We start from the raw sequence: 57,671 nt of genomic DNA on the forward strand, positions 1-57,671 counted from the left end.
GTCGGGCCCGGCGGCGCGCCGTGGCACGGAAGCCATCCCCGCGCCGCGGCGGCCCGGCGGCGTGCCGACGCCCTCCGCCCCGGCGCGCCGGGCGCTCACGCCGGCTACGTCCTCGACGCAGACGCCTCGCCCGAGCGGCGCGCCCGGGACGTCCGCTCCGGCCGCGCGGCGCGGCGATGCCCCGCCCCGGTCCGGGGCCGCCCGGCCGGACCGGGGATCACCCGTTGCGCCGCGCCCGTCGGCAGCCGGCCTGGCGGCGCTGTACGCCGCCAACGCCGCGGCGGCGGAGTTCTACGCCGCGCACCTGCCCGGCAGCCGCGCCGCGGCCGCGTACCTGCGCTCGCACGGCATCGCCTCGGCAGCCGAGGCGGGCGGCGCCTGGCAGCTGGGCGTGGCACCCGCGGGCGAGGACGCGCTGCTGCGGCACCTGCGCGAGCGTGGGTTCGCCGAGCAGGTGCTGCTGGACGCCGGGCTGGTCGCGGTGAGCCGGCTGCACGGCGGCGGCCTGTACGACGTGTTCCGGGACCGGCTGATGTTCCCCGTGCACGCGCCCGGCGGGCAGATCGCCGGGTTCACCGGGCGGGACCTGTCCGGGCGCAGCTTCGCGAAGTTCCGCAACACCGCCGACACCCCGGCCTTCCACAAGAGCGAGCTGCTCTACGGCCTGACGGTGCAGACCGCCGGGTCCGATGCACCCGACCGGATCGTGGTCGTCGAGGGACCCACCGACGCGATCGCCGCCCGGCTGATCTACCAGGGGCCAGGCGCGGGCGGCACGAGGACGGTCGCGGTGGCCTCCTGCGGGACCGCGTTCACCCGCGCACAACTCGACCTGCTCACGCGGGCGGCGGGACCTCACACGTCCCTGGTCATGTCGTTCGACGCCGACCGGGCCGGGACCCGGGCCCTGGAACGCGCCTACCCGCTGGCCGTGACCTGGCCGCACGGGCCGGTCACCGGCACCCGCCCGGCCGGGCACAAGGACATCGCCGACCTGCTCGCGGCCCGCGGGCCGGACCGGGCGCTGCGCGACCTGCTCGCCGCCGAGCGGCCGCTGCCGCTGCTCGGCGTCCGGCAGGCGCTGGCCAAGGCGTTCGGCGGCCGGTTCAATCCCGCCTGGCCCGAGGACCGGGTCCGCGCATACCGGACCATCGCGCCGTACCTGCTCGACGCGGTGGGGCAGGATCAGGTGGACCTGCTGGTACGCGCCGCCGCGCAGCGGCTCGGCCTGGACCCCCACGAGGTCGCCGACGGCGTCGTGGCGCACTTCGCGGCCGAGCACGAGCGCGCCGACCAGCGCCGCTGACAGCCCCCGCCGCTTCCGGGCCCGGCGCCGGATGATCGGATCGGATCGCCACGATCGGGCGCGGGCAGGGTGCGCTCGGCCAGGCTGGAGGGCGAAAGGAGGCCTCATGATCTCGGCACTCAACCGGCTCGTCGATCTCGTCGAGCAGCACCTCACCGAGGAGCTCGACCTGAGCGGGCTGGCCGGCAGCCTCGGCACGACCGAGTACCACCTGCGCCGGATGTTCTCGTCGCTGGCGGGCATGCCGCTGTCGGAGTACGTGCGGCGGCGGCGCATGACCGTCGCCGCCGCCGACGTGGTACGCGGCGGCGACGACCTGCTCGGCATCGCCGTCCGGTACGGGTACGGCTCGTCCGAGGCGTTCGGGCGCGCGTTCCGGGCCGTGCACGGCGCGAACCCGGGCGACGTACGCCGCGACGGAGGCCCCCTTCGCACCCAACCGCAGCTCAGGTTCCGCCTGACCGTCGAAGGAGCCATTCCCATGGACACCCGCATCGTCGACCGCCCCGCGTTCCGCCTCGTCGGACACGCCGCCCGGGTCCCGCTGATCCACCACGGCGTCAACCCGCACATCCAGCAGCACATCGCCGGCCTGCCGATGGCGGAGCACGCGCGGCTCAAGGAACTCAGCGACACCGAGCCGGCGGGCCTGCTCCAGGTCAGCGACGACGTCGACCCCGACGCCACCGAGGGCACGGAGCTGACCTACCTGCACGGCGTGGCCGTCGGCGCGGACACCGCCGCCCCCGGCGACCTCGACGCCATCGAGGTGCCCGCGGGCACCTGGGCGGTCTTCCGGACCAGCGGACCCCACCCGCAGGCGCTGCAGACGGCCTGGGCCGCGACGGCCACCGAGTGGTTCCCGTCGAACCCGTGGCGGCTGCGGCCCGGCCCGTCGATCGTCGCGATCCTCGACCGCGCCGCCGACTTCAGCACCGCGACCTGCGAGCTGTGGCTGCCGGTCGAACCCGCCTGACCGGTACCTCCGGCTTGACCGGTCCGGCCCGGCCGCCGTCACCCCGACGGCGGCCGGGCCGGTCCCGTTCCGGACCCGTATGGGTGAACCGGGCGAATGAGTCAAATGAGTGTCCACAGCAGATCACTCTCCGTGGCAGCGTCTGTGCATCGAGCGCCCGCCCGCCGGTGGTGCGCTGACGATGACGTGGAACGCCCGCGGCCGACGCCACCCCTGTCGCCGTGGGCGTCATGGCGCGGGAGGAGCGCAGCTCCGTGTATCTGTCCACTGTCACCAGTCCCCCGGCCGCCGGCACACCGCCGCGATCCGGGCGGCGCGGCCTGCGGGCCGTCAGCGCGAACGTCTTCGCCCTGGGCACGGTCAGCCTGATCACCGACGTGTCGTCGGAGATGGTCACCGCGGTGCTGCCGCTCTATCTCGTGCTGGGCCTCCAGCTGAGCCCGCTGGCGTACGGCGCGATCGACGGCGTCTACACGGGCGCCACCGCGCTGCTGCGCCTCGTCGGCGGATACGTCGCCGATCGCACCCGCCGCCGCAAGGCCGTCGCGGGCCTCGGCTACACCCTGTCGGCGCTGGCCAAGCCGCTGCTGCTCGCCGCGGGCAGCTCCCTGACCGCGATCGGGCTGGTCATCGCCGCCGACCGGGCCGGCAAGGGCCTGCGCGCCGCGCCCCGCGACGCGATGATCACCCTGTCCACGCCGCCGGAGCAGCTCGGGCGGGCGTTCGGCGTACACCGTGCGATGGACGGGGTCGGGGCGTTCCTCGGCCCGCTGGCCGCCCTCGGCGTGCTCGCCGCGGCCGCGCAGTCGTTCGACGCGGTGTTCGTGGTCAGCTTCTGCGTCGCCGCGCTCGGCGTGACGGTGCTGGTCCTGTTCGTCCGCGACCGCCGCGAGTCCGTGCCCGCGACCGGTAGGGTGTCCGTCCGTGAGGCCGCCGCCCTGCTGCGGGTGGCCCCCGTACGCCGCCTGGTGCTCGCCGCGTGCCTGCTCGGGCTGGCCACCATCGGCGACGGCTTCGTCTACCTGCTGCTCCAGCGCCGCGAGGAGCTGAGCACGGTGTGGTTCCCGCTGCTCGCGGTCGGGACCAGCCTCGGCTACCTGCTGCTGGCCGCGCCGCTGGGCGTGCTCGCCGACCGCATCGGGCGGCTGCCCGTCCTGCTCGGCGGGTATGCCGCGCTCGCAGCCGCGTACCTGCTGCTGTTCGGCCCCGTCAGCGGCACGCCGCTGCTCGTCCTCACGCTCGCGCTGCACGGCGTGTTCTACGCCGCCACCGACGGCGTGCTCATGGCGCTGGCCGGGCCGGTGCTGCCCGACCGCCTGCGCACCACCGGAATCGCCCTCATCCAGACCGGACAGGCCCTGGCCTACCTGGTGTCCTCCATCCTGTTCGGGCTGGCCTGGCAGGTGTGGGGACCGGAGACCGCGTCCCGCGTCGCCGCACTGGCCGTGGTGGCCGCCATCGCCGTGACCCTGCTGCTGCTCAGGCGGCCACCAGCCGGCAGCACCGCACCCCCGGGACCGGCGCCGCGGCCCGAGCCCGCCGCACGGACGGAGAGCGCCCGATGAGCGGCCTCTCGACCCGCGGCCGGATCACGATCGCCGCGGCCGTCACCGTGGCGCTGGCCGCCGCCGGAATCGGGTACGTCCAGCTGGCACGCACCCGCGCCGCCGCGGACACGGTGCCCGCCGCGAGCACCGAGCTCACCCTGGACTCCGGTCCGGGACTGCTGGTCGTCAGCGGCGAGCGGCTGGCCGTCGTGTCGCGCACCGATCCGTCCGGCGCGCGGCAGATCTCCGGTGTCGCATGTGCCCGCGCGTATGCCGCCGCCGGCACGGCCGTGTGCATCCAGCCCGACACGGCGTGGTCGTACCAGCTCGTGGTGCTCGACCGGCAGCTGCGGCCGACACGGTCGTTCGCCATCCCCGGCCTGCCCAACCGCGCCCGCGTCTCCCCCACCGGCCGCATGATCGCCTGGACCACCTTCGTCGGCGGCGACTCCTACAGCACCAGCGGCTTCTCCACCCGCACCGGCATCCTCGACACCCACACCGGCACCCAGGTCACGACCCTCGAAGACTTCGCCATCACCCACGACGGCAAGCCCTACCGCAACACCGACGTCAACTACTGGGGCGTCACCTTCACCACCGACGACAACACCTTCTACGCCACCATGGCCACCGCAGGCGTCCGCCACCTCATCCGCGGCGACCTCGCCGCCAAAACCGTGCACACCATCACCACCAACGTCGAATGCCCCTCCCTGTCCCCCGACGGCACCCGCATCGCCTTCAAACAGGCCGTCGACAGCGACCCCCAACGCGGCTGGCGACTGTCCGTCATGGACCTGGCCACCCACGCCGTCACCCACCTCGCCGAAACCCGCAGCGTCGACGACCAGGCCGCCTGGCTCGACGACCACACCATCGCCTACACCCTGCGCGCCCCCGACGGCGAACCCTCCATCTGGACCGCCCCCGCCGACGGCACCGGCACCGCCACCCCGCTCCTCCCCCACGCCGAATCCCCCGCCGCCCTGCACTGACCGGTCCTCGCCGCCACCCCAAGATCCTGTCGATCTTGCGCGAACTGTTAGGGATTTGTCCGGTTGGCGCGTGTCGTACCCACGGTTCGCGCAAGATCGGCGCGGGAGAGGGAGGGTGGGGGCCGGGCGGGAGCGACACGCTCGGTTACACCCGAAGCGGTGAAGAGGGCACCCCTTCATCACCTCATTCACTGATATATACATTTACAAGGGTTACGTTCTGCGCCTATCCACTGCCGTTCGGTCACGGGCCACCGCCCGGCGACCGGGCAGCCGTCCCGAGAGGCGATCACCGTGCCACGATCACGCATCGGTACCCGACCCGTCCTGCTCCTCGCCGCGGCGCTCGCCCTGGCGCTCGTCCCGGCCGCGGCGCCGACCGCCGCAGCGGAGCAGGCCCAGGCCGCAGCCCCACCCGGCAGCCTGGTCAAGTCGGTGCAGAACGTCACCCATCCCGGCGCGAACCCCGCCAACCACGGCGACAAGGTGAACTGGGTGCTGTCCTACACCGACAACGGCGACGGCGGCGCGGTGTCGGTCAGCGACGCCATCGCCGCCGGGCACACCTACGTGCCCGGCTCGCTGCGGGTGCCGCCGGACTGGACCGCCGCCTGGTCCACCGACGGAAGCACGTTCACCACCACCGAGCCGGGATCGGGCACGGTCGCCGTACGCGGCAGCATCGCCGACCTCCAGCCGGGCGGCACCAGCCTGGCCCGGCTGCTGCTGCCCCCGGTGCAGCCGACCACCACCTCGACCGGCGGCGACGGGTTCACCCCGCTGCTGTACCGGTCGGCCAACGGCGCCGTCGAGTCGTGGAACATCTACCACCACCTCGCCACCACCGCGCCGAAGGTGGTCTGCATCAACCTGCTGACCACCCAGCCGTGCGCGGGCGGGCCCTGGCCCCGGCCGCTCAACAGCACGGCCGGGCCGCTGGGCACCGGCGCCACCGGTGACCTGGGCAGCCCGATGGCGTCGCAGTTCGTGTTCGACCCGGACCGGCCCGGCATCGTCTACTACGCGGCGTTCACCACCACCGCGCTCGGCGTCGGCTGCCTCGACCTGGACGCGCGCGCCAACTGCGGGTTCTTCCCGCTGACGCCCACGGGCGGCTCGCCGGTCAGCGAGAACAACCTGGCCGGGTTCGTCCAGTCCGGCGGTGACGTCTACGGCGTGTCCAGCAGCGGCGCGGTGCTCTGCCTGACCATGGCCACGCAGGCGCCCTGCGCCGGGCAGCCGTACGCGGCGGTCGTCGCCCCGCACGGCACCCAGCCGGGCCCGGCGGGCAGCCAGCACTACTTCGGCTCGATCGTGGCGGCCGGCGGGAAGCTGTTCATGTCGTCGTCGCCGGGCACGGGGGCGACCGTGGGCTGCTTCGACCCGGCCACCAAGGCCGCCTGCACGGGCTGGGCGGCGCCGAAGCCCGCCGGACCGGCCGGGCTGACCACGTACGGCGTGTTCGCCACGTACACCACCACCGGCGACGCGGAGGGCGTGTGCGTGCCGCCGTCCGGCGGGGCGTACCAGCTGCACTGCTACACGGTGGGCGGGGCCGCGCTGACGCCGCCGGCGTTCCCGTCCATGCCGAGCGGGGTGCTGACCTTCAACCCGAAGACCATCACCGGCCCCGACGGTCACCTGCGCAGCTACTTCCCGTTCTGGGGCGGGTCGCTCCTCGGCGCGACCGGCTGCTACGACTGGAACACCGACGCGGCCTGCGCCGGCATGGCCTTCCCGCGCACCCACCCGGGCGTCGGCGGCAGCGGCGCCACCCGCGACTACGGCTACGACTACGACGCGGCCGGCGAGTGCCTCATCGGGCTCGGCGACGCGGGCCTGCTGTTCTCCATGGACCCGATCACCGGCGCGTCGCCGTGCTTCCGGGCCGGCGCCTCGCTCACCCTGACCGCGCCGGACTTCTACTGCGACGGACAGAGCGGGCACATCACCGGATACCAGGACGCCCGCCTGGTCGACATCGACCTGGCCAACATCGACCTGGCCAACTCCAGCGCGACCATCTCGAAGCCGGACAGCACGGTCATCGCGACCGTGCCGTTCGCGCCCGACGGCAGCGTGGACCTGTCCGGGATCTCCCCGGCCACCCACCCGGCCCTGGTCATCGACGCCAGCCTGCGGCTGCTCAACGTCGACGACTTCGGCGGCGGCAACCAGCCGCACCTGGTCGCCGGATTCGAGGGCGACCCGCCGCAGATCTGCTTCCAGTCCACGCTGAGCAGCTCCTGCGACGTGACCGCGGTGTCCAACACCGGCTCCGGCACCGACGCCGGCGGCCAGTTCACCTCCAACACCGTGCAGCTGCCGATCGCGCCCGGCGCGGCCTGCCAGCCGCACCTGGTCGTGAACAAGGAGATCTGCCAGGACACCCGCGCCTCGCGATGCGGGCCGGGCGGCCCCGGACCCTGGGCCAAGACCAGCCCGGCCGGGCTGCTCGGGCTGCTGGGCACCGCGTACTGGCGGATCACCGTCACCAACGACGGCCCCGTCGCGGCATCGCAGGTGACCGTCAACGACCCGGTGGCGGCCTCCTGCGTCAGCGCGGCAGGCACGTTCACCCTGGCAGCGGGGGCGAGCAAGCAGATCCACTGCTCGTCGTTCCTGTTGCTGCTGCCGCTGACCAACACGGCCAGCGTCACCTACCACACGCCGGGAGCGCCGCAGGGGACCCCGCCGACCACATCGGCCACATCCTCGGCGACCGCCTGCTCGATCTTCTGCATCCTCGGCTCGCCCGACCGGGCGATCGAGCTGCGCGAGCGCGGCTGATCCAGCACCCAGCGGGCCCGGGAGACCCCGTCTCCCGGGCCCGCGCCCGTCCGTCACCGGTGGACACCGGGCGAGTCCTGCCTAGAAGTCGACGCGCATCACGGCGCGGCGGTGGCTGGGGCGGCTGACCTCCGTGAAGCCGGCCGCCTCGAAGACGCCGTAGCTGCCGACGTTCAGCTCGCCCCAGGCGACGTCCTCGCCGGGGCGCACGATGATCGGATATCCCTCGATCGCCTGCGCGCCGCGCTCGCGGGCGAAGGTCACGGCGGCGCGGGCCAGCGCCCGGCTGACGCCCCTGCGCCGGAAGCCCGCCCGGGTCACGAAGCAGGCCACCGTCCATACGCTGTCGTCGGTCTTGTCCTCGTATCGCCCCGCCCACGGCACCCGGCTGTTCAGCAGCCTGCGGTACGCGGTGCGCGGCTCCACGGCACACCAGCCGACCGGCTCGCCGTCCAGGAACGCGACCAGCCCGCTGGTCTGCTCCGCCTCGGGGTGCCCGCAGTCGGTGTCCTCCCGCAGCAGCTGGGCGCGGGCCTCCACGGACATGTGCCACCACTGCCCGTCACCGAGCTTGGTCCGCTGGCACTGGCACTGCGCCGCGCCCCCGCGCTTGCCGAACACGGTCTGCAGCTGCTCCCAGGTCACCTCGTTGGCGGGCACCACCGTGATCTCGGGTGCCCCGGCCTCTCCGGTCATGCCCCCATCCTGCACCGCCGACGGGCGCAGCGCTCGCCGCACCGGTGTATGCGACATCCCGGACGATGCGCGCAAGGTTGGCATAGACGGGCGGCGAGTCGTCAAGCATCGATATCCGACACTTCACCCGCGGCGTGTCAACCCGATCGGGACACCCCCTCGGCGACATCATCGAACGCGTGAGCCGCGCTGGACATCCTGCCGCCGTCGAGGTCGCCGCACAGCTCGACTACTACCTCGTGTACGCCAACGCCCGCGCTCGGGATCGCGCTCTCCCACCCGAGGGCATCGTCCTCGAAGAGTTCGTACTGCGCCCCGACGGCACCACGTCCGCCCTGGACAGTGCGGGTTGGACGGCCGCAGGCGGCACCTGGTGGAGCGCCGTCGCGTTCAGTCGTGGCCTGCGCACCGACGCCCGGCTGCGCGCCAGGGTGACACCCGCCGACCGGGCGGGCGCGCAGACGGCGTACCAGACGGCATGCGGGGCGAAGCTGCCGGCGGAGCCGGAGCTGCGCCGCCACTTCCTCGACCGGCTGGAACTGCCCGCATCCGCGCCCTCGCCGCTGGTGCCCACGCAGACCACCACGGAGCGCCGCATCTACCGGGTGCTGCTGGCCGGCGAGCTACCCGAACCCGGGCGTGAGGCGCTGCGCAGCGGTTGGCGCATGCAGCCGTTCGACCGCGTGGACGACGCGGCACACCGCATCGCGGGGCGCACCCGCCGCACGCTGGACGGGCAGACGGTCACCTGGACGCTCCGCCAGGTCGGCACCGAGGCGGACTGGGCCGTCGACCTGTCCACCGACCGCTCCGACGACTCGTCGACGCCCACCCTGGCCCCCCTGCTGAACCGCCTGCGCACCGAGGCCCGCGACCAGGGCCTGATCCCCGTCACCGTCGACCGCCTCCGCTGACCCCGCACCCCACCCCACGGCACGGCACGGCGCGGCCGTGCGCGCGGCGCAGCCAAGGTCATCCGACTTGCCAGGCAGATGGGCGAAAGCGCGGCCAAGATACGCCCATGTGCCAGGCAAGTCGCGCGATCTTGACGGTCGTCCGCACGGCGAGAGGGGTTCGTCCGAGGACTACTGGAAGCCCCGTCTGACCTGGTCAGACGGGGCTTGCGGCGTGCAGTTCCGGGGATGTCGCCGCGGATTCGCGGGAGCTGCCGGGTGTGACGTGATGCGGCGGGTGGAGCGGCCCGTGGGGGTTCGTCGTTAGAAGGGTGCAAGACCAGACATCCCGGACGTGAATCCGGGCCGACGACCGCTCCGCCGCAGCGGCGACCCGAAGGGTGTGACAGATGACTTGGCCCCCGGCGCCCACCTCGGGCCGCTCCCCGATGCCACCCGACGACAACGACGCCACCTCGGCCGACACCGCGGGCGGGAGCGGGTCCCCCGACCCGGACCGCACCGCCACCACCCCGCTGACGCCGACCGTCGGCAAGGTCGCGGGGCGCGCCGCCGTGCCGACCGTCGCGGGCCGCGCGCCCACCGCACCGTGCCGCCCGACGCCCGGCGGTTCGGGCCGGGCCACCGTACGCGCCGCCGGACCGGCCCCCGAGGGACGTCCGGGCGGACGCACCCAGGGCAAGCGCGCCAATCGCAAGGGCAAGGCCCGCAAGCGGTGGGGACGCAGCATCCTGCTGGCCTCGGTGGCGATGATCGTGATGCTCGCGGGCGGCGGCCTGATCGCGGGCACCTACTTCTACGACTCGGTGCCCGAGCCCGCGGACTTCAGCGAGAACGAGAACACCTTCGTCTACTCCTCCGACGGCGAGCAGATCGCCAAGCTCGGCGGCGAGAACCGGCAGATCGTCGCCATGCCGACGCTGTCCGACGAGGTGAAGGCCGCGCTGATCGCCGGCGAGGACAAGAACTTCTTCCACCACAGCGGCATCGACCTGTGGGGCATCGCGCGCGCCGCGTGGAACAACCTGACCGGCGGCGAGACCCAGGGCGCCTCGACGATCACCCAACAGTACGCCCGTAACGCCGCCAAGGACCTGGAGGTCAGCTACGCCCGCAAGCTGCGCGAGGCGGTGATGGCGCGCCGCCTGGAGGAGGAGCACAGCAAGGACGAGATCCTCGGCTTCTACGTGAACACGGTCTGGTTCGGCCGGGGGTCGAGCGGCGTGGGCGCGGCGGCCAAGGCGTACTTCGGCAAGCCGGCCGACAAGCTTACGGTCGAGGAGGCCGCGGTGCTGGGCGCGGTGCTCAAGCAGCCGGAGCCGAACGAGGCCGACGGCAGCAAGGGCTTCGACCCGCACTTCAACCCGGACGCGGCCCGGATCCGGTGGAACTACGTGCTGGACAACCTGGTCGAGATGGGCCGGATCGACGCCCAGGCGCGGGCGGCGATGGTCTACCCGGACAAGGCGCTGCGCAAGTACTCGGCGAAGTCGGGTGAGACCGGCGTGCAGGGCACCGGCACGGGCTTCGTGATCCAGAAGTACGTGGACCGGGAGATGACCGCCTGGGGCATCACCGACTGGCGCAACAAGGGCTACCGGATCACCACGACGATCAACGCGAAGGCGCAGAAGGCGCTGGAGGCGCAGCTGTTCCGCACCTTCGAGTGGAAGCAGTCGTGCACCGGCAAGGGCGACCAGAAGCAGTGCACCAACGACGTCGAGGACGCGATCGACGTCAAGGGCACGAAGATCAACGGGTATCCGAAGAACGTGATCGCGGCCGGGGTCGCCATCGACCCGAAGACGGGCCGGGTGCTGGCCTACTACGGCGGCGCCGACGGCACCGGCATCGACTACGCCGGGAAGATCAACGAGGGCACCATCTGGGAGGACGGCGGCCACCCGCCCGCGTCGTCGTTCAAGGTGTACACCCTCGCGGCCGCGATCGACGCGGGCATCTCGCTGAAGTCGACCTGGGACCCGACGCCGATCACCGCCACCGGCAAGAACAGGAACTGCGACAAGTACAAGCTGTGCCCGTACGAGGTGGAGAACGCCGGCCGCGACCCGGGCAAGCTCAAGTGCAAGCGCAAGTGCACGCTGAAGGACGTCACCCGGATGTCGCTCAACGTGCCCTTCTTCAAGATCGCTAAGAAGATCGGCCCGGACAAGGTCGTCAAGATGGCGCACGCGGCCGGCGTCAACACCATGTGGGCGCTCAGCGACGGCAAGGCGCGTGACCTCAGCGACCCGGCCACCGACATCAGCCGGGCGTCGTTCGACTACCAGGTCGGGTTCGGGCAGTATCCGATCACCGTGCTGGACCACGCCTCCGGCATGGCGACCTTCGCCAACCACGGCATCTACTACAAGCCGCACTTCGTGATCAAGGTCGAGAAGAAGGACGAGAAGACCGGCAAGTACAAGCTCGTCCCGCAGGCCGGGGAGGTCTTCCAGGCCGAGCGGCGCATCCGGGCCGAGGTGGCCGACGAGGTGACCGGGGTGCTCAAGACGATGCCCGGCTACTACTACCACCCGCTGCTGGGCCGTCAGGCCGCCGCGAAGACCGGCACCTGGGAGAGCAAGACCAAGGAGAACGCCCACTCCAACGTGTGGACGGTGGGCTACACGCCGCAGATCGCGTCGGCGATCTGGGTCGGCAACGTCAAGAACGCGTCCGACCCCATCTACCGGCCGGCCAAGCTGGGCGGCGGCAACATCACCAGCGTCGGCCTGCCCGCCGACATCTGGCAGGGCTTCATGAACGCCGCGCACACCGGCATGAAGCTGCTGCCCGAGCCGCTGGCCAACGGCACCGGCGGCAAGCTCGGCGAGTCCGAGGGGGTCGGCGACGGCGTCGACCCGCCGAAGAAGGACGACGACGAGGACTGCGACGACGACGAGAAGAAGTGCAAGAAGAAGCCGGCGCCCGGCGGCAGCCCCGTGCCGTCACCGCCGCCGGGCGGCGGGCCCGGTCCTATCGTGCTGCCGACTCCGCTGCAGTCCCTGCTCGGCGGCTGACCTGGTACGCAGAGCCCGGACGGCGGTGCGCCGTCCGGGCCGGTCGGGCACGGGTTGACTAATCGGCCCGACTCTATGAAGCTGCTTTGGAGAGCGCTCTCCAAACACGACGCGTCCACCGTGGCCGTCCCCCACGCGGCGCGTCCTGTCCCGTCCCGCACCACGACAGGAGCAGCCCATGTCCATCCCACCCGTCGCCAGACGGGCCCGGTTCCGCCGGGCCGCGCTGGCGGCGTCCGTCACCGCCGCTCTGGTACTGCTCGCACAGTCCCTGGTGGCCAACACCCCGGCGCAGGCCGCCGGCCCCCTGATCTCGCAGGGCAAGCCGGTCACCGCGTCCTCGACCGAGGGCGCGGGCACCCCGGCCTCCGCCGCCGTCGACGGCGACCCCGGCACGCGCTGGTCCAGCACGTTCAGCGACCCGCAGTGGATCCGCGTCGACCTCGGCGCGACCGCCGCGATCGACCAGGTCCGGCTGGTCTGGGAGACGGCGTACGCGACCGCCTTCCAGATCCAGGTCTCGCCCGACGGCAACACCTGGACCAGCATCTACTCGACGACCACGGGCACCGGCGGCACGCAGACCCTCGCGGTCAGCGGCAGCGGCCGCTACGTGCGCATGTACGGCACCACCCGGGCCATCGGCTACGGCTACTCGCTGTGGGAGTTCCAGGTCTTCGGCGTCATCGGCGGCCAGCCCAGCCCCAGCGCGAGCCCGAGCACCAGCCCGAGCCCGAACCCCAACCCGGGCGGCACCCCGATCTCTGAGTTCAAGAAGGTCGAGGCGTCGTCGTACGAGGGCGGCAACGCCCCCGCCGCCGCGCTCGACGGGCGCACCACCACCCGCTGGTCCAGCCAGTTCAGCGACCCGCAGTGGATCCGGGTCGACTTCGGCGGCACGGCGACGATCAGCCGGGTCGTGCTCAACTGGGAGTCCGCGTTCGCCCGCGCCTACCGGATCGAGACGTCCGCCGACGGCACGAACTGGACGAGCATCTATTCGACGACCGCCGGCAACGGCGGCATCGAGACGCTGAACATCAGCGGCAGCGGCCGCTACCTGCGCCTCTACGGTACGCAGCGGGCCACCGGCTACGGCTACTCGCTGTGGGAGCTGCAGGTGTTCGGCACGGTCAACACCTCGGCGACCACCCCGCCGATGCTGTCCGGACCGACCCGTCCCCCGGCGACCACCGGCCAGTTCCAGCTGACCGGCCCGGCCGACGCGGCGATGGTCACCTCCACCCGCCGCCCGGCGCTGAGCTGGAACGCCGTCGGCGGCGCGGCCCGCTACCAGGTCTGGATCAACATCAGCCGCACCGACTACGACTTCACCCAGTCGGGCAACCTCATCGACCTGTACACCAAGGTCGCCGAGCCCACCGGCACGACCTACACCCCGACCTGGGACCTGCCCGACCGCTGGACGTACAAGTGGTACGTGGTGGCCGTCAACAGCTCCGGCGGCACGGTCTCCGTCTCGAACATCCGGAAGTTCAGCGTGTACCTGCCGGTGCTGGAGACGGTCGCCGACGGCGTCAACATCGTCAACGGCAGCCGCGACCTGAACAAGAACGGCGCCATCGAGCCGTACGAGGACTGGCGCCTGCCGGTCGAGACACGGGTCAGCGATCTCCTCGGGCGCATGACGCTGGAGGAGAAGGCGTACCAGATGTTCTACAACGCCCAGGCGTTCAACCGCTCGGGCTGGCACTTCGGCCCCGCCGAGGGCCCGGACCTGCACAACTTCCTGCTGTCCTCGGCGACCACCCGGCTGGGCATCCCGTTCGTGTCCGCGGGCGACACCATCCACGGATACAAGACCACCTACCCGACGCAGAGCGCACTCGCCGCGGGCCGCAACTACCCGCTGCAGTACAAGCTCGGCGACATGCAGCGCCGCGAGCAGCTCGAAGTGGGCACCCGCGGCGTGCTCGGCCCGCTGGCCGAGGTCGGCACGAAGGTGATCTACCCCCGGATCCAGGAGGGCAACGGCGAGAACGCCGACGTCGCCGCCGCCCAGGTGCGGGCGCTGGTGGCGGGCCTGCAGGGCGGTCCGGAGCTGAACCCGGCGTCGGTGCTGGCCACGGTCAAGCACTGGCCCGGCGAGGGCGCCGGCGGCGAGGCGCTGATCGTGTACGACTCGGTCACCGTCAAGTACCACATGATCCCGTTCCGGGCGGCGATGGAGGCCGGTGCGGTCAACATCATGCCGGGGTACGCGGGCAGCTCCCTGCTCGACCCGGGCGGCCCGGGGGCCGGCGACAGCGCGCCGATCCTGGCGTACCTGCGCAACAACCTGGGCTTCACCGGCCTGATCACGACGGACTGGCTGCCGTCGGGCTCGTGGGTCGGGGCGGCCAAGGCCGGTTCGGACGTGATGGGCGGCGCGGACCCGGGCGCGCCCGGCTACTCGATGGCGACCTTCACCTCCGGCGTGCCCGCGGCCCGCATCGACGACGCGGTCCGGCGGGTGCTGCGGCTGAAGTTCCAGCTCGGCATCTTCGAGGCGCCGTACGGTGACCCGGTCAACGGCACCTACCGGATGCACCAGCCCGCGTACACGCAGCTGGCGAACCAGGCCTCGCGTGAGGCGATGACGCTGCTGAAGAACAACGGGGTGCTGCCGCTGCGGCTGAACGCCGGGGACAACATCGTGGTGGCCGGTCCGCGCGCCGCGGACTCGCTGGCCTGCTGCATCTGGACCAGCTACTTCCACCAGGAGTACGGCTCGAAGAACATCATCGACTCGATCAGGGCGCGGGCGGCGACCGCCGGGGTCAACGTGTACCAGGACTCCGGACCGTCTCCCAAGCTGGCGATCGTCGCGGTCGGTGAGGGCTCCTACACCCACGCCACCAACTGGGTGAAGGAGCAGCCGTTCCTGCCGCCGGACCAGCTGGCGGTGATCCAGAACTTCCGCAACCAGAACATCCCGGTGGTGGTCGTGCTGGTGATGCCGCGCCCGTACGTCATCACCGAGTGGGACGCGCTGACCGCCGCCACCGTGGTCACCTACCGCGGCGGTGAGGAGATGGGCCCGGCGCTGGCCAGCCTGCTGTTCGGCGACTACGCGCCGAGCGGCAAGCTGCCGTGGCAGCTGCCCCGCAACCTGTCCGACGTGCTCCGGCCCGGCGGCACCGACGTGCTGGCCGACGCGGTCGAGTTCTGGGACCTGCCCTACGACCTGGGCGCCACCACCGCCCAGCGCAACGAGATCAGGGCCCGCATCGACGCCGGACAACCGGTGCCGACCAACTACGGCAACCCGCTCTACCCGTACGGAGCCGGCCGCACCGGCTGGTAACCCTGAAAGGAAGGGCACCTTCTTAACGCTCTGCGTATAGGAAGGTGCCCTTCTTAACGCTCCTGGCACGTAGCCCTGCGGCGTGAAACGGCCGGGCGGCCGGCCCCTTCCTCTCGGGTCGGCCGCCCGGCCGCCGCTCAGCGGTGGTCGTTCTCCTTCAGCTCGATCACCCACGCCCGGCGCTCGGCGATCAGACCGCCGCGCATGACGAACACCTCGGCCATGGACATGCGCATCACCGAGCCGTCGGTGCGCCGGGCCTCGCCGGTCAGCTCGGCCATCACCACGTCGTCCTGTTCGACCATCCGGACCAGGTCCAGCGTGGGCGGCTGGATGAACCCGGGACCGTCGATGGCCTCGTCGTAGGCCTGCTTGCCGGACAGCTTGAACGCGCCGTAGACGGTCCAGGTGATGTCGTCGGTCAGGCACGACAGGATCTGCGCGTGGTCGTTCTTGCGGAACCCGTCGAGGTATCGCTCGACCGTGCGCTTGTTCTCCGACATCGGATCTCCTTCCGCCGGGCCTGCCACGGCCCAACGTATCGGGCGGCCCGCCGCTTACGCGTCCGCCACACCGGTCCGCGCGGCGCCGGTGTACGCCGGAGGCCGCCGCCTGCGGGCGGCCCGTCATGAGACGGACGGAGCCGCCGGCCGGATCTCGACATCCCGTCGCAGGAGATCCGCGCGAATGCGCACCACGAGCGCGCCCGGTGGGTGACGCTGGCATCCGGACCCCGGTGAGAGGAGGCTGCCGTGACCGGCGACGCGACCCGCACGGCGGCTGCCGCGACTTCGGCCGTCGTACTGCCCACGCTGGCGGCGGGCCAGTTCCTGATGACGCTGGACAGCTCGGTGATGAACGTGTCGATCGCGACGGTGGCGCAGGACGTCGGCACCGACGTCACCGGCATCCAGAGCGCGATCACGATGTACACCCTGGTCATGGCCGCACTCATGATCACGGGTGGCAAGGTCGGCCAGATCATCGGCTACAAGCGCGCGTTCGCGCTGGGCTGCGTGATCTACGGCGCGGGCTCGCTGCTGACCTCGCTGGCCCCGAACCTGACCGTGCTGCTCATCGGCTGGTCGCTGCTGGAGGGCATGGGCGCCGCGCTGATCCTGCCCGCGATCGTCGCGCTGGTCGCGGCCAACTTCGGCCGGTCGCAGCGGCCGCGCGCGTACGGCCTGGTCGCCGCGTCCGGTGCGATCGCGGTGGCGGTCGGCCCGCTGATCGGCGGGGCGCTGACGACGTACGCGTCCTGGCGCTGGGTCTTCGCGGGAGAGGTCGTCGTGGTGCTGGGCATCCTCGCGCTCACCCGGCGGATGAGCGAGCTGCCGCCCTCCCCCGGCACCCGGCTCGACCTGGGCGGCACGGCCCTGTCCGGGCTGGGGCTGGTGCTGGTCGTCTACGGCATCCTGCGCGCCGGGGCCTGGGGATTCGTCAACCCGAAGCCGGGCGGCCCGTCCTGGCTCGGCCTGTCGCCGGTGTTCTGGCTGGTCATCGCGGGCGGCCTGGTGCTGCTGGGCTTCCTGTCGCGGGAGCGGCGCCGCCGGGACCGGGGGCAGCCGGTGCTGATCGACCCGGCGATGCTGGACAACCGGCAGCTGCGCGGCGGCCTGACCGCGTTCGGCTTCCAGTACCTGCTGCAGGCGGGCCTGTTCTTCACCGTGCCGCTGTTCCTGTCGGTGGCACTGGGCCTGTCGGCCGTCGACACCGGGGTGCGCATCCTGCCGCTGTCGGTATCGCTGCTGGTCGCGGCGGTGGGCGTCCCGCGTTTCCTGCCTCAGGCCTCGCCCCGGCGGGTGGTGCGGGTGGGCTTCCTGGCGCTGCTCGCCGGGCTGGTCCTGCTGGCCGCGACGCTGCAGCTCGGAGCGGGTCCGGCGGTGGTCACGGGGCCGCTGCTGCTGGCGGGGCTGGGCATCGGCGCGCTGGCGTCGCAGCTGGGCGCGGTGACCGTCTCGGCGGTGCCGGACGAGCAGAGCGCCGAGGTGGGCGGGCTGCAGAACACGATCACGAACCTGGGCGCGTCGGTGGGCACCGCGCTGGCCGGGGCGGTGCTGATCTCGGCGCTGACGACGTCGTTCCTGACCGGGATCCGGGACAATCCGGCGGTGCCGGACTCGGTGTACCAGCAGGCGCAGGTGCAGCTCGCCGCCGGGGTGCCGTTCGTGTCCGACGCGCAGCTTTCGGCCGGGCTGGCCGCGGCGGGGGTGGACCCGGCGCAGGCCGAGGCGATCGTCGCCGAGAACGAGCAGGCGCGCCTGGACGGGCTGCGCGCGGCGCTGGCGCTGCTGGCACTGGTCGCGCTGGTGGCGCTGTTCTTCGCCCGCCGCCTGCCCGCCCGGCAGCCGGGCGAGAGCGGATAGGCGGCGCCGGTCAGGCGGCCGGCTGGGCCTCGATCTCCAGCTCGAAGTCGATGCCCTTGGCCGAGAACCAGCTCATCGGGTTCTGCACCGCGTCGTTGACGTAGACCTCGAGGTGCAGGTGCGTGCCGTACGCGTAGCCGCTGTTGCCCACCAGGCCGATCTGCTCGCCCGCGCCGACCTGCTGGCCGACCTTGACGAGCACGGCGCTGGCGTGGGCGTAGACCGTCTTCACGCCGCCGCCGTGGTCGACGGTGACCGAGTTGCCGAAGGCGCCGTTCCAGCCGGCCTGCACCACGATGCCCTGGTGCACGGACGCGAACGGGGTGCCCTCCGGCAGGCCGCCGAGGTCGAGACCCTTGGGCAGCAGGCTGGAGCGGACCGCGTGCTGCGGGACGATGTCGTAGTCGTGCAGCGGGAGCACCCAGGAGTCGGCGGAGGTAGCGCTGACCGAGGTGTCCATGGTGCGCTCGGCACGGTTGGCACGGTCGGCGGCCTGGGCACGCGCGTCGTTGACCGCCGCGCCGGCGGCCACCTCGACGATCGGATCGCTCTTGGCGTCGTCGACGGTCGCTCCCGCGCCGAACGCCACCACACCCGCACCGGCCGCCGCGGTGGCCAGGACTGCCGCGTACCGGCGGCGGGACGGCGCTGCCGCGCGACGCCTGCCGCGATACCTGTCGCCTTCCTTGGAAACCTCTGGCCGGTATTGCACGCGATGCTCCGCTTCTGTCAAGGGCAAGAGACAAGGTAGCGAACCCGAAGACGTGGCCACAAACCATCTACCGTGACAGAACAATGACGCAGTGTTGTCTCCGCTGGTGACCGGGTGGGCAAATCGGACATTAATTAACTCAAAGTTACGGGCGTCACTGGATGTCACGTCCGCCGTCCAGGTACCGCCGATCGGTTCAACCCGCCCGGAGCAGACGAATCCGACAGGTGCGGTATGCCCGTCGCGTGACAGCGGCGGCGCCTCCTCGTTGGCCATGTCGTGATCAAAAAGCGGGGCAGGCGCGCCGTGCTCGCCGCGGCGCTGGTGCTGGCACTGCCCGCCTGCGGGGAGGGCTTCGGGGGCGGCCCCGTCCCGCAGCAGACCGGCCCGGCCGCGCTGCGCGTGCTCATCAGCTCCTCCGGGGAGGCGGAGACCCGCGCGGTCACCGCCGCGGCACAGCAGTGGGCGGCGGCCGAGGGCCACACCGTCACCGTCATCCCCGCTCAGGACATCGCGCAGCAGCTCGGCCAGGCGCTGGCGGGCAGCGACCCACCCGACGTCTTCTACGTCGACGCGGCCCGCTTCGCCGACTACGCCGCCGTCGGCGCGCTGGAGCCGTACGCCGAGCGGCTGCCCGCCGCGGGCGACTTCTACCCCGCGCTGCGGCAGGCGTTCACCTACCAGAACCGCTTCTACTGCGCCCCGAAGGACTTCGCGACGCTGGCGCTGCAGGTCAACGGCCGGCTATGGGCGCGAGCCGGGCTCGGCGCCGCCGACGTGCCACGCGACTGGGCGGGGCTGCGTACCGCCGCCTCCCGGGTGAAGGCCGTGGGGATCGTGCCGCTCGTACTCGACTCGTCCTTCGACCGGGTCGGCGCGTTCATGCTGCAGGCGGGCGGCTGGCCGGTCAGCGACGACGGCACCCGGGCCACCGCCGACAGCCCGCAGAACCGCCAGGCGCTGGAGTACGTGCAGGGCCTGCTCCGCGACGGGCTGGCCCGCTACCCGCAGCAGGTCGACACCGGCTGGGCCGGGGAGGCGTTCGGCCGGGGCATGACCGCGATGACGATCGAGGGCAACTGGATCCGGGGCGCGCTCGCGGCCGACTACCCCGGCCTCGCGTACACGGTCCACGAGCTGCCGGCGGGACCGGCCGGTCCGGGCACGCTGTCGTTCACCACCTGCTGGGGCATCTCGGCCCGCAGCCGGTTCAAGGCCCAGGCCGTGGGGTTCGTCGAGGCGATGACCACCGCCGACGCGCAGCTGGCCTTCGCCCGCGCGTACGGCGTGATGCCCTCGCTGGTCTCCGCCCGGCAGGCCTACCTGCGGGAGTTCCCGGCCGACGAGCCGTTCCTGGCCGGCGCCGACTACGCCCGAGGGCCGGTCAACGCACCGCACATGGACCGCGTCATGTCGGACTTCGACTCCCAGCTGGCCCGGCTGGCGGTGGCCGACCCGGCGGTGATGCTGCGCCGCCTGCAGCGCAACATCACCGCGGCGCTGGAGCGGTGAGCGTGGGACGGGGCGGCGTCCGCCGCCCGGAGGCGGTCGCGGGGTGGCTGTTCGTCGCCCCGATGGTGGCGGTGCTCGGCGTGTTCCTGCTGCTGCCCATCGGCATGGCGCTGTGGGTGAGCCTGACCGGCTGGAACGGGCAGGGCAGCCCGTTCCAGCCGGGTGTGCCGTTCGTCGGGGCGCGGAACTACACGCAGCTCTTCCTGCAGGAGGGGCTGACCCGGGACCATTTCATGATCAGCATCCGGAACAACCTCTACTACGTGGCCGCGGCCGTGCCCGCGCAGACCGTGCTCGCGCTCGGGCTGGCGCTGGTCGTGGACCGGCGGTGGCTGCGCGGCCGGACGTTCTTCCGCTCCGCCTACTACTTCCCGTCGGTCACCAGCTCGGTCGCGATCAGCGTGGTGTTCCTGTTCCTGTTCGCCAACTCGGGCGCGGTCAACGCGCTGCTGGCGTACCTCGGCATCGACGGGCCGCAGTGGTTCGCCGACCCGCGCGGGCTGATCCACCTGGCGCTGGGCGGCCTGGGCCTGGCCGACCCGGACGCACCGCCCGCCGCCCTGGCCGACCACGGGTTGTTCGGGCTGTCCTGGTGGGAGTGGCTGGCCGGGCCGAGCGTCGCGATGACCACGATCATCATGCTGGTGGTCTGGACGACCGCGGGCACCTTCATGCTGATCTTCCTGGCCGCGCTGCAGGACGTGCCGCCGCAGCTGCGCGAGGCCGCCCTGGTCGACGGCGCGAACGCCTGGCAGCGGCTGCGCCACGTCACCCTGCCGATGCTGCGGCCCGCCCTGTTCCTGGTGGTGACCCTGGGCCTGATCGGCACCTGGCAGGTCTTCGACCAGATCTACGTGATGAGCCAGGGCGCACCGGCCAACACCACGCTCACCCCGGCGTACCTGTCCTACCGCACCGCGTTCGGCGACTTCGAGTACGGCACCGGCGCGGCGATCTCGTTCGTGCTGTTCCTCATCATCGTGGCGTCCACGCTGCTGCAACGGTGGCTGATGCGCGAACGCGACGGGTCCGCCCCGCGCCGCCGGTGGTGGCAGCGGATGCGACGGACGTCGTGACCGGGCGGGAGCGGCACGGCACCGGCGCGCGCCTGCGCAGGATGCTGGCCTACGCCGTGCTCATCCTGTTCGCGCTCGTGTTCCTCTACCCGTTCGTCATCCAGACCGCCACCGCGTTCAAGACGGAGCCGGACGCGGCGGCCCATCCCCTGTCGCCGATCCCCGATCCGGTCACCACGGAGGCGTTCGCGCAGGTGTTCGGCGGCACCGGCTTCCCGTTGTGGGTGGTGAACTCGCTGGCCGTCACCTTGCTGATCACCGCCGGGCGGGTGTTCCTCGACTCGCTGGCCGGATACGCCCTGGCCCGGCTGCCCTTCCGCGGGCGGGGCGCGATCACCGCGATGGTGCTGGCCGTCATGGCCGTGCCCGGCGTGGTGCTGCTGATCCCGAAGTTCCTGGTGCTCAACCAGCTCGGCCTCTACGACACCTACACCGCGCTGGTGCTGCCGCTGATCGTGGACGCGGCCGGGGTGTTCATCATGCGGCAGTTCTTCCTGTCCGTGCCGCCCAGCCTGGAGGAGGCCGCGCGCATGGACGGCGCCGGGGTGTTCCGCACCTACTGGTCGGTCATCCTGCCGATGGCCAGGCCCGCCCTCATCACGCTGACCATCCTGTCGTTCCAGTCGTCGTGGAACGAGTTCCCGCACACCGTGGTCGCGGTGCAGGACCCGGCCCTCTACACGCTGCCGCGCGGCATCGCGAACCTGGTCGCGGGCTCGCTCGGGGCCGGCACGCAGTACCCGCTCAAGCTCGCGGCCGCGCTGCTGGCCACCATCCCGGTCGCGATCATCTTCATCGTCTTCCAGCGCTACTTCGTACGCGGCGCGGCCGAGGGCGCGAGCAAGGAGTGAGCGCTGCTCAGCCGGCCCCGAAGCAGACGAAGCCCGCCGGCTCGGTCTCGCCCGCCGCGGCGGCCAGGGCGGCGGCCGGCGCGGCGCCCGCGGCCAGCCGCCGGTGGAAGCCCGTCATCACGCGCATCGCGACGTCGTCGGCGACCCGGCCGACGCTCGCCACCACGGTCGCGGTCCCGGCCGCGATCAGGGCGGTGCTCAGCCCGACCGACTCGTGGCCGGGCCGCACGTCGGCCAGGCCCAGCTCGCAGGCCGACAGCACGGCCACCCGGGGCGCGACGGACAGCTGCTGCAGGTCGTAGCCCATGAGCGGGCCGTCGGCCAGCTCGAACGCGGAGAACAGCGCGTTCTCGCCCTGATGCCTGCCGTGCGCGGCGACATGGAGCAGGGCCGCGCCGTCGCAGCCCGCCAGGGTCGCCGCCGCCGTCGCCGCCGGGCCGGTGAGCACCCGCGCGCCCGGGTGGCAGCGCGCGATCCGGTGCACCTCGGCCGCGGCCCGGTCGTTGCCCGGACCGGCCACCAGCAGCGCCGGACCGGCCGGGCCCGGCTCGCCGTAGGCCCGCTGCCGTGCCGCGTACCAGCTCGTCGCGGACGCGGCCACGGTGACCGGCCGGCCGGCGGCGCCGGGCAGCAGGCTCCACGGGACGGTCAGCAGCTCACCGGTCGGCACGAGCACCAGGTCACGGTCACCCGCGACGGCGAGCACCGGCCCGAGCACCGCCGCGGCCAGCTCGGCGGCGTCGCGGCGCACGGACGCGAGCACCGCGTCGGCCAGCCGGGGTGGCAGCGCGCGCCCGGCCCGCGCGTCCAGGGAGGCGCGCAGCCGCATCGCGACCTCGGCCGCCACGTCCGGGCGGCCCACGTCGACCAGCAGCGCCGTGCCACCGGCCAGCACCAGGGCACGCAGTGCCGGGCCGTCGTGCAGGTAGACGGCCATCGCGGCGTCGCCGAGGGCCTGCGCGACGGTGCCCATCGGCGCCGGGGCGCCGCCGGTGCCCGGCCCGGCCTGCGTCCAGGAACGGTGCCGGATGCGCCGCTCCAGCTCGGCGGCGTGCGAGCGCTGCGCACCGGCCGGCCGCCCGGCGCGCTCGGCCTCGCGTACGGCCAGCCGGACCTGGCGCAGGGCCTCCAGGGCGGCGGCGGTCTCCGGGTCGGCGGGCGGGCGTACGGGCGGCAGCAGCAGCGCCTGCGCCCGGGAGCGTTCAGCCCAGGCGAACACCTCGGCCGGGCGGCCCCGGTCCAGCGCGCGGCGCAGCCCGGCCTCGGCCAGGTCCCGCCCGTGCACCGCGGCCCCGGTCTGCAGGTCGAGGCAGCCCACCTGGGCGCGGTAGCGGTGCAGCTCCGCCAGGCCCGTGACCAGCTGGCGCGCTGCCGTGCCGGGCCTGCCCGACGCGGCGGCGACCTCGGCCCGTGCCAGCCGGGCCAGCACCCGAGTGTCCAGCCGGTCGCCGTGCCGCAGCACGCCGTGGCGGCGCAGCGCGTCCTCGGCGTCGGCGGTCCGGCGCAGCGCGGCGCTCGCCCGCGCGGCCAGCAGCCCCGCCACCCGGGCGTCCTCGTCGAGCGCCAGTTCGGACAGGCGGGCGGCGAGGGTGTTCGCCCGGCGCAGCAGCACCCGGTCCGGCCCGCCCGCCGCGTACGCCGCACGCAGGTCGACCAGGTCCGCCAGCGCCGCCCAGCGCCCGTTGCGCCGTTTCAGGAAGCAGGACCGGGCCTGCCCCGCCCAGCGCCGCGCGTCGGCGTGCCGGCCCGCCAGCAGGGCGGCCTCAGCGCGGGCGAGCAGCGCCTCGGCCTCGTCCTGGCCCATGCCCTGGGCGCGCAGCCGCTCCAGCGCCGCCGCGAGGTCGTCGTCCGCCTCGCGGAACAGGCCCGCGGCCAGCAGCACCCGGGCCCGATCCAGGCTGAGCAGCGGCAGCGCGCCGGGCGCGGAGCGGGCGTACTCGACCGACAGAGCCGCGAACGCGCCCAGCGCCCGGGGCAGGTCACCGGCGGCGAGATCGAGCAGAGCCAGGTTGTGCCGGGCCTTGGCGGCGATCAGGCCGAAGCCGTGGCGCTGCGCCACCCGGGCGGCGCGGCCCAGGTCGGCACGGGCCGCCGCCGGGCGGGGCGCGTGCAGGTGCAGCACGGCCCGGTTCAACAACACCCGGGCCAGGTCGCGGGGCTCCCGGCGCTCGTCGAGCACGCGCAGCGCCCGGCCGTACTCCGCCAGCGCCTCTTCGTCGCGGCCGGTGCGGCGCAGCATCACCGCTCGCTGCCCGTGCAGGGTGCCGCGCTGCTCGGGCGGCAGCAGCCGTTCGGCCTCCGCCAGGTGGCCCAGGCCCTCGGCGATGCGGCCCAGCTCGGAGACCGCGTAGGCGAGGCTGACCAGGATCCGGGCGCGCAGCGCGGCGTCGGCGGCAGGGTCGCCGGGCGGGGCGTCGTCCAGCGCCCGCAGCGCCGCGCGGTGCCGCCGCGCGCCCAGCGCCGGGCGCATGTCATTGGTGGCCGCGACCCCGGCCGCGTGCAACTCCGCGGCGCGCGGCCGGTCGCTCACAGCACGATGCCGGGCGTCACCACGGTGCGCAGCCCCGCCCCGTGCACCAGCAGCTGGGCCAGCCCGTGCGGGATGCCGGTGAACACGAACCGGCCTGCCTGATCGGCCTGCGTCGTGTGGACCACGTCCTGCCCGTCGGGCCCGGCCGCGGCGGTGCGCAGCTCCACCCGCAGCGGCGCGGGCGGGGCCAGCCAGCCGTCGACGCGTACCCCGTCGTCGCCGGGCAGCACCGACACCATCAGGCTCAGCAGGTCGCAGTCGAACGTGATGGTGCGCGCCTGCTCGGCCGCCCGCGCCCCCGAGCCGACCAGCGCGTCGTGCTGCAGCCGCGCCGCCTCCACGTCAAGGTCGGCCAGCCGCAGCGCGAACGAGACCCGCTCGTCCAGGTCGGCCGGGGGCGGGTCCACCGCGGCCCAGGTCCGCGCCAGCGCGTCGAGGATGTCCGCGTCGAGGTCGTCGAGCAGGCCGTCCGGGTCGCTCATCACCGGCTCCAGGTGGGATCGGCGAGCAGCAGCTCGCGTACTTTCGCCAGGCAGCGGCCCCGGGTGGGGCCGATGCTGCCCCGGGGCATGCCCATGGCCTCGGCGAGCACGTCGTAGTCGGGCCGGTCGACCAGCGCCACGACGCGCAGCAGGCGGCGGCAGCGGTCCGACACCGCCTGCAGGGCGCGCCACAGCGCCCGGTCGCGTTCGTGGGTCAGCACCTGCTCGTCCACGTCGGCCGCCGGGGACAGCGCGTGCTCCACCACCTCGGAGTCCGGATCGGCCCCGGCGCGCTCCTGGCGCAGCAGCCGCCACGCCTCCCGCCGGGTGGTCGTCGCCAGCCAGCCCAGCAGCGCCTGCGGGGTGCGGATGGTGTCGAGGTGGCGTACGAACACCAGCCACGTCGTCTGCACCACGTCGGCGGCGGGCTCGGCGTCCAGGCCCTGGGCGCGGGCGACGTGCCACAGCAGCGGGTTGACCTCGCGCACGATCGCGTCCAGCGCGCCGCGGTCGCCCTCACGCGCCTTCTCCAGCAGCCCCGCCAGGACCGCCGCACGGCCCTCGGCCGGGACGGTGCCCGCTCCGGCCGCCGCCGTCATGCGGTCTCCCGGTCTTGGAGCTCCAGCGGGGCGGGCGTCGTGAGGTCGTTCAGCACCCGCTCGGCCCGCTCACGGGCCGTCGTGGTGTCGAAGGCGGCCACGCCCGCGGACTCGTCGAGCAGCGCCTTGGCCAGCATCCCGGCGTAGGCCGCGGCGGCGAACGAGGTGCCGCTGCCGATGCCGTAGCCGGTCAAAGGCTGTTGCAGGTGCCTGCCGTGAACGGCCATGTCGCCCAGTGTCGAGAGTCCGCCGCCGTGGGTCAGCGGCGTCGCGCTGACCACATCGACCCCGAGGCAGTAGCGGGTGACCCACGGCGCGCTAGGGCTGAAATCGGCGAGCTTTCGCTCGGCGGTCACCGCGCCGACCGAGGCCACGAGTGCCAGTTCTGAGGCGAACGCGGCCGGGTACACCGGTTGGGAGGTGCCGAAGTTGCCGGCGGCGGCGACGAGGACCGTGCCGCGCTCGGCCAGCCGGTCCACGGCGGCCCGGACCTGCGCCTTGTAGCTATCGTCCGTGGGCAGCGAGTGGAAGCCGATCGCGAGGCAGATCACGTCGATGAAGCTGGGCTGCTGCTCGTAGAGGTAGTCCAGCGCCGCGAGGATCTGGCCGCTCGCGATGTGCCCGGCGTTGTCGCGGTCGAGCGTGACCGACAGGATCAACGCGTCCGGCGCGTGCTGGCGGACCAGACCGGCGACGAACGTGCCGTGGTGGGTGCCGTAGTCGGCGACCGGCGGGCGCGCCCAGCCCTCGTCGTACGCGTCGATGAGCACCGGGTCACCCGGGTCGCCCTGGAACCAGGGGTGCGCGGGATCGACGCCGGTGTCCAGAACCGCGACGACGGGCCGCCGCCCACCCGACACCCGCGTCACCGGAAACCGCCGTGGCTCCTGCACGAACCCGTAGAAGGGCACGAACGGCATCCCGTGGGTGTCCTTGATGCTGAACCCGTGCTCGGTCACATGAACCCTGTCCGCCACGACCCAGTCCCCCTCCGGCAGCCGACCCCGTCTGTTCCACAAGAGAGTGTGGTGGCGATCGCTGGATACCGGAAGCCTGAAAACGGCTTGTGGGCGAAGACAGACTGACCGGGTGACAACACCGTACGAAGACCTGCTCGCCCGCGCGCAGGCCGATCCGGGCGTGCTCGGCATCGTGCTGACCGGCTCGCAGGCCCGCGACGGCATGGCCACCGACCACTCGGACGCCGACGTGATCGTGGTGGTTGCCGAGTACGGCGGCGCCTGGACGGCGACCACGCACAGCCCCGAGCTGGACACCATCCCGACGTCGCTGGCGGATCTGGCCGACACGTCGGACCGCTGGCGCCGCTACGCCTACCGCGGCGCCCGGGTGCTGCTGGACCGCCTCGACGGGCGGGTCGGCGAGCTGGTGCGCGCGCAGGCGACGCTGAGCCCGGCCGAGCGCGACGCCTGGACGCGCGAGGAGCTGGACGGGTACGTCAACTTCGTGTACCGCGCCGCGAAGAACCGCCGCGACGGCCGCCCCGAGCTGGCCCGGCTGGAGGAGATCGAGGCCGCGCCGTGGTTCCTGTGGACGCTGTTCTCGCTCTACGGGCGGGTCCGGCCGTACAACAAGTATCTGCGCTGGGAGCTGGAGACGTTTCCGCTGCCCGCGCCGTGGACGGCCGACCACCTGATCCCCGCGCTGGCCGACCGGCCCTCGGCGCTGTTCGCCGAGCTGGAGACGGCGGTGCGCGCGGCGGGCTTCGGCGACGTGCTGGACGGCTGGGGCCCCGAGCTGGAGCTGTGCCGCTGACCGGACGCCACGCCGTGATCAGGCCGGACGGATCATTACCACATCCACGGCCGCCATCGGTAAGGAGTGGTCGTACGGCTCCACCAGGGGCGGTGCGATGCTGATCACGTGCCACAGCTCTCCGGCACTGCCGAGCACTGGCAGGCCGTATACGACCGAAATGATCCACAGAACGTCAGCTGGTACCAGCCCACGCCCGCAATGTCGCTGAGGCTGCTGGAGGCCGGCGGGGCACGCCCCGGCAGTTCGGTGCTCGACGCCGGCGGCGGTGCTTCCACTCTCGTCGACGAGCTGCTCGTCCGCGGCATGACCGACGTGACGGTGCTCGACCTGTCGGAGGCGGCGCTGGCCGCGGCCCGCAGGCGGCTGGGCGAGCGCGCCATGGCGGCGCACTGGATGGCCCGGGACCTGCTGACCTGGTCGCCGCTGCGCCGGTACGACTTCTGGCACGACCGCGCCGTCTTCCACTTCCTCACCGACCCGGCCGACCGCGACCGCTACCGCCGCGTGCTCGCCGCCGCGCTCGCGACCCGCGGCCAGGCCGTCATCGGCACCTTCGCCGAGGACGGCCCCGACTCCTGCTCCGGCCTGCCCGTGGCCCGGTACGGCGTGCAGGCGCTGGCCGAGCAGTTCCCCGGCTTCCAGGTCGTACAGGCCGAGCAGGAGCAGCACCGGACGCCGTCGGGCGGCTGGCAGTCGTTCACCTGGGTGCGGCTGGTCCGCTTGGCCGAAGGCGCGCCGCCCTCCTACGCCCCGGCGCCCGCGCCCGCCCCGGCCCCCGCGCCGCAGCCCGACAGCCTCTACTGAGCAGCCCTCCGCCCCGCGGACAACGTCGCTCACGGCTCCACAACTTCTGTGTTGTAGCTACCACACCGAAGTTGTGGAGCCGTGACTTCAACACCCCGCGCCGCCGCCTGCGGCCCGCCGCCGGTGGAGGGTGACCAGGGTCACCCGGGCCGCCCCGGAACCAGACGGCCTCCCCCGCCGACCAACGCTGACCGGGTCGCAGGCGTGCGGCCCGCGCTTGGGGAGGTTCGGTGCGGGTGTACACGTCGGTGGCGCGGCCGGTCCGGCTGCTGCTGGCCGTGGCGGCCGGTCTGCTGCTGGTCCTCGGCCCGGCGAGCGCCGCGTCGGCGCACGAGGTCGGCGGCGTCGGCGCGACCAACTTCGCGACCACCCTGTCCGGGCTCTCCCCGGCGGTGCCCGGCGTCGCCCTGTCCGTCGTCGAGAACGGCTCCCGCCTCCAGCTGCGCAACACCACGAAAACCGAGGTGGTGGTACGCGGCTACAGCGAGGAGCCGTACGCCCGGATCGGCCCCGACGGCGTCTGGCTCAACGACAGCTCCCCCGCGACCTACCTCAACGCCGACCGCTTCGGGTCGACCCGGGTGCCCGCCGACGCCGACCCGGCCGCCGCCCCGCGCTGGCGCAAGGTCTCCGACGAGCCCGTGCACCGCTGGCACGACCACCGCACGCACTGGATGCTGACCACGCTGCCGATCGCGGTCGCCGCCGACCCGACCGCGCCGCACCGGATCTCCGAGTGGCGCGTCGACCTCGACCACGACGGCAAGGTCCTCACCGCGACCGGTTCTTTGGACTGGGTGCCCGGCCCCTCCCCCACCCCCTGGTACCTGCTCGCCGCCCTGTGCGCGCTGCTGGTGGTCGGTGCCGTGTTCACCCGGTGGGCGCACCGGCTGGTGGCCGCCGCGCTCGGTGCGCTGATCGCCGCCGACGTCGTGCACGCCGCCGCGGTCGCGCTGGTCACCAAGGGCAACGTGGCCGAGCGCCTCGGCGCCTTCCTCGGCGAGGGCATGACCGCGCTGCTGCTCTGGCCGTTCGGCATCGCCGCGGCGGTGCTCATCGCACGGCGCGCGACCTTCCTCGCCTTCGTCGGGATGGGCGTCGGCGGGCTGCTCGCGTCGACGATGGCGCTGGACGACGCCCCGGTGTGGTGGCGCTCCTCGGCCCCGTCCGCCCTGTCCGCCGACCTCAACCGCGCCACCGTCGCCCTGATCGTCGGCCTCGGCGCCGGCCTCCTCCTGGCCGGACCGCTGCTCTGGCGCCGCTTCAAACCCGCCCCGCGCACCCGGTCCGCAGCAACCACCGCACCCGATGCCGAAGGTACCGACCGGGTGCCGCCGGGCGGCCCTGCCGGAGACGGCGACGCTGCTCCCGCTGCCGACCAGAGGATTCCGGTCAGCGCCGTCGGCGATGACGCGCGAGCGGAGGCACCGGTCCTGCTCGGCGCGCGGGCTGCGGCCGCAGCCGCGCCAACGCGGGAGGAGGCGACCGTCGGGCGGCGCGGGTTCGCCGGGACGCTGGCCGTGGGCGGCGTCGGGGTGATCCTCGGCGCATCGGGCGGCATCGCGGCTGGCGGCGGACCCGACACCGGCACCCCCGCCGACACGGAGCCCGGTGAGCCGGGCCGGTCGTCGATCGGCACGGCCCGGGTCGCGTTCCACGGCGAGCGCCAGGCCGGGATCGCCACCCCGGCCCGGCCCCAGGCCCGGCTGCGGGTCACCGCGTTCGACCTGGTCCCGGGCGTGGACCGGGCGGGGCTGCGTACGCTGCTGCGCCGCTGGAGCCAGGCGGCCGAGCAGCTCACCGCGGGGCAGGCGCTCGGCGCATCGGGCGATCATGTCGTCACCGGCGCGGGTCCGGCGTCGCTGACCGTGACGATCGGATTCGGGCCGAGCCTGTTCGGCAAGGCCGGGCTGACCGCCGCGGACCGGCCGAAGCAGCTCGCGCCGCTGCCCCCGTTCCCGGGCGAGCGCCTGGACCCGGCCCGCAGCGACGGCGACCTGTGCCTGCTCGTCGCGGCCGACGACGCGCTGGTGGTGTTCCGCGCCGCCCGCGAGCTGGCCCGGCTGGCCAAGCCGTACGCCCGGGTCCGGTGGCAGACGGACGGCTTCAGCAGCGCGCCCGGCGTGACCGCCGACGGCGCGACCAGCCGCAACCTGATGGGCCAGCTCGACGGCACGAACAACCCCCGGCCCGCCGACGAGGACTTCGACACGAAGGTGTTCGTCACCGACCCGGCCGCGCCGCGCTGGCTGCAGGGGGGCTCGCTGCTCGTGGTGCGCCGCATCCGGATGCTGCTCGACGACTGGGACGGCCTCGACCAGCCCGCCCAGGAGCGCGTCATCGGCCGCCACAAGGACACCGGCGCACCGCTGTCCGGCGGCGAGGAGCGCACCCCGGCCGACTTCGGCGCGACCGCTCCGGCAGGCGGGCTCGCCATCCCCGCCAACGCGCACATCCGCCTGGCCGCACCGGCCTTCAACAACGGCGCGGCGATGCTGCGCCGCGGCTGGTCCTACGCCGAGGACACCGAGGCCGGGCTGCTGTTCCTGGCCTGGCAGGCCGACCCGGCGCGGGGCTTCGTGCCGGTGCAGCGGCGGCTGGCCGGCGCGGACGCGCTCAACCGCTTCATCCGCCACGAGACCAGCGCCCTGTTCGCCATGCCACGCGGAGCCGCGACCGGCGGCTACGTCGGCCAGGAACTGTTCGGAGACGACCCCGTATGAGCCCGCTGACCCGCCTGCTGTCCTGCTCCGTCGCGGTGGCGACCGCCGTAGCGCTGTCCGGCTGCTCGCTGTGGGGGCTGGAGGGCGGCCCCGACGCCCAGGGCGCGGCGCTGCCGAGCATCGCCGCGCAGCCGGAGGGCGTGGCGGCGGCCATGGGCGCCGACGGCGTCCAGCGTATCGAGATCACCGTCGACGACAAGCTGCGCCTGACGCCGGAGGTGGTGTCAGCCCGGCCGGGCAGGGTGGAGTTCACGTTCCGCAACGTGGGGCTGACCCCGCACGACATCGCGCTGCGGGTGCCGTCCGCGGCGGGCACGGGCAACCTCAACGGCGCCGACACCCGCACGGTGATGATCGAGGTCACCGAGCCCGGCACCTACCCGATGCCGTGCCTCTACCACGGCACCTCCGGCATGCGCGGCACCCTGCACATCCGCTGACGTGGGCCCGGACGCGAGCCCGGCGTACGGTGATATGCACCGTAGTAGCGTATTGAGGGGATGTCGGCGCACTTAAAAAGCGTCATCTCGGGAGGTACGGTGCAGATCTCCGACAGGGAATCGCACGACCGGCGCTGGATGGGCGTCGGACGGAGCAGCCAGCCCGATTCCCGGGCCGCCGCAGCCGAGGCCGTGCGCACGGCTCAGACGGGGCCCGATCCGAAACTGCTGGTCGTCTTCGCGGCCATCACCCACGACGCGGCGGCGGTGCTGGCCGGTGTCGCCGACGCCGCACCCGGGGTGCCGGTGATCGGCTGCACCACGCACGGCGAGATCGGGCCCGGCGGCCCGGCCGACGGCACGGTGACCGTGGCCGCGCTCGGCGGGGTGGGCCTGGAGGTGTCCACCTGCGTCGCCGAGGACGTCACCGGCCGCCAGGCCGACGCCGGGTACGAAGTGGCCGGCTGCGTCGGGCGGGTCGAGCTGCCGCACCGGGTGCTGATGCTGCTCACCGACGGGCTCGTCCGCGACCAGGAGAGCATCGTGCGCGGCTGCTACCGGGCGCTGGGCGCGGGCGTGCCGCTGTTCGGCGGGGCCGCGGCCGACGGCTGGCGAATGAGCGGGGCATACCTGTTCAAGGACGGGCAGGTGCTCACGAACGCGGTGATCGGCGCAGCGATCGCGTCGGAGGCGCCGATCGCGGTGGGGGTCAGCCACGGCTGGTGCACCGTCGGCCAGCCGATGATCGTGACCCGGGCCGCGGACGGGCGGGTGCTCACCCTCGACGACCGGCCCGCCCTCGACGTGTACCTGGAACGGCTGGACGCCCCGCCCGAGGCGTACACCGACCCGGCGGCGTTCACCGCGTTCGCGCTGTCGCGCCCGCTGGGCGTGCAGCGGCGCAGCGGGGTCGAGGCCCGCAACCTGTCCACCGAGGTCGACCTGGAGGGCCGGTCGATCGGCGGCGGCGGGGCCATCGACCCGGGCGGGCTGACCTGGGTGATGACCGGCGACGAGCAGTCCATCCTGGACGCGACTGACTCGGCCTGCCAGGACGCGCTCGACCGGCTGGAGGGGCAGGAGCCGATCGGCATGCTCACCTTCAGCTGCGCCGCCCTGCGGGCGGTACTGGGCGACGACGGCATCCAGCGGGAGGGCGAGCGCCTGGACCGGTGGGCAGGCAGCATCCCGTACGCCGGGTTCTACACCTACGGCGAGATCGCCCGCAATCACGGCATCGACGGCTTCCACAACCAGACCCTCGCTGTGCTGGCACTGAGCTGACATGGCGGGGCTCGCCGAGTCGCTGTACATCCAGCAGCTGGTGGAGCTGCTGGCGGTGGTGTCCTCGTCCACCGACGAGACCTCGGCGGTGCAGAACGCGGTCGAGCGCTCGGCCCAGGCGCTGGAGGCGGAGGTCGCCGCGGTGGTGTTCGACGGCAAGGTGACCGCGTCGATCGGGTTCCCGCCCGGCGCGGTGCCGCACGAGGACATCGTCGCGGTCACCCTGCGGCAGCGTTCCGAACTGGACGTGCCGGGGCTGGGCAGCTGCCCGGCGGTGACCGCGTCGTGGGCGGGCAGCAACCCGGGGCATCTGGTGCTGGCCCGCTGGGACGCCCCCTTTCGCATCGAGGAGCAGAACCTGGTCCGCGGTATGGCCCGGGTGCTGGAGCTGACCCTGACGATGCTGCGTACGCTCGCGGCCGAGCACTCCATCCGGCAGTCGCTGGAGCAGCGGCAGCGGCTGCTGGAGCACCTGTTCACCATCCAGCGGGCCATCTCCCGCCGCGAGGACCTGCAGCAGATCCTCGACACCATCACCATCGGCGCCCGCGACCTGCTCGGCGACGAGATAGGACTGCTGTGGGTACGCGACGAGCCCACCTCGTCCCAGGTCAGGCTGGCCGCGGCGGCGGGCACCCGGCCGGTGGAACCGGCCGACCGGCCCGTGGTCGACCTGGCCGACGCGTCCGTGGCCGGCGAGGCGATCGTGACCGACCAGGTCGTGGTCCGGCACGGGCAGGCGGCCCAGTCGCGGATGCTCAAGCTGCTGGGGCCCGACGGGGTGCACGCGTCGATGGCCGCGCCCGTGCACGACAGCGGCGCGGTCACCGGTGCCCTGGTCGTGGCGTCCTGCGACGCGGACCGGATCTACAGCCCGGCCGACGAGCAGACGCTGCGCGCCTTCGCCGAGAACGTGAGCCTGGCCCTGACCGACGCCGCCACGGTGGTGCGCATGCGGCTGGCGCACCATGACTCGCTGACCGGGCTGCCCAGCCGGCGGCTGTTCCTGGAGCAGCTGGCGCAGCAGCTGGCAGTGGTCGAGGCCGACGGGAGCGCGCTCGCGGTGCTGTTCCTGGACCTGGACCGGTTCAAGGACATCAACGACTCGCTCGGGCACGCCGCGGGCGACCAGCTGCTGACGGTGACCGCGGACCGGGTCACGGCGCAGCTGCGCTCCGGCGACGCGGCGTCGCGCTTCGGCGGGGACGAGTTCGCGGTGATGCTGTCCAGGGTGGACGGGCCGGGCGACGCGACGGCGGTGGCGAGCCGTATCGGGGACGCGCTGGGCAAGCCGATGCGGGTGGCCCAGCGGCGGCTGCGGGTCGGGGTGAGCATCGGCATCGCCCTGAGCACCGCCGCCGGCAACGACCCCGCCGAACTCGTGGCCCGCGCCGACCTGGCCATGTACGAGGCCAAACGCCGCGGCACCGGCGGCTACGCGATCTACGACGCGTCCCTGCCCGGCCACGGCACGGTCCCGGCGGCGCACCACTGACCTTCCGGGACGGCGGCAGCGCGCGGAACCGGCCGAGGCCGTGTCCCGCGCGCTTTCTCGATCAGCCGCTGACCTGCACGTTCAGCGTCCAGTCGTCGAGCGTGCCGGTGAGCACGCTCGCCGCGGCCTGGTCGACCAGCAGCCACTGCACCGAGACCGTGTGCGCCACGGCCGCGCCCGCGGGCGAGGTCACCCGCTTGCATGCCTGCGTCGCGTCCGACTCGCCCGCGCCCGTGGTGAACGACAGGTCGTTGGCGCCGATCGGGACGCCGTCCAGCAGGATCTGCACCTGCAGGAAGTCCACCGGCGCCACATAGGTGACGGGCTGGCCCTGCAGCCGGGCCTCGGCCGAGAAGATCACGATGATCTGGTCGGAGTCCGCGGCCGGGGTGGTGAAGCTGATGGTGGCGCCCGGCAGCGGCTGGAACGCCCCGCCCGTCTCCGCCAGGTTCGTCGGCACGTCGTTGGAGCGCACCATGCTCTGCTCCTGCGCCCCGCCGTTGCACACCGACATGCCCGCGCCGGGCGCGTCGATCGCCTTGTCCTCGTCCAGCAGCACGGCCGACCGTGGCAGCCGGCCCGCGGCGGTGACCGGGCTCGCCGCGCCGGTCACCACCAGTGCCGTAGCCAGCAGCGCCAGCACGGCGACGGTACGTCTGTTCATGACTGGTCCCTTCGTCGGTCCGGTCGCGAGGAGCGACCGGGTGCCGCGGCTGTCGCGGCGGGACCAGGCTGCGCCGCGGCCGTCAGCGCGCGGTCACGGTCGGCTCAGTGTCAGTCGGCTGACGGACGACCATGACGCCACCGTGATACCCGCGCCGACCATGGATGTCGGCCGTCCGAACCGGACCGCCGGAAAAGGAGACAGCTGTGTCCGCAGCACCCGTGTTCCGTGCCGCCGCCGTCGCGCTCGCCGCAGCCGTCGTCGGTGCCCTGCCCGCACCCGGCGGTGCGTACGCCGCCGATCCGCCACTGACCCTGGAGTACGGCACCAGCCTCACCACCGACACCGCCGCCAAGTCCGCCGTCGCCTTCTGCCCGGAGGGCAGCTGGGTGTACGCGCTCGGCGGCTGGGTCGACGGCGGCGCCGGCGATGTCCTGCTGACCGGCATGCACCCCGCCGCGGACCTGCGTTCGGCGAAGGTCACGGCGGTGCCGCGCAGCGGCTCGACCGCAGCGTTCTCGGTCACCGCGCAGGCCATGTGCATCGCCACCGAGCAGCCGCCGACGCTGATCAGCCAGACGACGCTCACCGGCGACAGCGCCACCGTGCGCTGCGCGGACGGCACCGCCGTGGTGGGTTTCGGCTTCACCATGAACCGCCGGGTGGACCAGTGGCGCATCGACCAGCTGGTGCCTTCCCGCTACCTGCATGAGCTCACCGTGCACGCCTCGGGCGCGGGCATCGCACCGGGCGCGCTGACGGTGCACGGCATCTGCCGCACCAGGCAGTTCCCCAGCGTGCACACCGGCTATCTGGCCGGGCAGGGCCCGACCGTCGACTCCGGCAGCTGGCCGCGCATCTCGGCGCTGTCCTCAGCCGGCCTGGGCGCTCTCGGCGTCGGCGGCGTCGTCGTCGGGGAGCGCACCCACCTGGACGGCTTCCTGGTGATGCCGTTCTCCGGCGGATACGTCCGGGCCAACCGCTTCCCGGCGCCACCGGGGCCGCTGCTGAGCCGCCAATTCGCGACGGCCACCACCGACGGCGCGGTGACCGGCAACGACGGGCGCATCGGCACGTTCTACGGCCCGGCGCCGCAGTGAGTCAGCGCCGGACGGCGTCCGCCCGCTGGACCGGGACCAGCAGGTCCCGGTCCGGTGGCGACACCCCGATCGCACGCATCGCCTCGCCGTAGCGGGCGAACGCGCGCCGGGCCTCGCCGTGCTGACCGCCCGCGACGAGCGTGCGCACCAGGGACCGGTGCGCGCGCTCGTCGTACGGGTCGCGCTCCAGCAGCCGCAGCAGGTAGCTCACCGCCGCACCGGGCTGCCCCGCCAGGCGGCTGGTGTGCGCGAGCATCCGCAGCATCGCCAGGTACGCCGCCCGCGCCTCCTCGTGCAGCGGGCCCGCCCACTCGGTGTACGGCTCGTCCTCGAACGCGTCCGCGCGGTAGAGCTGGTCGGCCGCGAGCAGCGCGAGCCGGGCCTGCTCCACCGCCTGCTGCTCGACCAGCCGCCGGGCCCGGGCCACCTGGTCCAGGAAGTCCTCCACGTCCACGCCGGTGGTGGCCACGTTCAGCGCGATGCTCGACTGGTCGGCGCTGAGATGGTGGTCGGGGGCGTGGACCTTGGCCGGGTCGAGCACGCCGCGCACGATGTTGAGCAGCACCGACAGCCGGTGCCCGGTCTTCTGCCCGTCGGCGTCGGGCCACAGCAGCTCGCACAGCTCGCTGCGCGGCACCGGCCGGCCCCGCCGCGCCACCAGGATGCGCAGCAGGTCACGGGCCTTGCGCGACTGCCACGACGACGCGGGCACCACCTGCCCGGCCAGCTCCACCTCGAACCGGCCGAGCGCGCGCACCCGCACCTGCGGCCGGTCCGCGGACCCGGTGGCCGCGCCGATGCGGTCGGCCAGCGCGTCCGCGGCGGCCAGCCGCTGCGCTGCGGGCAGCGCGTCGGCCCGCTCGTCCGCACCGGCGCCGGGCAGGCGCGCGGCCAGCACCGCGATCCGTGCGGCCTCCACCGCCGCCCCGGCCTCCGTCCAGATCGCCCGCGCCTCCCGCAGCGCGGCCCGCGCGCGGTGCGGATCGGGTTCGGCGGCGGCCCGCAGCTCGAGCGCGTCGGCCAGGCCGGCGGGCTCGCTCCGGGTCCGGGCCGCCCGCGCGGCCTCGGTGGCCAGTTCGGCGGCGCGCACCGGCGCGCCCTGGTGCAGCGCGATCCAGCCCTGCGCGAGCAGCCCCGGGCGGCTCAGCTCCGGCCCGGCCTGGTCCACGGCGGCCTCGGCGTACCCGGCGGCGGCCTTCACGTCGTCGGCCAGCACGGTCAGCGCCAGCCCGGCCAGCGCGGGCACCAGCACGTGCGCGTTGCCGGCCCCGGACGCGACCTCGATCACCTGCTCGTACGCGGCCCGCGCCTGCTCGCGCCACCCGCGCCGCCAGTACAGCTCGGCCAGCCCGAGCACCGCCCCGGCGAACCGGCGCGAGCCGTGCCGCTGGTAGTGCGCGATCGCGGCCCGGTAGCGGCGGGCCGCCTCGTCGTAGCGGCCGAGCATCGCCAGCGCGTCGGCCTCGTTGCTGGTCGCGATCGCGTGCAGGCTCGGCGAACCGGCCGCCTGCGCGTACACGGCGCACAGCTCCGCCGACTCCAGCGCCGCCGCGTAGTGCGCCTGCTGCAGCTGCTGGTAGCTGCGGTTGGTGTGGATCTGCGTCAGCAGCAGCACGTCACCGGTGCGCTGCGCCATCGGCAGCGCGAGCGCGAAGTGCTCCGCGCTGCCCGCGCTGTCCCCCGCCACCCCCAGGCACAGCGCCAGGCTCAGGTACGCGGCGGCCAGCGCGGCGTCGTCTCCGGCCGCGGCGGCCGTCCGCACCGCGTGCCGCGCCGAGTCCACCGCGTCGTCGACGTCGCCCGCGAGCAGCCGGGCGTTCGCGACGGCCGCGGCCAGCAGCGCCGCGTCCGCACCGGACTCGCCCGGCGCGGCACGGGCGAACGCGGCCAGCGCCCCGTGCGCGTCACCGCGCTGATAGGACACCCGGCCCAGCCGCCAGGCGGTGGCGGCCGGCAGCGGCCGCCGCGTGCCCGCCGCCTCCTCGTACGCCCGCTGCGCGGCGCCCAGGTCGCCGGAGGTCCGCAGCGCGTCGCCGAGCAGCAGCCACAGCCGCTCGTCGCGCTCCTCGGGCGGCAGCTCGCCGACCAGGCGCACGACGAGCGCCACGTGCCCGCCGGAGACGATCCGCCCGCCGTGCTCCCGCAGCACCTGCGCCGCCCCGGCCCGGTCCCCGGCCCGCATCAGCTCACGCGCGGCGGCCGCCGCCGGGCCGTGCTCGCGATACCAGGCCGCCGCCGTGCGCGCCGCCGCGCGCCCGCCCGCGTCGTCGGCGGCGGCGGCCTGGGCGACGACCGGCACGATCCGCTCGACGACCGGCAGGCCCGGCGCGGCGCCGGGCTCGCGTACCAGCACCCCGACCTGGCGCAGCAGCGCGGTCAGCGCCTCCGCCTCCGGCGTGCCGAGCGCCGCGCACAGGCCCGCGGTGAGCGGCGACAGCTCCCCCGCCCGCGCGAGCAGCAGCCGGGCGTCCTCCGGCAGGTCCGGCAGCACCTGGTCGCGGACGTACGCGGCCAGCGGCCCGGCGACGGCGGGTTCGGGGGCGGGCCCGTGCACGCGTACGGCCTCGACGGCGAGCTGCACCAGGGCGGGCCAGCCGGCGGTCGCGGCGTGCAGGCGCGCGGCCAGGTCCGGGTCGGCCGCCCCGCACGCCTCGGTGAGCAGCTCGGCGACGTCGTCCACGGTGCAGGCCAGCTCGGCCGGACCGGCTTCGGTCCACCGGCCGGGGCCCGCGTGCGGCCGCCACGCGAGCGGCCACCGTGACGCCAGCACGATCTCCACGTCCGCGCTGACGCCCGCGACGGCCCGCAGCAACCGGCGCAGCTCGCCATCGGGCAGCGCGGGCAGGTCGTCGAGCACGATCGGCCCGTCACCGGCGGCCGCGGCGTCCACGACGAACGCCGCCGGGTCGGTGCCACCCGGCCACCAGCGGGCCCCGGGCGCGGGACACCATCGGCGCAGCGCGGTCGTCTTGCCGTATCCCGCCGCCGCGATCACCATGCGCCGGCTCGCTGCTGGTGCCATCGCCGTTCCCGCACCTCCCGCCCTTATGCCGACCTGTGCTGACAGGCTGCGGCCACCCTCCGGTGTGGACAAGGATTCTGTCGGGAATGTGCGTGATGCGCCACGCGACGGCTGGGCGTGGCGCGCCGCGGTCGGCAGTATGGGTGCCATGGCCGACACCACGATCACCGAAACCGGACCCGGCAGCTACGTCAACCCCGACGGGGCGTTCACCCGCGACCAGCGCTACATCGCCACCCGCATCACCGCCGACGGCCGCGACGGCTACCCGGTCGAAGCCGGGCGATACCGGCTGGTGGTCAGCCGCGCCTGCCCCTGGGCCGGGCGGATGGTGATCGTACGCCGCCTGCTCGGGCTGGAGGAGGCGCTGCCGATGGGCGTGGCCGGCCCGACGCACGACAAGCGCAGCTGGACGTTCGACCTCGACCCGGACGGCCGCGACCCGGTGCTGGGCATCGAGCGGCTGCAGGAGGCGTTCTTCGCCCGGTTCCCCGGCTACGAGCGCGGCATCACCGTGCCCGCGATCGTGGACGTGCCCACCGGCCAGGTGGTGACCAACGACTACCGGCAGATGACGCTGGACCTGTCCCTGGAGTGGACCGCGCTGCACCGCCCCGGCGCGCCCGAGCTCTACCCCGCGCCGCTGCGCGACGAGATCGACTTCATCAACGAGCAGGTCTTCGAGGACGTCAACGACGGCGTTTACCGGTGCGGGTTCGCCGGGTCGCAGCAGGCGTACGAAGCCGCGTACCGGCGCCTGTTCGGGCGGCTGGACGCGCTGTCGGAGCGGCTGTCGACCCGGCGCTACCTGGTCGGCGACACGATCACCGAGGCGGACGTGCGGCTGTTCTGCACGCTGGTGCGCTTCGACGCCGTGTACCACGGCCACTTCAAGTGCAACCGCAGCAAGCTGACCGAGCTGCCGGTGCTGTGGGCGTACGCCCGTGACCTGTTCACGACGCCGGGTTTCGGCGACACCATCCACTTCGGGCACATCAAGAGCCACTACTACGAGGTGCACCGCGACATCAACCCGACCGGCATCGTGCCCGCCGGGCCGGACCCGTCCGGCTGGCTCACCCCGCACCACCGCGAGCAGCTCGGCGGCCGCCCGTTCGGCGACGGCACGCCGCCCGGCCCGGTGCCGCCCGGCGAGACCGTCCCGCCGCTCACCGATCAGGTGTTGTGAAGAATCCCTTCGGCGCGGGATCCTCTGTTGAATATTCCTGTCACGGATGGAGCCTTCATGGAGCGCAGGGCAGTGCTTCGGTCAACGGTCGCCGTAGGTGCGTCGATCGGTTTCGCCACGGTCGCCGGGCCGGCGGGCGCCAAACCCACGCCACCGGCGGGGCCGCGCAACATCGCGTACCGGGGCTGGACCTCCGATGCCGACTTCGGCTCGGGCACCTACCTCGGCACCGCGGCATCGGGTGATGCCCTGCGCCTGACGTCGGCGGCGGGCCAGTACACCTATCTCGGCGCGAGCTACGACTACGCGAGCTGGACGTCGCCCTCGGTGACCACCGGCTTCCCGGCCACCGAGGCGATCGCCTCCTGGACCGCCGACACGCCCGGCGCCACCTGGGTGCAGGTGGAGCTGCGCGGCGTGACCGCCGCGGGCAACACCACGGCCTGGAAGATCATGGGCAGGTGGGCCGCGGACGACGCGAGCGTGCAGCGCACGTCCGTGCCGGGACAGACCGACACCGACGGCGGCATCGCGATCGACACCTGGACCGCGGCGGCGGGACGCGAACTGACCAGCTGGCAGGCGCGGGTGACGCTGTACCGGCCCGCCGGGGGCTCGCTCACCCCGGTGGTGCGCAGCCTCGGCGCGGTCGCCTCGGCGGTGTCGGGCTCCGGCGCCGCCACCGCGCCGGCCGCGGCGCAGGGCATCACGCTGAACGTGCCGCAGTACTCCCAGAGCATCCACGCCGGACAGTACCCGCAGTACGGCGGTGGCGGAGAGGCCTGGTGCAGCCCGACCTCGACGTCGATGGTGCTCGCCTACTGGGGCACCGGCCCGACGCCCGCCGACTACGCGTGGGTGGATCCGGCCTACGCCGACCCGTGGGTCGACCACGCCGCCCGCAGCACCTACGACGCCAACTACGGCGGCACCGGCAACTGGCCGTTCAACACCGCTTACGCGGGCCGGTTCGGCGTCGACGGGTTCATCACGCGGCTGCGTTCGCTGAACGAGGCGGAGAAGTTCATCGCCGCCGGGATTCCGCTGATCCTGTCGCTGTCGTTCAAGAAGAGCGAGATTCCGGGCCTGACCTACAGCACCAACGGGCACCTGCTGGTGCTGGTCGGCTTCTCCGCGACCGGCGAGCCGGTGCTGAACGATCCCGCCGCCGCGACCAATGCGGCAGTACGCAAGACCGTCGGCCGCGCCCAGTTCGAGGCGGCCTGGCTGGGCACCAGCGGCGGCGTCGTGTACGTCGTCAAGCAGCCGGGCACCGCCCTCCCGCCCGCCCCGGCCCAGGCCAACTGGTAACCGCTCGCGGCGCTTTGCTCTGCACACAAATACGCACGGTACGTATTTGTGTGCAGAGCAAAGGCTGACGCCGGTGCTCTCAGGCCGGGAGCCGCCGGTGCGTCAGCGCCCACCAGCCGCCGACGGCGGCCGTACCCAGTCCGGCGACGAGCATCGCCACCGCGATCGAGGCCCGTTCGGCGAGCACCCCCAGCAGCACCGGCCCCACGCCCTGCAGCGTCATCAGGCCGGTGAACTGCAGCGCGAACGCCTGCCCGCGCACCTCCGGCGCCAGCGCCTCCAGGAACGGCCGCTGCACGCCCAGCGAGTAGCAGAACGCCGCTCCCGCCAGGAACATCACCGCCATCGCGACGGCCGCCGGGACCGGCACGGCGAGCAGCACCAGCGGCCCGCCCAGCGCGGCGATCACCACGGCCACCAGCCGTTCCCGTGCGGGCGGGCGCAGCAGGCGGCTGTAGACGAGGTTGCCGACGACCATGCCCAGCGGCGCGCAGGCCAGGATCATCCCGGCCGCCCCGGACCCGTGGCCGCGCTCGGCCGCGTACGGCACCACCAGCGCCTCCGCCCCGACGATGAACGCGGGCGGCAGCCACTGCACCAGCAGCAGCCGCCGTACCGGCCGGTCGCGCCACAGCTGCCCGGTGACCGCCCAGCTCTCCCCCAGCGCCGACCCGGACCCGGCCGCCGGTGCCGCGAAGTCGGGCAGCAGCAGCCGCACCCACACCGCGGCCACCAGCCCGACCGCAGCCGCGGCGAGCAGCGTCCGGCCGGGTCCCAGCACCGCGACGGCCGCGCCGCCGAACGCCAGCCCGAGCAGCTGCGCACCGCCGCTGGCGACGCTGGACAGGGCCCGGCCCAGCACGTACGCGTCGCCGGTGAGCTGCTCGGCGATCAGCCGGTTCGATGCGCCGTTGAACACCGGCCCGAACACGGCCACGCCCGCGAGCAGCGCCAGGCTCGCGCCGACCGGCAGCGGCAGCAGCGCGAGCACGAGGGCGGCCGCGGCGTCGAGCAGGAACCCGGCGGTGATCAGCGGACGCGGCCGCAGCCGGTCGGCGAGCGCGGCCAGCAGCGTCCCGCCGACGACCTGCGGCACGAACCCGATCGCGAACGTCAGCGCGGTCAGCACCGGGGAGCCGGTGCGGTCGAAGACCAGCACGGACAGGGCCAGGATCCGCAGCGACCCGGCCCCGATGGCCAGGGTGCGGGTGAGGAACAGGGTGCGGAACACCGGCTCGGCGAGCACATCGCGGTAGGTGGCCGGTCCGGCCTCGGTCTCGATCACCCGGTGAGCGTCGCGGACGGCTCGCGCGGGCAGCGAATGTTTCGTCCAGCGGCGTAAGGTCGGGGCATGCTCCGGTTCGAGGTCACCGCCGACGACCTGCTGCACAGCCGGTTCGCGATCAGCCCGCTGTTCGAGCTGGACAGCCTCATCCGCATCCTGGCGGGGCTGTCGCGCAACCAGCGGCTCCCGGTGAGCTGGGCCGCGCGGCTGCGTCCGGCGTACGAGCAGCTGAGCGCCGACCCGGCGATGCGTGCCGTGGTGGCGCTGCACTCGCTGCGGCAGGGTCCAGGGTTCCTGGCGCCTCCACCCGCAGGGATGGCCCAGACCATCGAAGACGACCTCGCGGCGGTACGCGCCACCCCGCTCGCGCTGGCCCGCCGCGACGTCCGGTCCAGCCTCGCCCTGCGCCCCTGCCACGACACCCAGGCGCTCGCCGTACTGCACTCTCCGGACGTGGCCGCGCTGCTCGCGGATGCCCTGGAACGCGCCTGGCATGCGCTGCTGGCCGCCGACTGGTTGCGGCTGCGCGTCATCTGCGAACGCGACGTGCTGCACCGCTCGGCGGACCTGGGCCGCTCCGGCTGGGCGGCGGCGTTCGACGGCCTGCCCCGGGTGCGCTGGCGGGCCGGTGGCATCGAGATCCCGCAGCTGCTCAACGCCGCGGTCGAGGTGGCCGGGCGCGGGCTGCTGCTGGTGCCGTCGGTGTTCATCTGGCCGGGCGTGGCCGCCCACCACGAGCAGCCCTGGCACCCGGCGATCATCTACGCGGCACGCGGCGTGGCCGCCCTGTGGGAGCCGGACCCGCCACCGGCCGAGGCGCTCGCGGCGCTGGTCGGCAGGGCCCGCGCGCGCCTGCTCGAGGCGCTCGCCGAACCCGCCAGCACCACCCAGCTCGCCCGGTCACTCGGCCTGGCCCCCGGCGCGGTCGGCGACCACCTGGCCGTGCTGCTGCGGGCGGGTCTGCTGGACCGCGCCCGCTCCGGCCGCTCTGTCCTCTACCGCCGCACCCCCCTCGGCGACGCCCTGGCCGCCACCGCGTCGCTCTAGCCGCCAGCCCGGCCCGCCGAGATCGCGAGTTCGTGTCCAAACCTGTGGTCAGACCACACTTCTCGACACGGAACAGCGATCTTGCCCGGCCGGCGGGACCGGGCTCGCGCGGCGCGGCGGGCTCGGGCGGCGGGGGCGGGTTCAGGCGTCGGCGATGCCGCGGCGTTCCTCGATCGGCACCGTCCCGGCGCCGGGGCGTTCGAGGCGCTGCTGTTCGCGCAGGTATTCCGGGGCGAGCCAGCGGGCCAGGTGATAGCCGACGATGGTGACGATGGTGCCCAGCGCGATGCCGCTCAGCTCGAAGGTGTCGCTGAACACCAGCGACGTGTTGCCGATGGCGATGATGATGCCCGCGGCCAGCGGCACCAGGTTGATCGGGTTGCCGAAGTCGACCCCGTTCTCCTTCCAGATCTTCGCGCCGAGCAGGCCGATCATGCCGTAGAGCACGACGGTGATGCCGCCGAGCACCCCGCCGGGGGTGGCCGAGATGACCGCGCCGAACTTCGGCGAGAAGCCGAACAGGATCGCCACCACCGCGGCGATGAGGTACGCGGCCGTGGAGTAGATCCGGGTCGCCGCCATCACCCCGATGTTCTCCGCGTACGTGGTGGTCGGCGAGCCGCCGACCGCGCTGGCCAGCACGGTGGCCACACCGTCGGCGCCGATCGCCTTGCCCATGACCGGGTCCAGGTCGCGGCGCGTCATCTCGGCGACGGCTTTGACGTGCCCGGCGTTCTCCGCGATCAGCGCGACCACCGCGGGCAGCACCAGCAGGATGAACGCGACGTTGAACGAGGGCAGGTGCCAGCCGGCGATCTCGTTGCCGTTCGCGTCGACCGTGGTGTGCGGCGGGAAGCCGAGCCACGGCGCGGCCGTGACGCCGGACCAGTCGAGCCGATCGTGCGTGGTCGGCTCGCTGCTGCCGGGCAGCACCGAGGTGATCGGGCCGATCACCCGGTCCAGCAGCCAGGACAGCACGTACCCGAAGACGAGCCCGAGGAAGATGGCGATGCGGCCGACGAACCCCCGGGCGGCGACCGCGACCACGATGACGAACAGCATCGTCACCAGCGCCACCCACTGGTCCTGCGGCCAGTACACCGAGGCGACGACGGGCGCGAGGTTGAAGCCGATCAGCATGACGACGGCGCCGGTGACCACGGGCGGCAGCACGGCGTGCAGCACCTTGAACCCGAGCAGGTGGATCAGCAGGCCGACCAGGGCGAGCACCAGGCCGGCGACCAGGATCGCGCCCGTCACGGCGGCGGAGTCGCCGCCCTGGGCCCGGATCGCCGCGACGGCGCTGACGAACGACGCCGACGTGCCCAGGTAGCTGGGCACCAGGCCGCGCACGATGAGCAGGAAGCAGATGGTGGCCACGCCGCTGACCATGATGGCCAGCTGCGGGTTGAGGCCCATCACCACCGGGAACACGAACGTGGCCCCGAACATGGCGACCACGTGCTGGGCACCCAGGCCGAACATGCGCGGCCAGGACAGCCGCTCGTCGGGGGCGACCACCTGGCCCGGCGGCGGGGTGCCGCCGCCGTACACCTCACGCCATCCGAACACCCGCGACCTCACCTTCGGCACACCCTCGGCCTACAGATTGCACCGGTACGCGGCCCGCCGTGCCGGGGCGCGCCGGGCGGTCACGGGATGATCGCGTCCACGTAGCCGCCGTCCACCCGCAGCGCCCCGCCGGTGGTCGCCGAGGCCAGCTCGGAGCTGAGGTACGCGACCATGTGCGCGATCTCCTCAGGCTCGATCAGGCGCTGGAGCAGCGAATACGGACGATGCTCGCGCATGAACCGGCGCTGCGCCTCGTCCCAGGGCACCTCGCCGCCGACGAGGTCGGCCACGTAGGTCTCCACGCCCGCGGTGTGCGTCGGCCCGGCCAGCACCGAGTTCACGGTCACCCCGGTCCCGGCCGCCGCCTTGGCATACCCTCTGGTCACCGCGAGCAGCGCGGTCTTGGTCATGCCGTAGTGGACCATCTCGACCGGGGTGACGATCGCCGAGTCGCTGGCGATGGCGGTGACCCGGCCCCAGCCGCGCTCCATCATGCCCGGCAGGTAGAGCCGGATGAGCCGCACCGCCGACAGCACGTTGACCTCGAAGTAGCGGCGCCACTCGTCGTCGTCGACCTCCAGCACCGGCCGCGCCCCGAAGATGCCCAGGTTGTTGACGAGGATGTCCAGCTCGGGCACCGCCTCGCGCATGGTCTCGGCGCCCTCGGCGGTGCCCAGGTCAGCCGCGACACCGCGCACGTCCGCGCCGGGCAGCTCGTCGCGCAGCCGCGCGGCGGCCGCCTCGGTGGACTCCGCGCCCCGCCCGTTGACCACGACATGCGCGCCGCACCGGGCCAGCGCCTCCGCGATCGCGTACCCGATGCCCTGGGTCGATCCCGACACCAGCGCCCGCCGTCCCCCCAGCTCGATCTTCACCCGGCCATCATCACCACCACGCCGCGGCCGGGGTGCAGTTTCGGGGAAACCGCAGGGTCCGCGGGCCTGGTTCGTGCAGTTTCCCCGAAACTGGACGCCCGACGAGGAGGGCCGACCCGGCGGGGCAGCCGGGTCGGCCCGTAGGTGGGGCGGGTTAGGGGGTGGGTGGGGTCACGGGTAGTTGGTGACGGTGCTGGGGACCGTCGCCGTGCCCTGGGCGGGGCCGCCCGTGGTGTTGATGACGTTGTCGATCACGCCGTTGCCGCCCAGCGATACCGTCGAGATGCTGTGGAACTTGACGTTCGGGTTGTTCGGCGTCTCGATGCCGCGCGCGGCGTGGATCGTCGGGTCGACGTTGAAGTAGCAGTAGACGCCCAGACCCCACGCCTCGTGGCTGGTGACCGAGTCGGCCACCTTGTACGCGGCATAGCCTCTGGTCGCCCCGTTCATGTACGCGGCCTGGTTCGGCGGGTCGTACGGCAGCTCGTTCTGGAAGAAGATGGTCCGTCCGCCCTGGCCGTTCCAGACCACGTTGTACTTCTGGTAGTGCTCGACGAACAGGCCCGTGGCCAGCACGTTGTCGCCGTTGACGATGACACCCTGGTCGGCCGTGTTGACCGTCCAGCCGATGCCCGCGCCGTGGTCGCCGCGCCACGCCCAGATGTGGTCGATGATCACGTTGTCGCTGTTGACCAGGAGGCTGGTGGTGGCCTTGCCCGGGTGGGCGCCGCCGATCCGGAAGAACACGTCCGAGATCGACGTCGGGTTGGCCGCGTGGCTCGCCGAGGAGTTCGACGGGCCGAGCTCCAGCAGCACCGGCGAGTTGACCGTGCCGGCGTCGAACAGCACACCGGCGATCTTCACACCGTCCACGTCGGCGACCCGCATCGCGGCCACGCCGTTGTCCGGGATGATCGTGGCGTAGCCCAGGCCCAGCACCACGGTGTCGGCCCGGTTCACGTTGATCGTGCCGTCGATGTGGTAGATGCCCGGCGTGAACAGCAGGTGCAGGCCCTGCGCCAGCGCCGCGTTGATCCGCGCCGCGGTGTCACCGGGCTTGGCGACGTAGAACGACGTCAGCGGCAGCGAGGTGCCGGGGGTGGCGCCGTTCGCCCAGCTGATGCCGCGGGCGTTGGTCCGCAGCGACGGCACGAACACCCGGTAGTTGCCGCCCGAGTCCAGGTACAGGTACGGCTTCTCCCGGCTGAGCGGGGTGTTGTTCAGCGTCGTGTAGACGGGGTTCGGGAAGCCGGTCGCCGGGGCGCCGACCACACCGGAGAACACCATGTTCCACACGCCGTTGACCCAGCTGCCGATCTGGCTGTCCCGGGTGTACCACTGCTGCTGCGAGTACGGGCCGACCGCGCCCGAGACCCGGCTGTCGGCGATGTAGCCGCCGCTGGCCCAGCCGTAGCCGTTCGGGGCCAGGTTCAGGTCGCCGCTGATGTCCATCCGCCGGAACGGCGCGGCCTGCGAGACGGCCCACCGGGTGAACCCGGCCGACGGGTTGATCGACAGGTTCTCGGCCGAACGCCAGAAGTTCTGCGTGGCGTTGCCCTGGAACCAGCCGGCGTCGACCGTCACGTCACCGTTGATCCGCACGTCGGTCGGGTTCTGGCCCAGGCCGAGGATCGAGGTGTAGAAGCCGATCTGCGCGTTGAACCCGCTGTAGGTGCCCGGCTTGAACGCCAGCACGTAGCGGCCGGTGCCGAACTGGTTCGACTCCATCTCGTTGAAGACCGCGTCCACCTGCGACTGGATCGTCGCGCCCGACATGCTCGGGTCGAAGACCTTCACGTTCGGGCCGAGCGAGCCGCCACCCTGGATCGGGCCGCCGGGGCTGGTGCTCGGGCTCGGGCTCGGGGTGGGCGAGGTCGGGGTGCCACCGGCGCGCACGGCGACCTCCCAGAGCGAGTAACCCCATCCGGTGGCCCGGGTGGTCATGTAGATCCGCACGTAGCGCGCCGAGGCGGCCGCGTTGATCGTCACCGTGCCGCCGGCGCCGGTGGTGGTGCTCCACACCGACGTCCAGGTGGACGCGTTGCTGGACACCTGGATCTGGTAGGCCGTCGCATAGGCGCCCTCCCAGGTCAGCACGACCTGGCAGATCGCGGTGGTCGCGCCCAGGTCGATCTGGAGCCACTGCGGGTCGGCGAACGCGCTGGACCAGCGGGTGCCGGTGTTGCCGTCGACCGCGTTGGACGCGGGCGTGCCGGCGTTCTCCACCGACGACGCGGTGGCGGGCTTGCCCTGGGCTACGTTCGCGGTGCCGCAGCCGGTGCCGCCGCCGATCTCGCCGTAGACCTGGAACTCCCAGAGGGAGTAGCCGTAGCCGGTCGCCCGGGCCGTGCCGTACATGCGCACGTACCGGCCGGAGCCGGTCACGTTCAGCGTCTGCACGCCGCCCGTGCTGGTGGTGGTGCTGTAGATGCTCGTCCAGCTCGTGCCGTTGGCCGAGGTCTGGATCTGGAACGCGGTCGCGTACGCCGCCTCCCAGCGCAGGATGACCTGGCTGAGGGTGGCGGTGTCACCCAGGTCCACCTGGATCCACTGCGGATCGGCGGCGGCGCTGGACCAGCGGGTGCCGGTGTTGCCGTCGACCGCGGCGGTCGCGGGCGTGCCCGCGTTCTCGACGGACGACGCGGTGACGGGCTTGCCCTGCGACAGCAGGGTCACCGCGGCGTTCGCCTCGGTCGAGACCACGACCGTGTATGCCATGAGCATGACGCCGACGACTGCGAGGACGAGGGCGTACAGGGGTCTGCCGCGGGCCGCGGTCAGACGTAGTACCGGTTGCATCTCTTCTCCCTGCTGAGGAGCTCCGGACGGGGACACCGCCCCGGGCGAGCGGGACGGTGCTGGACGGTAGAGAGCGCTCTCTGGAAGAGAGAGTTATCGCTAGTTGAATGCCTGTCAAGAGCGTGTTTCGTCCATGTGACACGGCGTGGTCCAGACAAGGGCGCTGGCCAGCGTATTTGTTGCCGGGGGCAGCATTCCGCGCGCCGAGTTGGCACGAAGCACATCGGACGATCATGGGAGAGCGATTGCCCACGATCGTGTCCGGGACCGGCGGCGTGCCGTGTCGTGGGCCTCGTCTATGGTCCGCGCAGTGACGGAGCGGGGCGGACGGGGAGTGGGAGATGCGCAACCGCGAGCAGCCGGTCGACCGGCTGGTCCTGATGGTGCTGGTGAGCCGCGCGCGGCAGGCGGCGGCCGCCGGCGACCTCGGCACCCTGCGCGCCACCGCGCGGGACCTGCTGGCGCAGCTCAACCGCCGCGGCGGCGCCCACGCGCTGGCCGACGCGGACGAGCGGGAGCTGGACCGCATCTACGACACGGCGTTCCCGCTCACCGACCCGGCCGACCCGAAAGACGTCTTGGACGCGCCGTGGCCCACCACCGCGCGCGAGGAGGCGGCCGAGAAGTTCGCCGACGAGGACACCCCGTTCGGCGTCCACCTGGACGGGCTGGTCGACGCCGCACTCGACCGCGGTGACCGCGAGCTGCTGCGCGCCCTCGCCGTCACCCCGCTCGGGGAGGTGGACAGCACGTCGCAGGCGCTGATCGCCGACGCGCTGCAGGCCGCCGGCGAACTCGACGACGAACTCGTCGGCCTGCTCGCCGAAGACCCGTACCTGTCCCGTGACCTGGCCGGGCACCGCAAGCCGATCGTCGCCGCGGCCACCGCCGACCGTTTCCGGCCCGCCTGCGACGAGCGCCTGTGGCAGCTCACCTCGGCACCGGACGCGGACTGGGACCGGCTGGTCAGCACGGCCGTCCCGCGCGGCCTGCGGTTCGTGCTGCGCGGGCTGGAGTTCACCGGCAACTGGCGGGTCGCCCGGCACCTCGGCGCCGCCGACCTGACCCCGGCCGAACGCGCCGAACTGATCGAGCACCTGCGCGCGCAGCCGCGCGAAAGGCAGGAGGCCGCGTTCACCATGCGCCTGGCCGCCGGGGACGCGCACCTGCTGCTGCCGCTGCTCGGCCTGGCCGGGGCGGAGCAGCTGCTGCGCCTGATCCAGGCCGGGCAGGCGCCGAGCCGGGTCGTGCGCAACGACCGGGCCGCGATCCTGGCGGCCGCCGCCGAGGTGCGCCCGGCGGACGCCGAGCGGCTGCTGAAGCTGGTGCCCAACGACGTGGTGGCGGCGGCGCTGGGCCTGCGCCGCAAGCCGATCATGACCCGGGTGGAGAAGTGGTCGCCGGTCGGCATCACCGCGTACGGCATGCTGCCGCCCGGTGACGGCGAGACCGTGCTGGAGCGGTGGGTCGCGCTGCGCGAGCTGCGCCGCCGGGCGGGCGAGATGTTCCCCGCGCCGGAGCGGCGCAAGCAGCACGCGGTCGCCGTGGACGTCGCGCTCGACCACCTGGCCCAGGTCGGCGGGTATGCCGACGCGGCCGCGCTGGACGCCGCCGGTGAGGCGTACGCGCCGACGCCGATGCCGCCGGAGCTGCGCGTCGGCCCGTACACGGTCTCGGCCGGGTTCCAGGGGGCCGAGGCGGCGATCGTCGCGGCGAAGGGCGGCCGCGTGCTGAAGACCCTGCCCAAGGCCGCGCGCGAGGACCCGGGACTGGCGGCCCTGCGCGAGCGGCTCGAGCTGCTGCGCGGCGAGACCGCGCGGCTGTGCGGCAGGCTCCGCCGCCTGGTGGTGACGGGCGAGCCGCTGCCCGCGGCCGAACTGGCCCGGTTGCGGGCGACCCCGGCCGGGGCGGGGCTGCTGCCGCTGCTGGTGTGGCAGGACGCGGGCGGCCGGTTCGGGTGGCTCGACGACCTGGACCGGTCCGGGCCGCTGATTGCGGCGCATCCGGCGGCGCTGGCCGCGGCGGGACTGCTGGCGCACTGGCAGGGCGAGGCGGCCCGGCTGCGGCTGTGCCAGCCGGTGCCGCAGCTGTTCCGGGAGTGGTACGCCCCGACGCCCGAGGAGTCCACCGGGCAGGCCACCCGGTTCACCGGCCGGGTCGTCGACGGCGGCGCGGCGGCGCGCGAGCTGGCGTCCCGGGGCTGGCGCCTCGACGACGTCCCGCAGGCCCGTGCGACCAAACGGTTCGGCGAGCACACGGCCGTGCTGCACGGGGAGGTGTCCGGGTGCTGGGGCACGGGCGACGTCGGGTTCGCCAGGCTGGAGTTCCCCGGCGCCGGTGCCGACCGGGTGCCGCCGGTGGTGTTCTCCGAGGCCGTACGCGACCTGGAGCAGGCTGCCCGCGCGGGGCGGCGCAGCGTCGGCGACCACCCGGAGGGCCTGGCCCGTTCACGGGCCGAGCTGCTGACGGCCGTGCTGGCGCAGCGCGGTTCGGACCGGATCACCCGCGACGGGGACGTGGTCGTGGTCAGCGGATCGCGGGCGGTGTACCGGGTGCACCTGGGCACGGACGCGATCACGGTGAACGGCGGGCGGCGGCCGCGCGACCTGGCGTACTCGTTCGGCGAGACGCCGCACCGGGCGCTGTTCCGGCCGGTGGCCGACCGGGGCTCCGACACGGTCCGGCTGCTCAGCCGGGTGCTGCTGCTGGCCGAGGACGAGCAGCTCGGCTCGTCGGAGCTGAACGCGCTCGGGCTCTGCAAGCCGGACGGCACGCCCTGCGCCTCCTGCGGGCGGGTGCATTCGTAGCGCCCGGCACCGGCCCCCGTCCCCGATCCGGGGAGTAATCATGCAGGATAGCTTGATTAGGCGAGGTTTCGGCCGGGTAATAGCGGCCTGCCACCCCGCGCCGGAGAAGGGATTTTCATGGCGGATGCGGTCACCGTCGACGAGCTTCACCCAGGTGATCATGCCTGTCTGACGTTCACCGACCCGGATGAGCGGCTCGACCTGGTGGCCGAGTTCGTCGCGGACGGCCTGCACCGGGGGCAACGGGTGATCTGCTTCACGGATTCGCTGAGCCCGGACGAGCTGGCCGCCGAGCTGGCGATGCGGGAGGTCGCCGCAGTGGCGGCCATCGGCTCCGGCCAGCTCACCCTGTACGCCAGCCACGACGCACCGGCCGTGGAGGGCGGGGCGACCGCCGAGCGCATGGTGGCGCTGATCGCCGCGGAGCGGCACCGGGCGGCCCGGCGGGGCGTGCCGGGGCTGCGCGTCGCCGCCGACATGTGCTGGGCCGGCCGGCCGATGGCGGTGGACCAGCTGCTGACGTTCGAGCGGCAGGCGGCGAGCCTGTTCACCGACGGCCGGCTGACCGCGATCTGCCAGTACGACCGGGAGACCTTCGACGCGGTGACGCTGGCGTTCGCCGCCGACGCCCACCACAAGACCATCGCGGCGCTCGCCTACCACGACACTCCCCTGCTGCGGATCTGCCGCCAGCACCGGCCGGCGGGGGTGCGCATCGCCGGGGAGATGGACTACACGCACCTGGAGCCGCTCGGCCAGGCGCTCACCGAGGCGCTGCGGCTGGACGACAACATCCACCTCAACCTCACCAAGCTGCGTTTCATCGACGTCACCGCCGCGACGGCCATCGTGCAGAGCGCCCTGGCGCTGCCCGCGCCGCGCCGGATGACCGTCTCCTGTCCCCCGCCGGTCGCGGCGGTCCTGGAGGCGGTCGGCGCCGGGCAGGCCACACAGATGTCCTTGCAGAGGCAACCATGAGCAGCGCCGAGCCCGTCCAGGATCCGCCCAGGCCGATGACACAGCCGGGGCTGGACACGTCGTTCGTCACGGAAGACCTGTACACGCTGCGGGCCTCGGTGGCCGCGCACGCGGCCGAGTTCGGGCTGGCCGATCCGGGGCTGAGCCGCCTGCTGGTGGTCGCCACCGAGCTGGCCACGAACGCGATCCGGCACGGCGGGGGCAGCGGCCGGCTGCGCCTGTGGCGAGCCGACGGCGCCGTGTACTGCGAGGTCAGCGATGAGGGCACGGGCATCGCCGATCCCGGCACCGCGGGCACGCAGCGGGTGCCGCTCAGTGAGCAGGGCGGGCGCGGCCTGTGGGTGGTGCGCCAGTTCACCGACGAGTTCGACATCTCCGGCGGACCGTCCGGCGCGGTCGTCACCGTGAAGATTCTTATCTGAGGCCGCTCAGACCTGACCGGCGTCGTGGGCGAGCAGCGCGATCTGGACCCGGTTGTTGAGTTCGAGCTTGGCCAGCAGCCGGGACACGTACGCCTTGACCGTCGCGACGCTCATGTGCAGCCGGGCACCGATCTCGGCGTTGGACAGTCCCTGGCCGACGGCGACCGCGACCTCGCGCTCGCGTTCGGTAAGCCGGTCCAGCGCCTGCCGGGCCCGGCTCGCCCGGACCGCGCCGGTGCCGTCGGTGACCTGGCTGATCAGGCGGCGCGTCACCGACGGGGACAGGATCGGCTCGCCCGCCGCGACCCGGCGCAGCGCGCGTACCAGCTCCGGCGGCGGGGTGTCCTTGAGCAGGAACCCCGCGGCACCGGCCCGCAGCGCCCGCAGCACGTGCTCGTCGGCGTCGAACGTGGTCAGCACCACCACGTCGGGCGCGCCGGGACGGCGGCGCAGCAGCTCGGTGGCGGCCAGCCCGTCCATCCGCGGCATGCGGATGTCCATCAGCACGATGTCCGGGGCATGCGCGGCCACCGCCGCCGCGACCTCGGTCCCGTCGGCGGCCTCGGCGACCACCCGCAGATCGTCCAGCCCGGCGAGCATCATCGTCAGCCCGGCGCGCACCAGCGGGTCGTCGTCCACGATCAGCAGCCTGATCATGCGGGCCACGGCTGCCAGGTCCAGAGCCGGAAGTCGCCCCCGCCGGTATGGCCGTGCTCGATGCGGCCACCCGCCAGCGACACCCGTTCGGCCAGCCCGATCAGGCCCGTGCCGGTGCCGGGGATGCCCGGTGCGCCGCCCAGCGGCGCCCGGCTGAGCACCTCGACGGTGATGCCGTCCTCGGGCCCGCCCTCGACGGCGACCTGCACGGCGGCGCCCGGCGCGTGCTTGCGGGCGTTGGTGAGACCCTCCTGGACCACGCGGTATGCGGTGCGCCCGGCGTGGGCGGGGACGGCCACCGGCTCGGGCAGCCGCTGCGACAGCCGCACCCGCATCCCCGCCGCCCGCGACTCCTCGACCAGCGCGGGCAGGTCGGCCAGGGTCGGCTGGGGGCGGTCGGGCTCCTCTCCGGCGTCGGCGGCGCGCAGCACCCCGATGACCTGCCGCAGGTCCTGCAGCGCCTGGTGGGCGCTGTCGCGGATGACCCCGGCGGCGCGGGCGACCTCCTGCGGCGGGGCGTCGGGCCGGAACTCCAGCGCCCCGGCGTGCAGGCTGAGCAGCGAGATCCGGTGGGCGAGCACGTCGTGCATCTCGCGGGCGATGCGGGTCCGCTCCCGCTGGCGGGCCTGCGCGACGTGCTGCTCCTGTTCGGCCTCGGCCCGCTCGGCCCGCTCGCGCAGCGACTGCACGAGCTGGCGGCGCGCGCCGATGAGCAGCGCCCAGCCGGTGACCATGGCGAGGATGGTCAGGGTCCACACCAGCGAGAACGCGTAGCCGAACTCCCGGTCCGGGTAGATCGCCAGATACGGCAGCGTGGCGACCGCCTGCAGCCCCGCGATGGCGAGCACCGTCCGCGGCCGGCACAGGGCGCCGACGGTGAGCAGCATGACGATGCCCGCGCCCGACGACATCGGGGAGAACGTCCCGGCCAGCGCGGTCGCGACGGCCAGCCCGACCGGGAGACGGCGACGCCAGAACAGGGCCAGGCAGAGCACCGCGGCCGTGGCGAGATCGGCGAAGGCGAGCAGCTCCGGCAGGGGCTGCGGCCGCCAGGCCACCTCGAGGTCGTACACGACCAGCCCGACGAACACGGCGACGACCACGCACCCGGCGTCGGCCAGCCGGTCGCGGGCCGAGCGGCGGCCGTCGGCGCGCAGCTCGCCCGGCAGCAGCCGGCGCAGCAGGGGGTGGGGGGCATCGCTGCTCGTCATGGTGCGTCCCAGGGTACGGGCGGCCCACGGCGGCGGGTACCGACTTTGGTCTACGGCACACGCCGACCGAAGTCGGCAGCCGTCGCCCGGCGGCCGCAGCGCGGCGGCCCCGCGTCCGCCCACGCTGGTACGCATGATCGAGGTCGCTCATCTCACCAAGCGCTACGGCGCACAGCTCGCCGTGGACGACGTCTCCTTCACCTGCGAGCCGGGCACCGTCACCGGCTTCCTGGGCCCGAACGGCGCGGGCAAGTCCACCACCATGCGCATGATCTGCGGGCTCACCCCGCCGACGGGCGGGCACGCCACCGTCGCCGGACGCCCGTACCGACGGCTGCCGAACCCCGGGCGGGAGGTGGGCCTGCTGCTGGACGCGTCGGCCCAGCATCCGGGCCGTACCGGCCGGGAGACCCTGGCACTGGCCGCGCAGCTGCTCGGCGTGCCCGAGTCCCGGGTCGGCGACCTGCTGGCCCTCGTCGACCTGCCCGCCTCGGCGGCACGCAAACGCGTCGGCGCGTACTCGCTGGGCATGCGCCAGCGGCTCGGCCTGGCACAGGCGCTGCTCGGCGAACCGCGGGCGCTGATCCTGGACGAACCCGCCAACGGGCTGGACCCCGAAGGCATCTTCTGGATGCGCGGCCTGCTGCGCGACTTCGCCGACCGGGGCGGCACCGTGCTGCTCTCCTCCCACCTGCTGCGCGAGGTAGAGGCGGTCGCCGACCGGCTCGTCATGATCGGCAACGGCCGGATCTTGGCCCAGGGCGCCAAGGACGAGCTGCTCGCCGGTGCCGGGACGCGGGTGCGTGCGCTGGACCCGGGCGCCCTGCACCGGGCGCTCGCCGCGGCGGGGCTGGCCCACACCCCGGCCGGCGGAGGGGCGCTGCTGGTCGACGCCGATGCCGAGGCCGTCGGGCGGGCCGCCGCGGCCGCCGGGCTCGTGCTGCTGGAGCTGGGCTCGCGCGGCGCGCACGGCCTGGAGGAGATGTTCCTCAGCCTGACCACCACCCCCGAAGGGACCGCCCGATGAGCGTCACCGCCCCCGCCCGGACCACCGAGGTCATGATCACGTACCCGGCTCCCTCGCTGTGGCGGCTCACCGTCGTCGAGCTGCGGAAGATGGCCGACACCCGGGCCGGTGCCTGGCTGCTCGCGATCACCGTGCTGCTCGCGGCGGCCGTCGTGGTGGTGGTCACGACCGCCGGGGAGGCCACCGACCTGACGTTCCCCGCGCTGCTCGCGCCGACCCTGCTGCCCGCCGCCGTGCTGCTGCCGGTGCTCGGGGTGCTGTCGGTCACCGGTGAGTGGTCGCATCGCACCACGCTGACGACATACGCGCTGGTGCCCCGGCGGATGCGGGTCACGGCGGCGAAGGTGCTGGCCGCGCTGGCGCTCGCGGCGCTCGCGTACGCCGCCTGCCTGGCCGCGACGGCGGCGGCGCTGCCGTTCGCCGACGCCGGGGCGGACCCGTGGCGGATCCCGGCGCAGTTCCTGGGCCGCACCGGGCTCTTCCTGGTGGTGAACGTGCTGCTCGGGGTGGCGTTCGGCCTGGCGCTGATGAACTCCGCGCTTGCCGTGGTGCTCTACTTCGTACTGCCGATCGGGTGGAGCATCCTCGGCGAGCTGGTGACCGCGCTGCACCGCCCGGCCGAGTGGCTGGACCTGTCGGTCACCTCCGGCCTGCTGCTGGAGCCGGTGATGACGGGGCGCGACTGGGCCCGGCTGGGCACGTCGGCGGCCGTCTGGATCGTGGCGCCGTTCGTGCTGGGCCTGCTGCGCCTGCACCGCCGCGAGGTCAAGTGACCTGCTGACGCTTTCGGGGAAACTGCACGAATCCAGTGCTCGATACCTGCAGTTTCCCCGATACTGCAGCCACTGTCCCGTGCCCACAACCTACGCGGGCTCAGCGCGGCTGCTGGAAGGTGGACCGGTAGGTCTGCGGGCTGGCGCCGACGATGCGTTTGAACCGGTCGCGGAAGGCGGTCGGCGATCCGAATCCGACCTGGGCCGCGATGCGGTCGACGGGGTGGGTGGTGGCTTCGAGCAGGTGCTGGGCGCGGCGGATACGGGCGCGCAGCAGCCACTGCAGGGGCGTGGTGCCGGTCTGCTCGCGGAAGCGGCGGTTGAGCGATCGGGTGCTCATCCCGGCGCGGGCGGCGATGGCGTCCAGGCCGAGGTCCGTGGCGCAGTTGTCCTCCAGCCACGCCAGCACCGGCTCCAGCTCGGAGCCGCGCGGGGTGGGCGGCTGGTCGTGGACGATGAACTGCGCCTGGCCGCCCTCGCGTTCCAGCGGCATGACCGACAGGCGGGCGGCGTCGGCGGCGACGGCGGAGCCGTGGTCCCGGCGGATCAGGTGCAGGCACAGGTCCAGGCCCGCGGCCGCGCCCGCCGAGGTGAGCAGCTGTCCGTTGTCGACGTAGAGCACGCCGGGGTCGACCTCGATCGCGGGGTGGCGCTCGGCGAGCAGCCCGGCCGCGATCCAGTGCGTGGTCGCGCGCTGCCCGTCGAGCAGCCCCGTCGCGGCG

The 57,671-nt window shown here is 73.7% G+C and carries 43 protein-coding genes (1 of these 43 running past the window's edge); 27 read left to right on the plus strand and 16 right to left on the minus strand.

Translation table 11 applies throughout. The features are described 5' to 3' along the window. The 5 genes from Cba03nite_RS20140 to Cba03nite_RS20160 form a co-directional block, all read left to right on the plus strand. Positions 1-1,306: toprim domain-containing protein (locus Cba03nite_RS20140; RefSeq protein WP_203748384.1), on the plus strand; the 1,306-nt coding region annotated here is incomplete at its 5' end. Positions 1,307-1,412: 106 nt separating this feature from the next. Then, the gene (locus Cba03nite_RS20145) at positions 1,413-2,282 is read left to right on the plus strand and encodes an AraC family transcriptional regulator (RefSeq protein ID WP_203748387.1); all 870 of its coding nucleotides are present in this window, start codon (positions 1,413-1,415) and stop codon (positions 2,280-2,282) included. 254 nt (positions 2,283-2,536) lie between these two features. Continuing rightward, on the plus strand, positions 2,537-3,847 hold the full coding sequence (locus Cba03nite_RS20150) for an MFS transporter (RefSeq protein WP_239125899.1): 1,311 nt from the start codon (positions 2,537-2,539) through the stop codon (positions 3,845-3,847). Further along, entirely contained in the window at positions 3,844-4,827 is a 984-nt protein-coding gene (locus Cba03nite_RS20155) for a TolB family protein (RefSeq protein ID WP_203748390.1), read from the plus strand. The genes Cba03nite_RS20150 and Cba03nite_RS20155 overlap by 4 nt, the downstream gene beginning before the upstream one ends. 294 nt (positions 4,828-5,121) lie before the next feature. Then, positions 5,122-7,617: a DUF7617 domain-containing protein gene (locus tag Cba03nite_RS20160; protein WP_203748393.1), complete on the plus strand. Its 2,496-nt coding sequence runs from the start codon at positions 5,122-5,124 to the stop codon at positions 7,615-7,617. Between the two features lie 81 nt (positions 7,618-7,698). Here the strand turns inward: Cba03nite_RS20160 and Cba03nite_RS20165 are convergent, their stop codons facing one another. Beyond that, positions 7,699-8,313 (minus strand): GNAT family N-acetyltransferase, encoded by a 615-nt coding sequence (locus Cba03nite_RS20165; protein WP_203748396.1) that lies wholly within the window; start codon positions 8,311-8,313, stop codon positions 7,699-7,701. Between the two features lie 179 nt (positions 8,314-8,492). Between Cba03nite_RS20165 and Cba03nite_RS20170 the strand changes: the two genes are divergently transcribed. From Cba03nite_RS20170 to Cba03nite_RS20180, 3 genes are all read left to right on the plus strand, one after another. Further along, a complete protein-coding gene (locus tag Cba03nite_RS20170; RefSeq protein ID WP_203748398.1) occupies positions 8,493-9,227 on the plus strand; it encodes a hypothetical protein in 735 nt (244 codons plus the stop codon). Between the two features lie 389 nt (positions 9,228-9,616). After that, the gene (locus tag Cba03nite_RS20175; RefSeq protein WP_203748400.1) at positions 9,617-12,250 is read left to right on the plus strand and encodes a transglycosylase domain-containing protein; all 2,634 of its coding nucleotides are present in this window, start codon (positions 9,617-9,619) and stop codon (positions 12,248-12,250) included. Between the two features lie 178 nt (positions 12,251-12,428). Beyond that, positions 12,429-15,557, plus strand: coding sequence for a discoidin domain-containing protein (locus Cba03nite_RS20180; RefSeq protein WP_203748403.1), 3,129 nt, complete (start codon positions 12,429-12,431; stop codon positions 15,555-15,557). Between the two features lie 137 nt (positions 15,558-15,694). Here the strand turns inward: Cba03nite_RS20180 and Cba03nite_RS20185 are convergent, their stop codons facing one another. Next, positions 15,695-16,060, minus strand: a complete 366-nt coding sequence (locus tag Cba03nite_RS20185) for a nuclear transport factor 2 family protein (RefSeq protein ID WP_203748405.1) — start codon at positions 16,058-16,060, stop codon at positions 15,695-15,697. Between the two features lie 249 nt (positions 16,061-16,309). Between Cba03nite_RS20185 and Cba03nite_RS20190 the strand changes: the two genes are divergently transcribed. Continuing rightward, entirely contained in the window at positions 16,310-17,923 is a 1,614-nt protein-coding gene (locus Cba03nite_RS20190; RefSeq protein WP_203748408.1) for an MFS transporter, read from the plus strand. Between the two features lie 10 nt (positions 17,924-17,933). On the opposite strand, the gene Cba03nite_RS20195 is transcribed toward Cba03nite_RS20190, so the two are convergent. After that, on the minus strand, positions 17,934-18,635 hold the full coding sequence (locus Cba03nite_RS20195; RefSeq protein WP_203748411.1) for a M23 family metallopeptidase: 702 nt from the start codon (positions 18,633-18,635) through the stop codon (positions 17,934-17,936). 279 nt (positions 18,636-18,914) lie between these two features. On the opposite strand from Cba03nite_RS20195, the gene Cba03nite_RS20200 reads away from it, so the two are divergent. The 3 genes from Cba03nite_RS20200 to Cba03nite_RS20210 are packed head-to-tail and all read left to right on the plus strand — an operon-like array spanning position 18,915 to position 22,074. After that, positions 18,915-20,147 (plus strand): sugar ABC transporter substrate-binding protein, encoded by a 1,233-nt coding sequence (locus Cba03nite_RS20200; protein ID WP_203748414.1) that lies wholly within the window; start codon positions 18,915-18,917, stop codon positions 20,145-20,147. Then, a complete protein-coding gene (locus tag Cba03nite_RS20205; RefSeq protein ID WP_239125900.1) occupies positions 20,144-21,223 on the plus strand; it encodes a carbohydrate ABC transporter permease in 1,080 nt (359 codons plus the stop codon). Before Cba03nite_RS20200 ends, Cba03nite_RS20205 begins: the two co-directional genes overlap by 4 nt. Next, positions 21,220-22,074 (plus strand): carbohydrate ABC transporter permease, encoded by an 855-nt coding sequence (locus Cba03nite_RS20210; protein ID WP_239125901.1) that lies wholly within the window; start codon positions 21,220-21,222, stop codon positions 22,072-22,074. Before Cba03nite_RS20205 ends, Cba03nite_RS20210 begins: the two co-directional genes overlap by 4 nt. Before the next feature lie 7 nt (positions 22,075-22,081). Here the strand turns inward: Cba03nite_RS20210 and Cba03nite_RS20215 are convergent, their stop codons facing one another. From Cba03nite_RS20215 to Cba03nite_RS20230, 4 genes are read right to left on the minus strand one after another with little or no spacing between them, the layout of a single operon-like run. Then, positions 22,082-24,604, minus strand: a complete 2,523-nt coding sequence (locus tag Cba03nite_RS20215; RefSeq protein ID WP_203748417.1) for a CHAT domain-containing protein — start codon at positions 24,602-24,604, stop codon at positions 22,082-22,084. Continuing rightward, positions 24,601-25,086: a hypothetical protein gene (locus tag Cba03nite_RS20220; protein WP_203748420.1), complete on the minus strand. Its 486-nt coding sequence runs from the start codon at positions 25,084-25,086 to the stop codon at positions 24,601-24,603. The genes Cba03nite_RS20215 and Cba03nite_RS20220 overlap by 4 nt, the downstream gene beginning before the upstream one ends. After that, positions 25,086-25,685, minus strand: coding sequence for an RNA polymerase sigma factor (locus Cba03nite_RS20225; protein ID WP_203748423.1), 600 nt, complete (start codon positions 25,683-25,685; stop codon positions 25,086-25,088). The genes Cba03nite_RS20220 and Cba03nite_RS20225 overlap by 1 nt, the downstream gene beginning before the upstream one ends. After that, positions 25,682-26,662, minus strand: coding sequence for a S8 family peptidase (locus Cba03nite_RS20230; protein ID WP_203748426.1), 981 nt, complete (start codon positions 26,660-26,662; stop codon positions 25,682-25,684). Before Cba03nite_RS20230 ends, Cba03nite_RS20225 begins: the two co-directional genes overlap by 4 nt. Positions 26,663-26,774: 112 nt before the next feature. On the opposite strand from Cba03nite_RS20230, the gene Cba03nite_RS20235 reads away from it, so the two are divergent. The 6 genes from Cba03nite_RS20235 to Cba03nite_RS20260 all read left to right on the plus strand — a co-directional run bounded on the left by Cba03nite_RS20235 (position 26,775) and on the right by Cba03nite_RS20260 (position 34,210). Further along, on the plus strand, positions 26,775-27,461 hold the full coding sequence (locus tag Cba03nite_RS20235; RefSeq protein WP_203748429.1) for a hypothetical protein: 687 nt from the start codon (positions 26,775-26,777) through the stop codon (positions 27,459-27,461). Positions 27,462-27,569: 108 nt separating this feature from the next. Continuing rightward, complete coding sequence (locus tag Cba03nite_RS20240) at positions 27,570-28,268, plus strand: class I SAM-dependent methyltransferase (protein ID WP_203748432.1); 699 nt, start codon at positions 27,570-27,572, stop codon at positions 28,266-28,268. Between the two features lie 230 nt (positions 28,269-28,498). Further along, on the plus strand, positions 28,499-30,991 hold the full coding sequence (locus tag Cba03nite_RS20245) for a Dyp-type peroxidase (RefSeq protein ID WP_203748434.1): 2,493 nt from the start codon (positions 28,499-28,501) through the stop codon (positions 30,989-30,991). Beyond that, on the plus strand, positions 30,988-31,431 hold the full coding sequence (locus Cba03nite_RS20250; RefSeq protein ID WP_203748436.1) for a cupredoxin domain-containing protein: 444 nt from the start codon (positions 30,988-30,990) through the stop codon (positions 31,429-31,431). Before Cba03nite_RS20245 ends, Cba03nite_RS20250 begins: the two co-directional genes overlap by 4 nt. A 99-nt stretch (positions 31,432-31,530) precedes the next feature. Then, complete coding sequence (locus tag Cba03nite_RS20255; RefSeq protein ID WP_203748438.1) at positions 31,531-32,715, plus strand: FIST signal transduction protein; 1,185 nt, start codon at positions 31,531-31,533, stop codon at positions 32,713-32,715. Between the two features lies 1 nt (position 32,716). Beyond that, positions 32,717-34,210, plus strand: a complete 1,494-nt coding sequence (locus Cba03nite_RS20260) for a sensor domain-containing diguanylate cyclase (protein ID WP_203748440.1) — start codon at positions 32,717-32,719, stop codon at positions 34,208-34,210. Between the two features lie 61 nt (positions 34,211-34,271). On the opposite strand, the gene Cba03nite_RS20265 is transcribed toward Cba03nite_RS20260, so the two are convergent. Continuing rightward, the gene (locus Cba03nite_RS20265; RefSeq protein WP_203748442.1) at positions 34,272-34,874 is read right to left on the minus strand and encodes a hypothetical protein; all 603 of its coding nucleotides are present in this window, start codon (positions 34,872-34,874) and stop codon (positions 34,272-34,274) included. A 206-nt stretch (positions 34,875-35,080) separates the two neighbouring features. Here Cba03nite_RS20265 and Cba03nite_RS20270 point away from each other — a divergent pair, with 206 nt between their 5' ends. Then, entirely contained in the window at positions 35,081-35,974 is an 894-nt protein-coding gene (locus Cba03nite_RS20270; RefSeq protein ID WP_203748445.1) for a hypothetical protein, read from the plus strand. Position 35,975: 1 nt separating this feature from the next. Here the strand turns inward: Cba03nite_RS20270 and Cba03nite_RS20275 are convergent, their stop codons facing one another. Next, positions 35,976-38,996, minus strand: coding sequence for a BTAD domain-containing putative transcriptional regulator (locus tag Cba03nite_RS20275; RefSeq protein ID WP_203748448.1), 3,021 nt, complete (start codon positions 38,994-38,996; stop codon positions 35,976-35,978). A 148-nt stretch (positions 38,997-39,144) separates the two neighbouring features. Here Cba03nite_RS20275 and Cba03nite_RS20280 point away from each other — a divergent pair, with 148 nt between their 5' ends. Both Cba03nite_RS20280 and Cba03nite_RS20285 read left to right on the plus strand, forming a co-directional pair. After that, complete coding sequence (locus Cba03nite_RS20280) at positions 39,145-40,185, plus strand: glutathione S-transferase family protein (protein ID WP_346114154.1); 1,041 nt, start codon at positions 39,145-39,147, stop codon at positions 40,183-40,185. A gap of 57 nt (positions 40,186-40,242) precedes the next feature. After that, positions 40,243-41,496 carry a C39 family peptidase gene (locus Cba03nite_RS20285; RefSeq protein ID WP_203748449.1) on the plus strand — a complete coding sequence of 418 codons (1,254 nt, stop codon included), beginning with the start codon at positions 40,243-40,245 and terminating at the stop codon, positions 41,494-41,496. Positions 41,497-41,575: 79 nt separating this feature from the next. Here the strand turns inward: Cba03nite_RS20285 and Cba03nite_RS20290 are convergent, their stop codons facing one another. After that, positions 41,576-42,781, minus strand: a complete 1,206-nt coding sequence (locus tag Cba03nite_RS20290; protein WP_239125902.1) for an MFS transporter — start codon at positions 42,779-42,781, stop codon at positions 41,576-41,578. A gap of 66 nt (positions 42,782-42,847) precedes the next feature. On the opposite strand from Cba03nite_RS20290, the gene Cba03nite_RS20295 reads away from it, so the two are divergent. After that, complete coding sequence (locus tag Cba03nite_RS20295) at positions 42,848-43,828, plus strand: ArsR/SmtB family transcription factor (protein WP_203748451.1); 981 nt, start codon at positions 42,848-42,850, stop codon at positions 43,826-43,828. A gap of 141 nt (positions 43,829-43,969) precedes the next feature. On the opposite strand, the gene Cba03nite_RS20300 is transcribed toward Cba03nite_RS20295, so the two are convergent. The 3 genes from Cba03nite_RS20300 to Cba03nite_RS20310 all read right to left on the minus strand — a co-directional run bounded on the left by Cba03nite_RS20300 (position 43,970) and on the right by Cba03nite_RS20310 (position 49,074). Further along, on the minus strand, positions 43,970-45,400 hold the full coding sequence (locus tag Cba03nite_RS20300) for a uracil-xanthine permease family protein (RefSeq protein WP_203748454.1): 1,431 nt from the start codon (positions 45,398-45,400) through the stop codon (positions 43,970-43,972). An 80-nt stretch (positions 45,401-45,480) separates the two neighbouring features. Beyond that, positions 45,481-46,275 carry an SDR family NAD(P)-dependent oxidoreductase gene (locus Cba03nite_RS20305; protein ID WP_203748457.1) on the minus strand — a complete coding sequence of 265 codons (795 nt, stop codon included), beginning with the start codon at positions 46,273-46,275 and terminating at the stop codon, positions 45,481-45,483. A gap of 171 nt (positions 46,276-46,446) precedes the next feature. Beyond that, complete coding sequence (locus Cba03nite_RS20310) at positions 46,447-49,074, minus strand: discoidin domain-containing protein (RefSeq protein ID WP_203748460.1); 2,628 nt, start codon at positions 49,072-49,074, stop codon at positions 46,447-46,449. Positions 49,075-49,415: 341 nt separating this feature from the next. On the opposite strand from Cba03nite_RS20310, the gene Cba03nite_RS20315 reads away from it, so the two are divergent. The 3 genes from Cba03nite_RS20315 to Cba03nite_RS20325 all read left to right on the plus strand — a co-directional run bounded on the left by Cba03nite_RS20315 (position 49,416) and on the right by Cba03nite_RS20325 (position 53,281). After that, complete coding sequence (locus Cba03nite_RS20315) at positions 49,416-51,881, plus strand: DUF4132 domain-containing protein (RefSeq protein ID WP_203748463.1); 2,466 nt, start codon at positions 49,416-49,418, stop codon at positions 51,879-51,881. Between the two features lie 117 nt (positions 51,882-51,998). Continuing rightward, positions 51,999-52,859, plus strand: coding sequence for an MEDS and STAS domain-containing protein (locus tag Cba03nite_RS20320; protein ID WP_203748467.1), 861 nt, complete (start codon positions 51,999-52,001; stop codon positions 52,857-52,859). Continuing rightward, positions 52,856-53,281 (plus strand): ATP-binding protein, encoded by a 426-nt coding sequence (locus Cba03nite_RS20325; RefSeq protein WP_203748471.1) that lies wholly within the window; start codon positions 52,856-52,858, stop codon positions 53,279-53,281. The genes Cba03nite_RS20320 and Cba03nite_RS20325 overlap by 4 nt, the downstream gene beginning before the upstream one ends. Positions 53,282-53,287: 6 nt before the next feature. On the opposite strand, the gene Cba03nite_RS20330 is transcribed toward Cba03nite_RS20325, so the two are convergent. Further along, the gene (locus tag Cba03nite_RS20330; protein ID WP_203748474.1) at positions 53,288-53,938 is read right to left on the minus strand and encodes a response regulator; all 651 of its coding nucleotides are present in this window, start codon (positions 53,936-53,938) and stop codon (positions 53,288-53,290) included. Beyond that, positions 53,935-55,149, minus strand: coding sequence for a sensor histidine kinase (locus Cba03nite_RS20335; protein WP_203748476.1), 1,215 nt, complete (start codon positions 55,147-55,149; stop codon positions 53,935-53,937). Before Cba03nite_RS20335 ends, Cba03nite_RS20330 begins: the two co-directional genes overlap by 4 nt. 133 nt (positions 55,150-55,282) lie before the next feature. Here Cba03nite_RS20335 and Cba03nite_RS20340 point away from each other — a divergent pair, with 133 nt between their 5' ends. Both Cba03nite_RS20340 and Cba03nite_RS20345 read left to right on the plus strand, forming a co-directional pair. Beyond that, positions 55,283-56,176 (plus strand): ABC transporter ATP-binding protein, encoded by an 894-nt coding sequence (locus tag Cba03nite_RS20340; protein WP_203748479.1) that lies wholly within the window; start codon positions 55,283-55,285, stop codon positions 56,174-56,176. After that, the gene (locus Cba03nite_RS20345) at positions 56,173-56,949 is read left to right on the plus strand and encodes an ABC transporter permease (RefSeq protein ID WP_203748481.1); all 777 of its coding nucleotides are present in this window, start codon (positions 56,173-56,175) and stop codon (positions 56,947-56,949) included. The genes Cba03nite_RS20340 and Cba03nite_RS20345 overlap by 4 nt, the downstream gene beginning before the upstream one ends. Positions 56,950-57,049: 100 nt before the next feature. Here Cba03nite_RS20345 and Cba03nite_RS20350 read toward each other — a convergent pair whose 3' ends face one another. Beyond that, positions 57,050-57,671, minus strand: partial view of a GlxA family transcriptional regulator gene (locus Cba03nite_RS20350; protein WP_203748483.1) — the 3' portion only. Its footprint extends 323 nt past the window's final position; only the last 622 of its 945 coding nucleotides appear in the window; the start codon falls outside the window, past its right edge; it ends in the stop codon at positions 57,050-57,052.

The sequence above is a fragment of the Catellatospora bangladeshensis genome (assembly GCF_016862575.1).
In the GTDB taxonomy this organism is placed as follows: domain Bacteria; phylum Actinomycetota; class Actinomycetes; order Mycobacteriales; family Micromonosporaceae; genus Catellatospora; species Catellatospora bangladeshensis.

Coding starts and splice junctions, on each gene's coding strand:
- Cba03nite_RS20145 (WP_203748387.1), top strand. CDS start 1,413: ATGATCTCGGCACTCAACCGGCTCGTCGATCTCGTCGAGCAGCACCTC.
- Cba03nite_RS20155 (WP_203748390.1), top strand. CDS start 3,844: ATGAGCGGCCTCTCGACCCGCGGCCGGATCACGATCGCCGCGGCCGTC.
- Cba03nite_RS20165 (WP_203748396.1), bottom strand. CDS start 8,313: ATGACCGGAGAGGCCGGGGCACCCGAGATCACGGTGGTGCCCGCCAAC.
- Cba03nite_RS20175 (WP_203748400.1), top strand. CDS start 9,617: ATGACTTGGCCCCCGGCGCCCACCTCGGGCCGCTCCCCGATGCCACCC.
- Cba03nite_RS20180 (WP_203748403.1), top strand. CDS start 12,429: ATGTCCATCCCACCCGTCGCCAGACGGGCCCGGTTCCGCCGGGCCGCG.
- Cba03nite_RS20185 (WP_203748405.1), bottom strand. CDS start 16,060: ATGTCGGAGAACAAGCGCACGGTCGAGCGATACCTCGACGGGTTCCGC.
- Cba03nite_RS20220 (WP_203748420.1), bottom strand. CDS start 25,086: ATGAGCGACCCGGACGGCCTGCTCGACGACCTCGACGCGGACATCCTC.
- Cba03nite_RS20225 (WP_203748423.1), bottom strand. CDS start 25,685: ATGACGGCGGCGGCCGGAGCGGGCACCGTCCCGGCCGAGGGCCGTGCG.
- Cba03nite_RS20250 (WP_203748436.1), top strand. CDS start 30,988: ATGAGCCCGCTGACCCGCCTGCTGTCCTGCTCCGTCGCGGTGGCGACC.
- Cba03nite_RS20260 (WP_203748440.1), top strand. CDS start 32,717: ATGGCGGGGCTCGCCGAGTCGCTGTACATCCAGCAGCTGGTGGAGCTG.
- Cba03nite_RS20265 (WP_203748442.1), bottom strand. CDS start 34,874: ATGAACAGACGTACCGTCGCCGTGCTGGCGCTGCTGGCTACGGCACTG.
- Cba03nite_RS20275 (WP_203748448.1), bottom strand. CDS start 38,996: ATGGCACCAGCAGCGAGCCGGCGCATGGTGATCGCGGCGGCGGGATAC.
- Cba03nite_RS20280 (WP_346114154.1), top strand. CDS start 39,145: ATGGCCGACACCACGATCACCGAAACCGGACCCGGCAGCTACGTCAAC.
- Cba03nite_RS20285 (WP_203748449.1), top strand. CDS start 40,243: ATGGAGCGCAGGGCAGTGCTTCGGTCAACGGTCGCCGTAGGTGCGTCG.
- Cba03nite_RS20295 (WP_203748451.1), top strand. CDS start 42,848: ATGCTCCGGTTCGAGGTCACCGCCGACGACCTGCTGCACAGCCGGTTC.
- Cba03nite_RS20310 (WP_203748460.1), bottom strand. CDS start 49,074: ATGCAACCGGTACTACGTCTGACCGCGGCCCGCGGCAGACCCCTGTAC.
- Cba03nite_RS20315 (WP_203748463.1), top strand. CDS start 49,416: ATGCGCAACCGCGAGCAGCCGGTCGACCGGCTGGTCCTGATGGTGCTG.
- Cba03nite_RS20320 (WP_203748467.1), top strand. CDS start 51,999: ATGGCGGATGCGGTCACCGTCGACGAGCTTCACCCAGGTGATCATGCC.
- Cba03nite_RS20325 (WP_203748471.1), top strand. CDS start 52,856: ATGAGCAGCGCCGAGCCCGTCCAGGATCCGCCCAGGCCGATGACACAG.
- Cba03nite_RS20330 (WP_203748474.1), bottom strand. CDS start 53,938: ATGATCAGGCTGCTGATCGTGGACGACGACCCGCTGGTGCGCGCCGGG.
- Cba03nite_RS20335 (WP_203748476.1), bottom strand. CDS start 55,149: ATGACGAGCAGCGATGCCCCCCACCCCCTGCTGCGCCGGCTGCTGCCG.
- Cba03nite_RS20340 (WP_203748479.1), top strand. CDS start 55,283: ATGATCGAGGTCGCTCATCTCACCAAGCGCTACGGCGCACAGCTCGCC.
- Cba03nite_RS20345 (WP_203748481.1), top strand. CDS start 56,173: ATGAGCGTCACCGCCCCCGCCCGGACCACCGAGGTCATGATCACGTAC.